This window comes from Paenibacillus terricola (assembly GCF_014779765.1).
Taxonomy (GTDB): domain Bacteria; phylum Bacillota; class Bacilli; order Paenibacillales; family Paenibacillaceae; genus Paenibacillus_T; species Paenibacillus_T terricola.
Genome location: NZ_JACXZA010000003.1, coordinates 519,043 through 576,713 on the forward strand (window position 1 = coordinate 519,043; position 57,671 = coordinate 576,713).

At 49.7% G+C, this 57,671-nt stretch carries 44 protein-coding genes (2 of these 44 only partly in view); 9 read left to right on the forward strand and 35 right to left on the reverse strand.

Annotated features, from left to right (window positions below):
- The 3 genes in view from H8B09_RS14365 to H8B09_RS14375 are tightly spaced (at most 29 nt apart) and all read right to left on the reverse strand, a layout consistent with a single transcriptional unit that may run on beyond the window.
- Nucleotides 1-167, reverse strand: the start of a protein-coding gene (locus H8B09_RS14365) for a type 2 periplasmic-binding domain-containing protein (RefSeq protein WP_191204200.1). 1,519 nt of this gene lie to the left of the window's left edge; 167 of the gene's 1,686 nt are visible here — the first part of the coding sequence; it begins with the start codon at nt 165-167; its stop codon lies beyond the left edge, outside the window.
- 29 nt (nt 168-196) lie between these two features.
- Nucleotides 197-1,972 carry a sensor histidine kinase gene (locus H8B09_RS14370; RefSeq protein WP_191204201.1) on the reverse strand — a complete coding sequence of 592 codons (1,776 nt, stop codon included), beginning with the start codon at nt 1,970-1,972 and terminating at the stop codon, nt 197-199.
- 9 nt (nt 1,973-1,981) lie between these two features.
- Nucleotides 1,982-3,550 (reverse strand): response regulator transcription factor, encoded by a 1,569-nt coding sequence (locus H8B09_RS14375; protein ID WP_191204202.1) that lies wholly within the window; start codon nt 3,548-3,550, stop codon nt 1,982-1,984.
- A gap of 138 nt (nt 3,551-3,688) precedes the next feature.
- Here H8B09_RS14375 and H8B09_RS14380 point away from each other — a divergent pair, with 138 nt between their 5' ends.
- Nucleotides 3,689-4,831, forward strand: coding sequence for a family 8 glycosyl hydrolase (locus H8B09_RS14380; RefSeq protein ID WP_191204203.1), 1,143 nt, complete (start codon nt 3,689-3,691; stop codon nt 4,829-4,831).
- A 68-nt stretch (nt 4,832-4,899) separates the two neighbouring features.
- Nucleotides 4,900-5,133, forward strand: coding sequence for a hypothetical protein (locus tag H8B09_RS14385; protein ID WP_224753600.1), 234 nt, complete (start codon nt 4,900-4,902; stop codon nt 5,131-5,133).
- Nucleotides 5,134-5,173: 40 nt separating this feature from the next.
- On the opposite strand, the gene H8B09_RS14390 is transcribed toward H8B09_RS14385, so the two are convergent.
- The 11 genes from H8B09_RS14390 to H8B09_RS14440 form a co-directional block, all read right to left on the reverse strand.
- Nucleotides 5,174-8,035: an ABC transporter permease gene (locus H8B09_RS14390; RefSeq protein WP_191204205.1), complete on the reverse strand. Its 2,862-nt coding sequence runs from the start codon at nt 8,033-8,035 to the stop codon at nt 5,174-5,176.
- Nucleotides 8,036-8,155: 120 nt separating this feature from the next.
- Nucleotides 8,156-9,673 (reverse strand): ABC transporter substrate-binding protein, encoded by a 1,518-nt coding sequence (locus tag H8B09_RS14395; protein WP_191204206.1) that lies wholly within the window; start codon nt 9,671-9,673, stop codon nt 8,156-8,158.
- Entirely contained in the window at nt 9,654-10,976 is a 1,323-nt protein-coding gene (locus H8B09_RS14400; protein WP_191204207.1) for an ABC transporter substrate-binding protein, read from the reverse strand. Before H8B09_RS14400 ends, H8B09_RS14395 begins: the two co-directional genes overlap by 20 nt.
- A gap of 69 nt (nt 10,977-11,045) precedes the next feature.
- On the reverse strand, nt 11,046-12,863 hold the full coding sequence (locus tag H8B09_RS14405) for an ABC transporter ATP-binding protein (protein ID WP_224753601.1): 1,818 nt from the start codon (nt 12,861-12,863) through the stop codon (nt 11,046-11,048).
- 1,146 nt (nt 12,864-14,009) lie between these two features.
- On the reverse strand, nt 14,010-15,398 hold the full coding sequence (locus tag H8B09_RS14410; RefSeq protein WP_191204209.1) for an ABC transporter substrate-binding protein: 1,389 nt from the start codon (nt 15,396-15,398) through the stop codon (nt 14,010-14,012).
- 689 nt (nt 15,399-16,087) lie between these two features.
- A complete protein-coding gene (locus H8B09_RS14415; RefSeq protein WP_191204210.1) occupies nt 16,088-16,681 on the reverse strand; it encodes a thioredoxin domain-containing protein in 594 nt (197 codons plus the stop codon).
- A gap of 1 nt (nt 16,682) precedes the next feature.
- Nucleotides 16,683-17,306, reverse strand: coding sequence for a MauE/DoxX family redox-associated membrane protein (locus tag H8B09_RS14420; RefSeq protein WP_191204211.1), 624 nt, complete (start codon nt 17,304-17,306; stop codon nt 16,683-16,685).
- Between the two features lie 372 nt (nt 17,307-17,678).
- Complete coding sequence (locus tag H8B09_RS14425; protein ID WP_191204212.1) at nt 17,679-19,067, reverse strand: ABC transporter substrate-binding protein; 1,389 nt, start codon at nt 19,065-19,067, stop codon at nt 17,679-17,681.
- 197 nt (nt 19,068-19,264) lie between these two features.
- Nucleotides 19,265-20,551: an ABC transporter substrate-binding protein gene (locus tag H8B09_RS14430; RefSeq protein ID WP_224753602.1), complete on the reverse strand. Its 1,287-nt coding sequence runs from the start codon at nt 20,549-20,551 to the stop codon at nt 19,265-19,267.
- 308 nt (nt 20,552-20,859) lie between these two features.
- Nucleotides 20,860-22,167: an ABC transporter substrate-binding protein gene (locus H8B09_RS14435; RefSeq protein WP_191204214.1), complete on the reverse strand. Its 1,308-nt coding sequence runs from the start codon at nt 22,165-22,167 to the stop codon at nt 20,860-20,862.
- Nucleotides 22,168-22,442: 275 nt separating this feature from the next.
- Nucleotides 22,443-23,429, reverse strand: a complete 987-nt coding sequence (locus tag H8B09_RS14440) for a glycoside hydrolase family 43 protein (protein WP_191204215.1) — start codon at nt 23,427-23,429, stop codon at nt 22,443-22,445.
- A gap of 169 nt (nt 23,430-23,598) precedes the next feature.
- On the opposite strand from H8B09_RS14440, the gene H8B09_RS14445 reads away from it, so the two are divergent.
- Nucleotides 23,599-24,513: a helix-turn-helix transcriptional regulator gene (locus tag H8B09_RS14445; RefSeq protein ID WP_191204216.1), complete on the forward strand. Its 915-nt coding sequence runs from the start codon at nt 23,599-23,601 to the stop codon at nt 24,511-24,513.
- A 78-nt stretch (nt 24,514-24,591) separates the two neighbouring features.
- On the forward strand, nt 24,592-25,113 hold the full coding sequence (locus tag H8B09_RS14450) for a DinB family protein (protein WP_191204217.1): 522 nt from the start codon (nt 24,592-24,594) through the stop codon (nt 25,111-25,113).
- 75 nt (nt 25,114-25,188) lie between these two features.
- Here H8B09_RS14450 and H8B09_RS14455 read toward each other — a convergent pair whose 3' ends face one another.
- From H8B09_RS14455 to H8B09_RS14475, 5 genes are all read right to left on the reverse strand, one after another.
- A complete protein-coding gene (locus H8B09_RS14455; RefSeq protein WP_191204218.1) occupies nt 25,189-26,025 on the reverse strand; it encodes a carbohydrate ABC transporter permease in 837 nt (278 codons plus the stop codon).
- Nucleotides 26,022-26,909: a carbohydrate ABC transporter permease gene (locus H8B09_RS14460; RefSeq protein ID WP_224753603.1), complete on the reverse strand. Its 888-nt coding sequence runs from the start codon at nt 26,907-26,909 to the stop codon at nt 26,022-26,024. Before H8B09_RS14460 ends, H8B09_RS14455 begins: the two co-directional genes overlap by 4 nt.
- Before the next feature lie 105 nt (nt 26,910-27,014).
- Complete coding sequence (locus H8B09_RS14465) at nt 27,015-28,316, reverse strand: ABC transporter substrate-binding protein (RefSeq protein WP_191204219.1); 1,302 nt, start codon at nt 28,314-28,316, stop codon at nt 27,015-27,017.
- Nucleotides 28,317-28,482: 166 nt separating this feature from the next.
- A complete protein-coding gene (locus H8B09_RS14470; RefSeq protein WP_191204220.1) occupies nt 28,483-30,030 on the reverse strand; it encodes a response regulator in 1,548 nt (515 codons plus the stop codon).
- Nucleotides 30,011-31,816, reverse strand: a complete 1,806-nt coding sequence (locus H8B09_RS14475; protein ID WP_191204221.1) for a cache domain-containing sensor histidine kinase — start codon at nt 31,814-31,816, stop codon at nt 30,011-30,013. The genes H8B09_RS14470 and H8B09_RS14475 overlap by 20 nt, the downstream gene beginning before the upstream one ends.
- Nucleotides 31,817-32,156: 340 nt before the next feature.
- Between H8B09_RS14475 and H8B09_RS14480 the strand changes: the two genes are divergently transcribed.
- A complete protein-coding gene (locus H8B09_RS14480) occupies nt 32,157-34,226 on the forward strand; it encodes a CBM35 domain-containing protein (RefSeq protein ID WP_191204222.1) in 2,070 nt (689 codons plus the stop codon).
- 268 nt (nt 34,227-34,494) lie between these two features.
- On the opposite strand, the gene H8B09_RS14485 is transcribed toward H8B09_RS14480, so the two are convergent.
- From H8B09_RS14485 to H8B09_RS14540, 12 genes are all read right to left on the reverse strand, one after another.
- A complete protein-coding gene (locus H8B09_RS14485; protein ID WP_191204223.1) occupies nt 34,495-35,235 on the reverse strand; it encodes a hypothetical protein in 741 nt (246 codons plus the stop codon).
- Nucleotides 35,236-35,264: 29 nt separating this feature from the next.
- Nucleotides 35,265-35,768 (reverse strand): hypothetical protein, encoded by a 504-nt coding sequence (locus H8B09_RS14490; RefSeq protein WP_191204224.1) that lies wholly within the window; start codon nt 35,766-35,768, stop codon nt 35,265-35,267.
- Nucleotides 35,769-35,944: 176 nt separating this feature from the next.
- On the reverse strand, nt 35,945-38,065 hold the full coding sequence (locus tag H8B09_RS14495; RefSeq protein WP_191204225.1) for a glycoside hydrolase family 36 protein: 2,121 nt from the start codon (nt 38,063-38,065) through the stop codon (nt 35,945-35,947).
- A gap of 6 nt (nt 38,066-38,071) precedes the next feature.
- On the reverse strand, nt 38,072-38,917 hold the full coding sequence (locus H8B09_RS14500) for a carbohydrate ABC transporter permease (protein WP_191204226.1): 846 nt from the start codon (nt 38,915-38,917) through the stop codon (nt 38,072-38,074).
- A 4-nt stretch (nt 38,918-38,921) separates the two neighbouring features.
- Nucleotides 38,922-39,860: a carbohydrate ABC transporter permease gene (locus H8B09_RS14505; protein WP_224753604.1), complete on the reverse strand. Its 939-nt coding sequence runs from the start codon at nt 39,858-39,860 to the stop codon at nt 38,922-38,924.
- A 135-nt stretch (nt 39,861-39,995) separates the two neighbouring features.
- Nucleotides 39,996-41,318, reverse strand: a complete 1,323-nt coding sequence (locus tag H8B09_RS14510; RefSeq protein WP_191204227.1) for an ABC transporter substrate-binding protein — start codon at nt 41,316-41,318, stop codon at nt 39,996-39,998.
- Between the two features lie 177 nt (nt 41,319-41,495).
- Nucleotides 41,496-43,112, reverse strand: a complete 1,617-nt coding sequence (locus H8B09_RS14515) for a response regulator transcription factor (RefSeq protein ID WP_191204228.1) — start codon at nt 43,110-43,112, stop codon at nt 41,496-41,498.
- 3 nt (nt 43,113-43,115) lie between these two features.
- Nucleotides 43,116-44,846: a sensor histidine kinase gene (locus H8B09_RS14520; protein WP_191204229.1), complete on the reverse strand. Its 1,731-nt coding sequence runs from the start codon at nt 44,844-44,846 to the stop codon at nt 43,116-43,118.
- Nucleotides 44,847-45,074: 228 nt separating this feature from the next.
- Nucleotides 45,075-45,617, reverse strand: coding sequence for a VanZ family protein (locus H8B09_RS14525; protein ID WP_191204230.1), 543 nt, complete (start codon nt 45,615-45,617; stop codon nt 45,075-45,077).
- Between the two features lie 21 nt (nt 45,618-45,638).
- Nucleotides 45,639-46,745, reverse strand: a complete 1,107-nt coding sequence (locus tag H8B09_RS14530) for a DUF4179 domain-containing protein (RefSeq protein ID WP_191204231.1) — start codon at nt 46,743-46,745, stop codon at nt 45,639-45,641.
- Nucleotides 46,732-47,265, reverse strand: coding sequence for an RNA polymerase sigma factor (locus H8B09_RS14535; RefSeq protein ID WP_318152623.1), 534 nt, complete (start codon nt 47,263-47,265; stop codon nt 46,732-46,734). The genes H8B09_RS14530 and H8B09_RS14535 overlap by 14 nt, the downstream gene beginning before the upstream one ends.
- A 163-nt stretch (nt 47,266-47,428) precedes the next feature.
- Nucleotides 47,429-48,607, reverse strand: a complete 1,179-nt coding sequence (locus H8B09_RS14540) for a serine hydrolase domain-containing protein (RefSeq protein ID WP_191204232.1) — start codon at nt 48,605-48,607, stop codon at nt 47,429-47,431.
- A 253-nt stretch (nt 48,608-48,860) separates the two neighbouring features.
- On the opposite strand from H8B09_RS14540, the gene H8B09_RS14545 reads away from it, so the two are divergent.
- From H8B09_RS14545 to H8B09_RS14560, 4 genes are all read left to right on the forward strand, one after another.
- The gene (locus H8B09_RS14545) at nt 48,861-49,907 is read left to right on the forward strand and encodes a helix-turn-helix domain-containing protein (protein ID WP_191204233.1); all 1,047 of its coding nucleotides are present in this window, start codon (nt 48,861-48,863) and stop codon (nt 49,905-49,907) included.
- The gene (locus tag H8B09_RS14550; protein WP_191204234.1) at nt 49,904-50,266 is read left to right on the forward strand and encodes a VOC family protein; all 363 of its coding nucleotides are present in this window, start codon (nt 49,904-49,906) and stop codon (nt 50,264-50,266) included. The genes H8B09_RS14545 and H8B09_RS14550 overlap by 4 nt, the downstream gene beginning before the upstream one ends.
- 73 nt (nt 50,267-50,339) lie before the next feature.
- Nucleotides 50,340-51,188 carry an AraC family transcriptional regulator gene (locus H8B09_RS14555; protein ID WP_191204235.1) on the forward strand — a complete coding sequence of 283 codons (849 nt, stop codon included), beginning with the start codon at nt 50,340-50,342 and terminating at the stop codon, nt 51,186-51,188.
- 233 nt (nt 51,189-51,421) lie between these two features.
- A complete protein-coding gene (locus tag H8B09_RS14560; protein WP_191204236.1) occupies nt 51,422-51,619 on the forward strand; it encodes a hypothetical protein in 198 nt (65 codons plus the stop codon).
- Between the two features lie 862 nt (nt 51,620-52,481).
- On the opposite strand, the gene H8B09_RS14565 is transcribed toward H8B09_RS14560, so the two are convergent.
- The 4 genes from H8B09_RS14565 to H8B09_RS14580 form a co-directional block, all read right to left on the reverse strand.
- Complete coding sequence (locus tag H8B09_RS14565) at nt 52,482-54,338, reverse strand: DUF2264 domain-containing protein (protein WP_191204237.1); 1,857 nt, start codon at nt 54,336-54,338, stop codon at nt 52,482-52,484.
- On the reverse strand, nt 54,329-55,450 hold the full coding sequence (locus tag H8B09_RS14570) for a glycoside hydrolase family protein (RefSeq protein WP_191204238.1): 1,122 nt from the start codon (nt 55,448-55,450) through the stop codon (nt 54,329-54,331). Before H8B09_RS14570 ends, H8B09_RS14565 begins: the two co-directional genes overlap by 10 nt.
- A gap of 13 nt (nt 55,451-55,463) precedes the next feature.
- Nucleotides 55,464-57,281 (reverse strand): heparinase II/III family protein, encoded by a 1,818-nt coding sequence (locus H8B09_RS14575; protein ID WP_191204239.1) that lies wholly within the window; start codon nt 57,279-57,281, stop codon nt 55,464-55,466.
- 156 nt (nt 57,282-57,437) lie between these two features.
- Nucleotides 57,438-57,671, reverse strand: partial view of a response regulator transcription factor gene (locus H8B09_RS14580; RefSeq protein ID WP_191204240.1) — the final stretch only. 1,368 nt of this gene lie beyond the right edge of the window; only the last 234 of its 1,602 coding nucleotides appear in the window; the start codon falls outside the window, past its right edge; its stop codon occupies nt 57,438-57,440.

Consider the following 57,671-nt stretch of genomic DNA (forward strand, 5'->3'; position numbering starts at 1 on the left):
GAACCAGCTACGCCGTTAAAAAGCGTGAATGTAGCTTTTTCCTTCTTCACCTCGGAGCTGCTGCCGCTTGATGATGAGCCGTTGTCGTTCTTGCCAGAGCAAGCCGTGACTGAAGCCATCAAAGTCATCGCAGCGATACCGAGAAGCGCAAATTTCTTCTCAAGCACTGGAGTTGACCCCCTCTCGGATATAGGCTCTACTTCGAAAATGAAAGATGATCGCTATGTCGAATATTAGTGGGTATTCGCAGCGTTATCGTGGTCCCTTGACCCAAGTGACTGTCCACTTCAAATGTGAACTGGTCGCCGTATATCATCCGCGCACGGTAGATGACGTTCTGAATGCCGATCGAATCGCCAAGCTTATCATGCATATCCAAGTAGCGGTACAGCTTGTTCACCTGCTCCTCGCTCATGCCGATTCCGTTGTCGCGAATCGTGAATTCGAGGTGCTCATCCGAGCAGACAATACGGATATCAACGCGTCCGCCTTGCTTTAATGGTTCTAGCCCGTGGATGCACGCATTCTCGACGAAAGGCAGGAACAACATTTTGGGCAGCTCGCAAGTATAGGCTTCCGGTTCAACATAGATCTCGTACATCAGTTTGTCTTCAAAACGGTATTTCTGTATTTGCACGAAGCAGTGGATAAATTCGAGTTCTTCCTTGACCGTCACCTTGTCTTTGTTCCACGCAAGCGAACTGCGGAACAGCTTCGCCATGTTATGAATGATCTTCGCCGTCTCATTCTCTTGCTTAAGCAAGCTTCTCATTCGAATGGTCTCAAGCGCATTGAATAGGAAGTGAGGATTGATCTGACTCTGCAGCGCATTAAGCTGCGCCATCCGACGATCGAGTTCAAGCGACTTCTTCTGAATATCTGCTACGTAGACGTCATCGATTAAAGTCCTGATCTGCAAAGTCATTCGGTTGAACTCGAGTGTCAGTTGACCGATCTCATCGCGGGATTCCTCTTCATTAATCGATTCGAAGCTCTGGGTTTTCACTTTCTTCATATGCTTCAAGATCTGTACCAATCTTAGATTGATTGAACGTGTAATGATCAGAATGATGGCGGTTGGAATGACGATCATAATACACCCCGACCATAAGATGAATTGACGCGACTTGCGCACCTCTCTGACGACCTCGCCTTCATCGATCGTTCCGATAATCCGCCACCCGTTCAAGTAGCTGACATTCGCAAAGCTCTTAACGAATTCGATCGAATGCTCAGACCGGAAGGAAGTATAAAGCGGCTGTATGCGCGCATCCCAATGAACCTCCGAATTTGTCGTGTATTCAATCTGTCCGGACGGGTTAACGAGATACATTTCCCCTTGCATATTCAAGTTCGCGAATATTTCCTTCAGATCAATCGTCTTGAAATCGATCTTCAGCATCTTCTCCTTAGACATCCGATCAGCGTAATAATCCAATCGGCGTACGAGCGAGAAACCGATGAAATCGCCGTTTACTGACTTGATGCGCATAAACACCGGCTGCGATCGCTGGGTCGCCGCTCCTTGCTTGTACCATTCCTCCGCTCGAATCTCATCCGACAGCAATCCGATATTGCCGGAATGCAGAAGCGTCGGATTCGCCACATAGATCATAATGCTCTGAAGCGATAGCGTAATCGGACTATAACTGTTCATGACGCGTCGCAAATAATTGTCATAATTCTCAATATAGTCAGCAACGTCAACATAGTCCTGATCGAGAATTTCATTCGTCGGATAATCGGAATAGAAAAACGACGATAATCCTACCGCATCATCGATTTGAGCGCGAAAATCGTTCTTGATCTGCTCAACCGCCCGGTCGATATCCTTCATTCGCCGATCACGCACGCTGTCTGTCATCATGTCGTAGAATAAGATGTTCGTCACGATCATCGGCGTGAATACGCATAGGAAATAAACGAGCAGCATTTTGTTGCGTAATCGAATATTGTTCAGCAGACGATTCATGAGGTTCTCCTAATTGGGCTTGTTCATTCGATTGCGATATTCCGAAGGCGTCACTCGCTCCAGCTTCTCGAACTGGGTGACGAAATAGTCAGCATTGTTGAAGCCAACCCTTTCAGCGATCTCGTATATGCGCAGTTCCTTCTGTCTTAGCAGCTTCTTCGCCTCCGTAATGCGCAGTTGATGCAAATAATCATTGAAATAGACGCCGAATGTTTTCTTGAACAGCTGTCCGAGATAAGCAGAATTCATGAAGAACTGCGCTGAAATGCTCTTAAGGCTTAAATTCTGATGGTAGTTGCGATCAACGTAGCTTTTAATTTTCTGAATGCTGCCTTTACCCGATGCACAATATAGCTTGCTGAATAGTGCTGTTGCCTCCAACACGAACGTTTCGAACAGCTGCCGCAGTTCCTTCATCGTAATGCTGTAATCATGCCAACTCATAATGGGTTCAAGGCCGCTTAGCTCTTTCTCATCGCCCTCCATGCATCGAATCGACTTCACAATATTCAGCACACACTGCGCGATAGCGGACTTAATGGCTTCCGGCGAGAATGCCTGCTCCTGGAACGTAGTGAACAACCGCTGTATCGATTGCTGCACATTCTCTTGGTTATTCTCTTCCACGGCCTCCGTCAGCTTGCGGTACGTCTCGTCATCCGGATACTTGTAATGGAGAGTCTGCCCTTCAATATCCGAGTATAAGATGATTAGTTCGTCCGCCTTCAACAGCTTGAATTGCAAAGCTTCCTTCGCTGTTGCATAGGACTGATATATTTGCATCAAATCGTGAACCGGCCTGCCTGCAAAAATCCGAAACGTCAGCCGGAATCGCTCGCGAAGCCGATGCATCACACTTTCGAGCAGTCGGCGCATGCTTCCGCCATACGGAACTAGGTCTACGTTCGGAATGATGACGCCATAACATTGGCGATGGCTGTACAGCATGGTCTCGACATTGGAGCGAGCAGCCTCTTGAATGGCTGTACGAATACCATTGTGAACAATATCGGTCATCGGCATAACGCTGCCATTCCATGGAAGCACATCATTGATTTCGAATAACACATAAGTGTAAGTTCGCGCATCCGGCCACATGGACTTCCAATGCGTCAAATCTGTCTCTTCCAGTTCACCGCGAATGAGCAGCTCCATCTGCCGCTCCTCCCGGTGCCTGCTCGTCCGCTCCTCCAGCACCTTCTTCGCCGACAGCTTCTCCCGGATCCGGGCGAGTGCATCCTCCAGCTCCTGTTCATCGATCGGTTTCACGACGTAGTCCATCACGCCATGCCGCATCGCTTGTTGGGCATAGCTGAAATCGTGGTAGCCGCTAATAATAATGAACGAAGTGCTTAATTGCTCATTCGATGCAGCCTGAATCAGCCCGATACCGTCGAGAATCGGCATCCGAATGTCCGTAATGACGAGGTCAGGATTGATTTCCTTAATTAGAGCCAGCGCATCCTCTCCGTTGTCAGCCTCTCCAATAATTCGAAAGCCGCTCGCTTCCCAATCCATTAATCCGATTAACCCTTTGCGAACGAACAATTCGTCATCAACAATAATGGCTGTAAACATGAATCCACCTCCGATGTAATGAAGCATCCGCTTGCTTTCGCCTCAGATGCTATAGTTTGTAGGGTATTAAACTACAATTTCTTCAATTAAGATTGTGATATGATGAAGGCAAATTCGTCTCATATGGAGGCTTACCCAATGGAAAAGATCGCTTCCGGCGCATATTACACCAGCCAATATCGCAACCTGTTCCGAGAAATCGGTTACACCGACGAGCAGATCAACGCTAGAATCGAACAAGCTTGGTCCGACCTATTCGACGGAGATGAAGATGTCCGCATCTACTACCCGCTCGGCGACGATATGGGATACATGCTCGATACCGGCAATTTAGATGTTCGTACTGAAGGCATGTCTTACGGCATGATGATGGCGGTTCAGATGAATAAGAAGGATGTATTCGACCGTCTATGGAAGTTTTCCAAAACCTACATGCAGCATACCGAAGGACGATATAAAGATTATTTCGCTTGGCATTGCACAACCGATGGCACCCGCTTGTCTCAGGGACCAGCGCCTGACGGCGAAGAGTTCTATGCGCTGGCGCTTCTATTCGCATCGAACCGATGGGGAGACGGCCAAGCGCCGTTCGACTATGCGAACCAGGCCCGTATTATTCTTCGCGCGTGCCTGCATCAAGGCGAGAAGGGCGAAGGCAACCCGATGTGGGATCCGGCAACCAAACTGATCAAATTCATTCCAGAGCTGCCTTTCAGCGATCCTTCCTATCATCTGCCGCACTTCTATGAGTTATTTGCTCTTTATGCCGACGAGCAAGATCGGTCGTTCTGGAAGGAAGCCGCGCAAGCCAGTCGTGCTTATTTGCATACGGCATGTCATCCTGAGACAGGATTGTCGCCTGAGTATGCGAATTATGATGGAACCCCGGCAGACGTGCAGCCGCATGGCGACTTCCGGCATTTCTTCAGCGATGCTTATCGCACGGCCGCGAATATCGCGCTTGACTGGGAATGGTTCCGGTCCGATTCGTGGCAAGTGGAGCAATCGAATCGACTGCAGCGCTTCTTCCGCGAGATCGACGTTGCAGATTATCGCAGATACAAGATCGACGGAACGCCATTCGAGGAGCTTTCTCTTCATCCGATCGGCTTGCTCGCGACGAACGCCGCGGCATCGCTGGCCGCTGATGGACCGGACGCCGAGCATTTCGCACGCTTATTCTGGGATACGCCGCTGCGTACAGGACAGCGTCGTTACTACGACAACTGCTTGTACTTCTTCAGCCTGCTGGCATTAAGCGGCAATTATCGCGTTTACTAAAGTCTTCCACAATGTTCGATTCTGATACAACGAGCGCTCTCAGCGATAACCGAGAGCGCTCGTTATTTATGATGCTCGATATGCGAGATGGTCGAATGGGAACTGAAATGGATGCATGTATTGTTCATTATAAAAAGAGTGTAATGCTGAAAGCAACATTCCAACAACCCAATGATATATGGCTGTCTACCCAAAAAATTATAGCACTTTCGAAAAACGATCGAAATAATAAACGAAAAGCCAGCCCGAAAGTTTTCGGGCTGGCTTTAAATTTGTGGTTATGCGCCAGTCAAGGTGTATAAAACAAGTACGCATAAGATAGGAAAGCGGAGAGTTTCCCCGCTATTCCTCGCCCAACTTCAGCGCTTGGGCAATTCGTATACGAGACAATCGGCTGACGAGGATGAACAGACCGATCAGCATCATGAAGCCGATAATGCCGTATAAATGCAAATAGTCGCCCGTCGTTCGAACAATCTGGAACGGCGGAACCTGCGTCGCTGTCGAGAACGACATTTGGAATAACGGTACATACAGATCGCTTGTCAGATTGCCGATAATGACGCCGATTATGATCGCTGCTCCCGAGGTAAGGACTTGTTCGCTTACAAGCATCCCGATAATCTGCACGAATGGAATGCCCATCGCACGCAGCACCCCATACTGCAGCGTCCTTCCGGACAACGTCAACACCCAGAAGAGCAGGAATCCCAGGAAACAGATTAGCATTGAAATAACAAAGCCAAGTGTCATGACCCCGTTGATCGCAAGCCGGAACGGATCGTTCATCGATTGGACAAGCTTCTGCTCCGTATCGTTTAGTCTCTTGACCGGAACTCCCCGCTCCTCCAGCTGACTGTATATTTGCTCGCTCGTAGTCCCATCCTTCAGCTTCATCCATACTTCATACGGTTCCGTCGCAAGCCGCTTCTGGATGGTGCTCAGATGACCGACGATCAGATGCGGCATCTTCGGTTTGCCGTTATTGTCCGTAGCGAATCCGCTAGGCAGCGGATTCCAGGACGGCCAATAATCAATGATGCCATAGACGATAAACTGCGCCTGCGGCAGACCGTTCCAGAACAAGCGGATCGCATCGCCCGACTTCACTCCGATCTCGTCGGCAATCGATCGGGACACAAGCACAGCCTGCGGATTCGAGGCGATCAGATTCAAATAGTTGTTGATGTGCGAATGCAGCAGACCGTTCTTCATCCAAGCCGTCTGGCCGAACTCCTTCGTGTCGATGCCGATAACCGTCGTATCTCCCCCTTTGCCGCCTTTGCGCTCGAAGAATATCGCGTCATCCCTGCGGAATACTCTCGCGGTCGACTCCACGCCAGCAAGCCCCTGAACCAGCTGATAGGGAGGCTCGGCATATTGAATTCGCTTCGACCCGACCATTCCAGCGCCGGATTGCTGTGCGACAACTCCTTCCGAATCATTGTTCCACTCGGTCATAAGCACAACATCTGCACCGGAAGCATACCGGATCTTACTCTCCATATTATCATTGATCGTTCGCGCCGCATTAGCGCTGAACAATCCTGTCGCTACGGTCATGATCAGGAATACCTTGATCGTAAGGTATTGACCTGACGAGCGGCTGATCACCACAAGCGAATGGTACAAAGCAGGCGACCACCATCTGCGTCCCGCCCAATAGATCAGTCGAACCAACCATGGATAAACGCGCAGGATGAGAAGCCCCGCTCCGAGCGCGAATACAGCAGGCATCAAGAACAGCATCGGATCAATCTGGAAGCTGCTCGAATCGAGCGCCAGCTTCTTCAGATCCTCCTGCTGTTTGTTGAACGTATACAGCAGATAGATCGCGAAGCCAACGAAGATGATATCCAGTCCTGTCTTGTGCCAGATCGACATTCGAGTCATTCGTGCCATTTGCCGTTTATGATCGACAATGGTCGCCCTTGTCGCCAACATGGCCGGAATCAGAATGAGCAGGATCGCTGCGCCTACGGCAGAAGCCGCGATGCGGTAGGCTCCGCTGCCGAGACTGACCTCCAGCGCCGACCGCTGAACGAAGGACAGAAAGCCGCTCGAAGCGCCCAACAACTTCGTAATCATAATGCCGATCAGCGGACCGAGAGCAAGCGCGCTTGCTCCGAGCAGCAGGCCCTCCAGCGTGTAGACGAGCATAATTTGCGATCGGCTGGCGCCGCGGCTGCGAAGGACGGAAATCTCCGTCTTCTGCCGTTCAATGATCAGATTCGCAGCCATGTACAGGTAGAAGGCAAGCATCAGCATAACCGGCGCGTAGAGCGACAGCATCATAATCTCCAGCTTCTGCTGCTTGCCCTGGTACGAGGCGACCGTATCGGTCACCGGAATGTTCACTTCCGCAACGCCGATCCCCGTTTGAAAATAACGCCGTACCGCATGATCCGCCGCAACGAATCGGTCGACCGCTTCAAGCGTCAGCTGTTCGAAATTCATCGCATAACGCCACTCGATATTCATGATCGTCGCCTTGCCGCCTTGCGAGAACTCCCGGTCGAACTGCTGCTCGGGAATCATGAAGCCGTCGACGACCTCATCGGTGAGAAAAGGCAAATACGGATCCGCCATCGGGTCCGTCTCCATAATGCCGACCGGAATGACTCGGAAGCGCTGACCCTTATCCGACATCGATTCCACCACGAGCTCGTCGCCCAAACCTCGCTTCAGGTCGAACAGGAAAGGCTGCGTTACGAGCGCTTCAATGATGCCATCTTGCCGATCGGAGGGCATCCGGCCATCGATCAGACGAACCCGCTTATTCATGTTCGTCAGCGACTTGAAGCCGCCGGTCGTATTCTGCCAACGTTTCTCCTCGTCGGTAGCGGTTACGCCGTATATTCTCATTTTCTGCGTAAACTTCTGTTCATAAAACGATCTTGCCTCGATGCCCATCTGCTGCGGAATTGTCTTCACGAATGCCTCGGCATCCGCAATCTTCTGCTTCGTCGCCTCGTCCATCACATGCGAAGACACCGTCGTGCTGATCTCGACCATCCCGGGATAGACCGACTTCTGGCTCTGCACCTCTTGCAGCTCTCTGACAAAAGTTCGCTGTGAAATCGCATTCGAATACAACGGCATCGAGCAAAACAACGCTACGCATATCGTGAGACCGAACCACAAATTCAACTGGAGCCATTTGTTTCGAGCCATCTTGCGTGCAATCATCGTCCACAAGCCCATCGGTTCACCTCATCATCACCCATATATAACTATAAAATACTATTAAATCCATTCGGTTAAAACCTGTCATATGCTAGTAATTGTTGCTATCGGATTCCTAATTAACCCTCTAGATCAATGCTATTGCACGCAAGATTCGGAATAATAGTAGCGAAACCACGACTGTATACATGCGTCGTATTCTGCCGGCTCATGCTTAAACTTGTTGAAATCAAGATCCAACGAATCGGCATATACCTTTAATGCATCTGGTACTGGAACTCCTCCGCGGATGGCGCTATAAGTCCTCGGCTGATCATACATAAAATCTCGCTGACTGCTGCCGATCGCGTTGTACATATACAGCGCTGCAGGAACGGAACGTTTGATCTCCTGCAGCACAATGGAATATCGTTCGTCATTCGCAGCTTCCTTGAGTGGATACGTCAAGTTACTCTGCATCGTGTTCGCAGCGATTTGCGAATCAATCGAACTTGGGTCCGCCGTCAAATATCGCATTAATTCCATCGCCAGCACCTTATGCCTCGACTTGGCTGTCATCGACAAACCCGATATCTGTGCAGGGTTGACGCCATTCAAGCCGCGTGGCAAAGCTGAGATTCCGATCCGCTCATCCTGTTGGGCAATCTCTTCATAGGTGTTAAGTCCACCGACGTTGAAACCATAAGCGAAATCGACAGCAAGCGCGATTCGGCCTTCTAACAAATCGTACGGAACCGGAATATAGGTTTCTATCGGGCCAATCGACCTCAGCTTGTAGTCTTCCAGCTTCGTACCAATTCCAGCAATCCACTCCGCTGCCTTCACGGCTTGAGGGCTATCGAGGTACCCGGCAAAGCTGGTACCATCCGTGCCAGCAATATGTCCGTTGTTCATGCTGGTTACCCATTCCAGCGTATAGGGAGATAGGGGTAGATAAACGTTCTGCCTCGCCGCTTTCAGCTTGGTAATTGTATCGTTAAGCTTATCCAAATCCCATTCGCTTGTCGGCGGATCAAGTCCCAGAGACAGGAACGTATCCTTGTTATAATACATAATCAACGGATTATTCTTGATCTTCACACCGAGCACATGCCCTTCACTCGATGAAATAATCGATTTGCTGAGATCTGTTTCATTCATCGGAAGCGGCTCGATGATGCCATATTGATACCACAATCGCATCTGATTAGGTGCCAATTCCACTAGATCCGGCACTTCATAAGGATTGGCATGCTTATACGATTCCGCTTCATTCGCCCATTTGGACGGCGTGCCGTGAGTGTCATTCCATAGAAACGTAAGGTGTACGTTCGGATGCAACTCTTGAAATTGCTTGATTCTGAGCGCCAGTGGATTATTCCTATTAGAATCAGCTACGTCAAGCGGACGCCACGATAAGAGTTGAATGGTTAACGTCTCAATCTCCTCCCCCGTCGCGAGGGTCTTCGCTTGTTGTTCTTCAGCGGAGGTGCAGGAAGATAGCAGCGTCATCAGCAGCAATAAGGCAGTAAACGAGGGGATTAATTTAGCAGCATGCATGAGCAGCTTGTTATTCTTCATTCGAGATCCATCCAATCTCATTAACTTCGGAGAGAACAGCAGCTTCCGATTGCGATTCGATGCGGCACTGCCCCAACTATTTCGTCTCGCCTCCAACGGATTTCCAATCCTCCTCCAGCTCCATCGCATACCGATGCAGCGCCTCGCGAATCGGCTGGCCGTTATGGATGTCTGCTAGCGGCTTAGGACTTTGCCACTGTGCGAAATAAGTCATCGGGAATGCTTCCTCATGCATATAGAGGGCAGCCGGTACGGATCGCTTCATCGCGCTAAGGATGAGTGCTTTCCTCTCCTGACTGACGGGTACTAAGAATGGTTTCATGTTAGCCTGCAGCGTATAGTCGGCGATATCCGAATACAGAGCATCCGTATCCTGCAGCAGAAAGTTCAGCAGCTTCATTGCCATCTCTTTGTGCTTCGACTGGGAGGGTATCGATAATCCCGATACTTGGGCTGGATTAATGCCCGTCATCCCGACGGGGAGACCCGCGATGCCGAACCTTTCATCGCGCTGCGAGATCTCCTCGTAATTATTCGGATCGCTCACTACCGCGTAATCGACAGCAAGCGCAATCTCTCCATCCAGAAAATCAAAGGGCATCGCCGGCGGAATAATGTTCGCCACGATTTTCTCTCGATATTTCGTTCCAACACTATCGAGCCACTCTACGCCATGCACCGTCTCGTCACTATCCAAATAGCCGCTGTATGTAATCCCATCTGCCGCCGCGATTCGTCCGCCCTTCAAGCTTGCCGCCCATTCCAACGTATACGGGTTCAGCGGTATATAGACCGTCTCACCCGCCGCTTTCAGTCTAACGATCGTATCGTTCAGCTTATTCAGGTCCCATTCTTCACTTGGCGTTTCTAGTCCAAGCCCCTGGAAAACCCACTTATTATAGTAAATAATCATCGGATTGATCTTGCTCTTAACGCCTAACACATAGCCGTCATTAGAGGCGATCACACCATCTCTGACAGCTGTTCGATTCAAATTCAAAGCTTCGATTCTGCCAAGCCGATATAACTCCTTCATCTGGTTCGGCACAAGCTCGACGATATCTGGAACATCTTTCGAATTTGCAAATAGATCGGTCGGCGTATCGCTCCGGATCCAACTCGTCCTCTTGGATTGATGGCTTGCATCCATGATGTTATAGTCCTGCACCCAGCGGATCGTGATGTCGGTATTCGGAAACAGTTGGCGGAATCCCTGGATGCGTTGGGCTAATCGATGGTGTTCGATTCCGTACATGGACCCATTAGCGGCAACAAGTTGGACCGTTAATGTTTCTTTCGTCTCATTCACCTTAGCTTCGTTGCCTGAAGTCGAAGAGAAACTGCAGCCAGTTAGCAGAATCTGTATAAACACTAATATTCCAAAAACAGAGCTACTCATGAACCCTACACTTCTATGGACTTGCAAGTTGATCTTCAATTCTCAGCAGCTACCTTCCCATTTACTTCCCTAACGATAGGACTGCGACTGTGTCTCGAACATCCGGCAATATTCGCCTTGCAGTTGAAGCAATTGTTCATGGGAGCCTTGCTCGACAAGCTCGCCGTTCTTGAGCACGAGAATTTGATCCGCCATCCGGCAGCTACCGAGTCGATGCGAAATGAGCAGCGTAATACGGCCCTCGGCCAGCTCAGCGAACCGCTTGAACAGCTCCGCTTCGGCCATCGGGTCCATCGACGCCGTCGGCTCGTCAAGCACCATAACCGATGAATCGCGCATGAACGACCTTGCGAGCGCGAGCTTCTGCCACTGTCCGACGGACAGCTCATACCCGCCTTCGAAGATCGGACCGAGCAGCGTATCTATGCCATCCGGCAGCGTCCGCACGACATCCGCAGCACCTGACCGCGCTGCCGCCACCTCGATTGCGGCCATATCCTCCATGCGGCTTACATCGCCGAATCCGATATTTTCCTTCGCGGATACCTGGTACCTGAGAAAATCTTGGAACACCGCTCCAGTCCGGTCGCGAAATGCGTTAGCGTCCAGCTCCTTCAAGTCGACGCCGTCGTACCGAACCGTGCCCGAATATTCTTGATACAGACCGATAAGGCAATTAACGAGCGTGCTCTTGCCCGCCCCATTCTCCCCGACGATCGCGACCGTCTGATTCGGTTCGATCCTGAACGATAAATCTTTAAGCACGGGCTTCGGACTGGTCGGATAGGAGAAGGTCAAATGTTCGACGGTAATGCCCTCCATAATCGGACGGTTTAATACATGTTGACCTTGCCCGTCTTCTTCCTCACCCGAATCCACAAAGTCGTAAAACTCGTTCATAACAAGCGTTTCCTCATAAATGGACGATAAATTTTGCGCGATCATCCGAAGCGATGATTGGGTTGAAGCAAGCACCTGCGCAATTGCAACATACGCGCCTAATGTCAGCCCCTGTGAATAGCAGACCCAAACCGCATAACAGGAGAACAAGAACGCAATCACACCGTTCAGTCCTTCAATGCCTATGCGCAGGCTTTGCGACTTCAGCTCCACCTTTTTCTGCTCCCCTGCGTTCTTCCAGAAGTATCCTCCCCAGTATTCAAGCAGCTTGCTTGCGTGCCGGTACAGTCTGACTTCCTTGGCGGACTGACGGTTGGTCATCAGATCGAAGAAGTAGAACAAGCGACGCGAGAACGGTGTCTGCACACGCATGAGCCAATACTTCCATTCTCCGATTCGCATATGTACAGCCAACGTCGGAACGACGACAATCATCATCCCCAGCGACAATACCCAACTGAAATGCCACAATACGAAGAAGAACGAAGCGACCGTCAGCAGTGATTGGCCAATGCCAAAAAACTGCTCGATCAGTTGAAAGCCCCGAAAAGAGACGTTCATCTTCGCCCGTTGCAACTGATCATAGTATTGCGGCTGCTCTAATCGAGATAGCGGAATGCTCATCGACTTCTCCGCCAGCATCGTTTCCATTGTGAATTGCGTCTTCTGCTTCAGCAGCATCGTCATATATTGGGCTAAGGCATCCAACAGCGCGCCGATCAGCAGCAGACCGCCGCTTGCTGCCAACCATTGGACAGGCGCAGACATCTCGCCATCGATTGTGAGCAATCTAGCGATCGCATCGGTCAATTCCTTTACAACCAACACTTGCAAGGAAGGAATGAAAGCGCTAACAGTTCGCAGAACGAGCAGCACGATAACAAGTGGCGCCGATAGACGCATAACAAGCGTCAACGAACGCCGCAGTATAGCTAATACACTACGAATGCCTAGGTTCGGTCTTTGAGTTTGATTCATCATCATCATCTTCTTCTTCTCCGTTACACGCATAGTATTCCGGTTGCTTAAGGTGGTGCCATAAGATCAGTTCAAGCATGATTTACCTCCTCGTGGCTTTTCACCGATTGGTACAAAATATGATTATACACTCGTGGCCCGCTGATCACCTTGATTCGTTTGGAGTTCGCGGTAGAAGGAGAACCTCTTCTTATTATTCTTCTGCTGCTTCTTCTTCGGTATTCAGGTGTGGAGCAGTTTTATGCTCCATGCTTTATTCCTCACGACCCATTCGCTTGGAGTTCTATTTGCAAGAAACGCGTTTAACGGCTACAAGCCGACTTTGACACGGTGTTAAGCGAGGGCGATTTACATTAATGGCTATACCAGATATCAAGAAGGTGAATAGTAACAAAATTTGAAATAAGAAAGCGACTCTACTAACTCCTTTTATTTAGAAATAACGAAAGAACACGGCTAATGCCGTGTTCTCAAAGTCAACACCAACAACTTAACAGCAACCATACGAATGATACCCGCCGCACGAATCCCCTACGAGAAGGGTAAGTTTACTTTGTCCACCATTACACGAATAAGCTATGCATTGGGATGGTAGTGCAGTACAAGATGCCATCAAGTTCACCTCCTTTTTTCCTATTAAGAACAATAGATCTTTTGTGTTCTTGTGTACATTTTAATTCTAATACAAAAATATGTATACCTGTCATAATATTGTATTTAAGTAACTATTACTCTACATAATCCCAGGTAAATTATTGGCTCTCTCGCCGTATCGGTTACATTTGCAAGCTGAAATGGATCACTCTTTTGGTACATAAAACGTAAGCTTGCAAGCATTGGACACATTTTGTTGATGAAGACTGAATCACCGTTGTTACTAGGGCTAGAGGCTGGAATAAGATATGTCGTGGTGTGGCGGTTCTACAACCATTAGTGTATGGAGAACTGCATTAAGGTAAAGGCGATTTCTCTATTCACCGCATCGCGACTTCGTTCTTCGCCGTCGATCTATCGAATCGCAACGAGTGCAGCATACAGGCCGATGGACGACAATCTCATTGGAGTTCATAGAGAAACGAAGCGCATGTCCGTCATGGCCCATCGGCGCATCTTTTTAGCACCCAATTATTAACAGTATTAATTTATTTGGTAGCCCTAATGCAACGCTAATGAGTTTACACAGGTGTCAGAATAAGACTTAGATGCGATACAGGCATCATATTCTGCCGGATCTCTGTTGAATTTTTTAAAATCAATATCCAGCCCCCCCGCATATGCTTTAAGCACTGACTGCACAGGTTGTCCGCTGCGAATTTCACTGTAAGCTCTTGGTCGATCTAACATAAAGACTCGTTGGCTTTCTAAATTATTAAACATATATAGTTCCGCAGGGATGGCTCGTCTTGTTTCCTGTAATACAATCGAATATCTCTCATCATTCATGGGTTCCTTAAGAGGGTATCTCAAATTACTTTCTATCGTGTTTACTGCAATCTCTTCATCGAGTGTAGCTGTATCTGCAGTCAAATAACGAAGCAATTCCATCGCCAATTCCTTATGCTTCGACTGAGATGTCATCGACAAACCTGATATTTGTGCAGGGTTGACTCCATTCAATCCATGAGGTAAAGCCGCAATTCCAATTCTCTCATTCTTCTGGACAATTTCTTCATAGCTATTAACGTCTCCTAAATTGAACCCATATGCATAATCCACCGCCAGAGCAATTCCACCTTCTAATAAATCATAGGGGATAGGGAAGTATGCTGTTATCGGACCTATGTGCCTTTGCTTATAGTCTTCAATATTCGTACCAACTCCAGCAATCCACTCGGCTGCCTTCACAGCCTGGGGACTATCCACATAGCCGGAAAAGGTATTACCGTCCGGCGCTGTAATATGGCCGTCATTTAAGCTGGTTATCCATTCCAGCGAATATGGAGTTAGAGGCAGAAATACATTCTTCCCCGCCTGTTTTAGACGAGCAATCGTGTCGCTCAGCTTGTCCATATCCCACTGACCTGATGGAGGTTCGAGCCCGAGCGATAGAAAGGTATCCTTGTTGTAATACGTGACCAATGGATTGATTTTGGTCTTCACTCCAAGCGCATAACCGTCTCTAGAAGTAATCAAATACTTACTCATTGCCGTTTCTTTCATCGGAAGAGGTTCAATAATGCCGTATTGGTACCAGAATCTCATCTGATTTGGCACCAGTTCGATTAGATCTGGTACTTCATCAGAATCAGTATGTTTGTAGGATTCAGCACTATTCAACCATTTTGACGGCGTACCATAGAAATCATTCCATAGAATTGTAATCCGTATGTCCGGGTGAATTTCACGGAACTGTCTGATTTTTTGCCCTAATGGATTGGTTACATTAGCTGATTCATACGGGCGCCAGGATACGAGTTGAATTGTTAAGGATTGACTGCCCTTTTCTATAGTAAGGGTGGCGGATTCTTGTACTTCAGATAACTTACAGCCTGAGAGTAACACGACAAATAGAAGTAGAACTCCCAGAGCACGTATAGCTCTCATGATGAGGTATCCCTTCCTCCATAAACATTATATTAACCACAATCCCCGCCTCTTTTGCTCTGTCAAATAACGAAGCAACTCCATCGCAAGCGTTTTCTGTGTTGACTGCGCCGCCATTGGCAAGCCGAGACTTAAGCTGGATTCAACCATACGCATACTCAACTGGTAGCACGTACTTTCCGTAAATCAGCCCGTACGACATCGGCATTGGTTCCCTTATAAAACGATATTCCTAGATAACGTCCCAATACTCACCATTCATTCCGTCACACATGTATAGCTCCTTGATCTGATTAGGTACAAGCTCCACAATGTCCGGTACATTCTCATCATCACTAATTATAGAGATCAGCTCGCTATGCAGTTCGAATCCAATTTGGAACGCGACTACTTAATTCAACTTTATAGTCCTGCACTCAACGAATCGTTTATTATTTCAACACTCCGTTAGCATTCACGAAACTATCGATTCTCCGAGCCAACAAGCGGTATTTGATTCCATGCATAGACCTGTTCATAAAGACTAACTGGACAGTTAATGTTTCCTTCGCATACTGATCCTCACAGATCCTGTCCAGTTCACTAGAATACGAAGATAGTACGCAGCCGTAAGTGTAATAGTAATAAGCAGAAGCTACTTATTAACATCACCTTTTAACGTTATGTACAACCATCCAGCTTTCTTCTATTTAAGCCTGTTGCTCTGCACTCGTTTTTTCGCGGTAGAAGGCAAATCTGTTTTTCTTCGATTGCTTTGGAACCCAGGTGCGGAGTAGATTGAACTGCTCTTCATTGGTAACTAATCCCTTAGAAACTACCTTTCCATCTGGTGACAGTAAATAACCGAATGGAAACCGCTTCGTTTGAATAGCATTTAAATCTTCATCCGTGATGCGCACGATTGGATAATTAAAATTATAGGAATTTCTTATTATTTCAATCTCATGCAATTCACCATACATAAGTGAGATAAGTCGATATTGATCACCATGCCTCTGAATGAATGGAGTTATTAAAGGATACAGTGCCTTGCAAGCACTACATGTTGGTGAAGTGATCAAAAGAATAGTCTTTTTACCATCTTGATCTCGAGTGCCTGCTTGTTCACCTATAATCGTGTTGAAGTATGTAACAGGAAATTCATGTCCTAATGGGGCTCCATTATCAGCAAACAACAACTCAGTGAGCTTTTGGGGCATATAAACCTGATTCCTTATACGTAGTACACTGATTGCTAACGTAATCACTAGAATCCACAAAACACCATACGCAATATTCTGCATGTTACACTCCTCCTACTTTTTTTACCTCACGATTAACAAACCCAAATAGTGCATACGGTAAGAGGATATAAACAAGAAGTACACCTAACGAGCTTGTAGCTACATAGAAGATATCCAAGAACTTAAAAGACATCCATTTAATACTTGCACCTGAAAAAAGTAGATACTGATCAATAATGAGGAGCAACACCACTCGAAGAAGTGTGTTCCAACCGAACGATTCTGGATTTAGATTACCAAAACAATTACATTTCACATCTAACTGAAGACGATAAGCCCGATATATTGACCATAAGAAGCAGCACAGCAATAATAAAATTAATAAATACGCAATAAACTGCGTCATTGCAAAAAATAGCATGACAGAAGCCGTAAGTTCTAGTAAAACAACTCCGATTGCGAAAGGCCTGATTAATCGTTTGTTGATACTGAGATGCTCAAATGTTAACTTGAATTGTTCAAAGCCAAACAACTTGGCTAAACCAGATATCAAGAAGGTGAATAGTAACAAAGTTTGTAATAAGAAAGCCACTCTACTAACCCCTTTATCTTGAAATAATGAGAGAACACAGCTAATGCTGTGTTCTTTTCTCAAAGTCAACGCCAACAACTTAACAGCAACCATTCGAATAATACCCGCTGCACGAATCCCCTACGAGAAGGGTCATCTTACTACTTGATATTGTCCAACATTACACAAATAAGCTACGCATGAGAGTGGTAGCGGAGTACAAGATGCCATTAAATTCACCTCCTTTCATATTGAGAAAATGAGATTCATACCAACTCAACCTTTCTCACTAATATCCGTATATATTATTTCATATTTAACTATAAATTACTTTATATCCAACAATGACAAAACCCGTCACATTCTTGTTTTTCACCCCTCATTTCTATGTCAGTTTATACACGATACACGCTAGTAAACAGCCAAGGAACCGAAATCGTCTTCTAATTGAGAAGCTCTTATGCCTATCTCATTCGTAACCCTTGCTCATTGGATACACGTATCGGAATACGCCGTCCACGGGCGCATACATGAGTCCAACGCATCCGAATCTTTTTTGAAGTTCCGAAAATCGCTTTCGATTTTGTCTGCATATTGGTTCAGCGCTTCTTGCACGGGCCCTCCGTTCATAATCTGTCTGAAGGCAGCAGGCCCCCATATTATGAAATCCAATTGAGGTTGATAGTTCTCGAACATATACAGCGCTGCCGGAATGGCCCGCTTCGTCTCATTGAGCACAATAGAAGCATCTGCGGCACTGACTGGATCAGTTGGCCGCTTCATATTCTCATGCAGCGTGTTCATCGCAATCGTATGGAATAGCTCATCGGTATCCGTGCTCAAATACCGCAGCAGCTCCATCGCGAGCCGCTTGTTTCGAGACTGGGAAGTAATCGATAAACCAGCCATTTCAGCCGGGTTAACGGCATTCGTTCCACGTGGAAGAGGAGCGATGCCAATATTATCATCCCGCTGCGTAATCTCGGCATAGCTGTTCGTTTGACCGATTAAATAGCCATAAGCGAAGTCGAATGCCAATCCGATTTTGCTCTCCAGCAAATCATATGGAACAGGAGCGTAGAAGTACAACGGAGCTAAAGGCCGCTTCGTATATTGCTCGATCCTCGTCCCAACCGCTGCAATCCAGTCTGCAGCTTGCACAGCCTGGTCACTGTTGACATAGCCCGAGAAGGTCATACCGTCCGGTGCAACGATTCGCCCGCCATACATACTCGTGATCCATTCCAGGGTGAAGGGGGTAAATGGCAAATACACATTCTGTCTAGCGGCTTGCAGCTTCACAATCGTGTCGCTTAACTTGTCCATATCCCAATCGCTTGAAGGGGGATCGAGATCAAGTGATTGGAATACATTCTTGTTATAGTAGGCAATGAGCGGATTGATCTTGGTCGTCAATCCTAATACATAGCCATCATTCGAGGTAATGACGTACGGACTGAGCGCCGTCTCTTTAATATTCAGCGGCTCGATAATGCCATATTGGTACCAGAACCGCATTTGGTTCGGTACAAGCTCGATAATGTCAGGCATATCGTCCGCTCTCGAATGCTTCTTATAGGCTGCTGCCTGCTGTACCCATGGCGATGGGTTTCCGTAGTAGTCGCTCCATTGGATGTTAATCTTGACGTTTGGGTGCGCTTCTTGAAACCGAGAGATTCGATGGTACAGGTCGTGACGACTCCCGCTGGGACCGTGAAACCAAGAAATAAGCTGGAGCGTCAGCGTCTCAGGCATATCCTGAACGGCCTGTTCATCCGTACTTGCGTTCTCTGTACGCGCTTTATTAGATGCTATACAGCCGCTTAATAGAATAGTGATAAGTAGTAAGCAGCTGATACAGGCTTTACGCTTCATGACAGGCACTCCTTTAGCGATAGCGCGATATTTTGCGATATTTATAACATATTCACTTCATTATCCATCACATGGAAAAGCCTTCTAAATATTGTTCCTCATTCGCCGCGATTTCGATCGGTCATTGAGAGTCCCAACTTTCGGGGATTATACCCATTTCTTAAGATACAGATACAGGCTGCCATTATTAAAACTACTCATTGCTTCAATTGATCGATATATTGCTTCAGTTGATCAATCTCGCCTTGTCCATCTCTGATCGCTATAAGCGGATTAGGTATGGCTGTTTTATAGTAGGTATGAATCACTGCTGTCGTGTTCTCATGCATGTAAAGCGTTGCCGGCACTGAGCGCTTCATTTCTTCCAATACAATTGATTTTCGTTCTTCGCTCACGGGCATATTAAGCTCCTTCATAAAAGCGTTTAACGTATGCGTTGCAATATTTGAATTAAGTGTGCTTCTATCCTTGGTTAGATACCGTAGTAATTGCATAGCCAAGTCTTTGGATTTGGATCTCGAAGTTAACGATAGCGCAGATATTTGGGCCGGATTAATGCCGTTCTCTCCTCTTGGTACTCCAGCTATATGAATCTGTTCGTTACGCTGTGCGATTTCCTCATAGCTGTTCACACTTGATGGTAAAAAACCGTATGCATACTCGATTGCCAGCGCGGTCTTCCCTTCCATCAAAATATAAGGAAACATATTTTCCGTATTAGAACCTTCTGGAAATTCTATCTTCGTCCCAATACTTGAGAGCCATTTGGCGGCCTTTAACGTCTCTTCACTGTCTAGGTAGCCTGTGAATGTTGTACCGTCAGCCCCCACAATGCGACTACCAAACAGACTGGCTGCCCACTCCATTGTGTATGGTGACAGTGGGATGTAAACCTCATATCCAGCGGCTTTCAGAATGCCAATTGCCCTATTAAGCTCACTAATCCCCCACTGCTCCGAAGGTGGATCAATACCTAATGATTCGAATATTTCCTTGTTATAGTAGAGAAGCAACGGATTGATTTTGCTCTTGACGCCGAGAACATACCCATCATTAGAAGTAATCACGTATTCATCAAGTGTTGACTCATTCATGTTTAAAGGTTCGATCCTGCCAAGTCGATACAAATCTTTCACTTGATTAGGCACAAGTTCAACGATATCCGGCGTTTTCTGCGCATCGTCGTTGTACAAATACGATGGATCCGTTGTTTTGAACCATGATGCCTTTCGTCCATTACCATAACCTTGATTCCAGACGATCTTGATCTCCACATTAGGATGTTCTTGCTGGAAGAGCCCGATTCTATGCGCTAATGAGTGATCTTTCGGCATTAGAGTATTCCAAGCGATTAGTTGGATCGTAAGCGATTGTTTCTCGTCGTCTGCATCCTGCAACCCATCATTCTGAGCGTTCAAGCTTGTACAACCGGATAATAGAATAACAATAAGCAACAGAACCCCAACGAAGCTCTGCCGCATCATAACCCCCCTCGTAAAAATGCATAAATCTCGTTCTCCACGCTAACGAGCAGCCAAGATGCTGAATTCTTCCGACTGAGCAGCGTATCTCTTCAACACATCAATGGTGTCACGCATATCGTCGGCCCTAGTTTTCTCGTTATCGATTACATTAAACTTACTAAATCATCCACTTTATAGAAAACCCGTTGAATTCTAGAACTTCGCATATATGGAACTTGATTGCTCTCTATACGCAATAAAAGCCCGATTCCGTAATGGAATTGGGCTTTATAGATTGAATTATTCACGCTTGTAATGCTGCTTTCTTGCTACCATTTACCTCTTTGGTCTGGAAACTTCGACTCGACGGCGTCAGTAAGATTTTGGAGGGTAGGCTTGATTGAATCAGGCTCGAACAACTTCTTGATGGCGTCTGTAATATTAGCAGGAGGCAAATACAGGATACCATAATTACCAATAATGCTTGGATTAAGCTGAAAGGTTGAAGGTGTAGCAACCATCGTTTCCAAATCCATTACTCGCAGCAGTTCTTCCTGCTGTACAAGAGGACTATCACTGAATCTATGTTCCCTCTTCCCCAGCGCATTATAGTTAGCGAAGTTCACAGCGTCTTCACCGTTACCTGCTAATTCTTTCAGGAGCGCCTCTGCCGCTGCCTTGTTCTTTGACTGACTGGATATCGCCAACCCGGTTATATAGGTTGTATTATGCCGTTTCCCATCCGCAAACAACGGCATTCGGGTAATTCGCAGGTTCATATTGTCCTTAAGCAAGCTGTATAGTTCAGAAGGTCTGCCCATTCCAAGTGCCTTATCACCTTTCACACTCATACTTCGGGACCGCTGCTCTCTTATATCCGAGACATAACGATTGAATGCCGAAACGGTTGATTCACTGTCCAGATATCCGGAGAAGTGCATCCCATCATTCGATGCATACGAACCTCCTAACCCCTGTATGATGGGTTCAACTAAATTGAAACCACCATCTGGATAACCTTCTGGAATATCAGTCATATAGTTTTCTTCAGCCAGCCGCCGCGAAGCAGAGATGAAATCATCCCATGTCCAGTTGTCATCCGGCAACGGAATACCTAATTGTCCGAACACCTGTTCATCGTAATAGACAATGACCGGTTCGTTACTAATCGGAAGCATCCACGCTGATCCATTCACTCTCGTCTTATCAATCAACTGCTCATAGGGTGTTGCTAAACCTAGATTTTGGATTAATGTGTCGAGGTTTTCTAACTCATTCGGATTGGCCACCCACCGAATCTGATAAGGCACTACCTCCATGATATCAGGCAGTGGATCTTGAGGAATTGTAGAGGCCTCACTCGTAATAAAGCTAATATTGATCATTTCAATATCGAGATCGGGATGCTTAGCCTGAAAATCGATTAAGCGATCATAAATCGGCCCCGTCACGGAATGATCAAGCGGATGTACTTGTCCCTTCGAAGATGCACCTGTGTCGATTGCAATCCGCAGTTTCCCCGACAGATGCTCTTCATCCACCATCAAATCTGAATGTCTACTGCATGCAGATGCGGGCAGTAGCAGAACCAAGACTATCGATAATGTAAATATTCTTCTTCTCAACAAGTAAAACATGATCATTCCCCCTTGAACGTCTGTTCACTTCCGCTTATCCATATCCCAATCGCTTAAAGGAGGGTCAAGTCTTAACGATTGGAATGCTCTTAATCTCACGACTACTCTTCCTTCCTCGGTTGTGCAAACACCCGTTGGCTAATTCACATTTAATTTACCGAAATATCCACTTTATAGGAAACCCGTCGGAATCTAGTACTTCAAACGTTTGTTTGCTGCGCGCAACAAAAAAAGCCCGATTCCGCAAGGGAATCAGGCTTCGTACATCGGACTTCCTATTCTTGGTAAGGATCGATCGTCTGGATCGTTCCGTCTTCATTATAGTGGAGCTCCGTGTATTTCACAGAGCGCTTATGGTTCACGCCCTCCGACAACGAGCAGTCGTGGTAGAACAGGTACCATTTGTTCTCGAACTCCACGATCGAGTGGTGCGTCGTCCAGCCGATAACCGGCGTCAGAATCGTGCCCTTGAATGTGAATGGACCCATTGGGTTCGTGCCGACCGCATAGACGAGCTTGTGCGTCGTGCCCGTCGAGTAAGACAGGTAGTACAAGCCGTTATACTTGTGCATCCATGGACCTTCGAAATAACGACGGTCCTCGTCGCCAGCAACGATCGGATTGCCGTCCTCGTCAACGATCGAGATCTCATGAATCTCCGAAGCGAACGACTTCATATCTTCGCTCAGACGTACAACGCGCGGGCCGATTGCAGGCGCGTCAGCCGCTGGACCTTCTGTAACCTCCGGCTTGAAGGTGCCGGTCTGCCATTTCTCCAGCTGGCCGCCCCACAGACCGCCGAAGTACATGTAAGCTTCGTTGTCTTCGTCGACAAGCACAGCGGGATCGATGCTGTAGCTGCCTTCCATGTAGTTCTCTTCCGGCTTGAACGGGCCCGCCGGCGATTCGCTTGTCGCTACGCCGATGCGGAAGATGCCGTCATGGTCGCGCGCCGGGAAGAACAGGTAGTACGTGTTGTTCTTGTAAGCTGCATCAGGCGCCCACATCTGCTTGGAAGCCCAAGGCACATCGCGCACATGAAGCGCTTCGCCATGGTCGACTACTGGGGATTCGAAATTATCGAGCGACAGGATGTGGTAATCTTCCATCGCATATTGGTCGCCATTATCGTTGTCCGGACCATCGTGGTCGAGATCGTGCGACGGGTAAACGTATATTTTGCCATCAAACACGTGAGCGGACGGGTCTGCTGTATAGATGTGTGTCACAATCGGCTGATTTGGTTTCGGTGCATTGGACATGGTATAACCTCCAGTCAGAATACGTTTTCATATAGAGTAAGTTTAACGGCTAAATAAAGTTTTGGCAATCAGTTAAATTATATACGAATACCTATGAAAATATAGATTTATAATCGGGCTTGAGTTGTTTAAGATGGTTATGATCTACCTTACTAGCGAGGTGCCCCTTATGAAATTAGAACGTTTGATCTCGATCATCTACAAATTGCTGAACCACGATGTCTTGTCGGCTTCTATGCTAGCGGAAGAATTCCATGTGTCCCAGCGAACGATCTATCGGGACATTGATGTCATCTGCGCCGCGGGAATCCCCGTCGTATCCTATCAAGGGATGAAAGGCGGATATGGCATTATGGACGGCTACAAAATGGATAAAAGTCTGCTCGGCTCCTACGATGTCAGTTCGCTTATCACCGTCCTGCACAGTCTCTCCACTGTATTCGAAGATGACCGAGCGCAGGGAACGATCGATCGTCTGAAGACGATTGGGTCGGAGCAGGACTATGCGAGCCTTTCAGTTAATCTTGATACCAACCAGACGAATCCAGCGTCTCTTCCGCTTCTTCGCAAAGCCATCGCCGAACGAAATGTCATTCGGTTCGATTACATTAATGCGAAGAACGAGCGGTCAACCCGCGAAATGGAGCCTCTGCGGCTTCATTACAAATACAGCAACTGGTATGTATACGGCTATTGTCTCACGCGGCACGATTATCGGGAATTCCGTCTATCGCGGATGCTGGATGCCCGCGCAACTGATCGGTTGTTCCAACCGCATGAGGTGACGCATAAGGCAGATTCATTAAACAGCGCCTGGACGGAATCGGTGGAGGATGTCGTACTCCTTGTCCATCCATCTGCGTTGTCAGATGCGATGGATCATTTTCATCACGCAGATAAGCAGTTTCATCCCGATGGCAGCATGACGATGCGCATCCCGATTCATCGGCCATTAGAGGCACGATGGTTATGGTCCATCCTGCTCAGCTTCGGCAGCGGAGCCGAAGTGCTTGAGCCAACAGAGCTGCGAAGCATCTTGAAGGAGCAGCTTATCGAATCCCTCAAACTTTATGAGGAAGTATGACAGCCTTTTGTCATACTTCCTTTTTTATAATGACAGCATGAACGAATTCAAATCCAAACTCATAAGGAGAGGTTACGAATGACAAACCATATTGCAGAGATGCTCAACTATCACACTTGGGCGAATCAAACCCTATTGGGTCATGTAAAGGCACTCCCATCCACGGTGCTGCATCAAGATTGCACCAATTCCTATCAAACGATCGCTCATGCTTTCAGCCATATCTATGCGGTAGATAAGATGTGGTATCTGGTTCTAACAGGCACGACCATGCAAGAAGCACTTGCGGCTACAATGTCGTTGAATTTGAACGCTTTGGATACAATCGAGGAATATGTGGGTAAATACGCCGAATTGGCGGATCAATACAAGCACTGGCTGAACAGTCATACTGATCTTGAGCACACCATTCTCCTTGATAATCCTTACGCTGGAGTCCGCCAAACGCGGTTATCGGAAATCATGCTGCAAGTCGTCACTCACGGTAATTACCACAGAGGCAACATTACGACGATGCTGCGCCAGCTGGGACTCGCTTCAACGATGACCGATTATGCGTTGTTCTGGTACCAGCAGCCAGTGGTTGAAGAGGCCATCTAGTGGATATCTTCCTATAAAACAACAAAAAGGTTGAGCAGCCGATCTGCTCAACCTTTCTGTTGCATATACGAACCTCTATCCCTTCACTGCACCGTTAGTCAAGCCGCTAACGATATAGCGCTGAACGAAGATGAAGATGAGAACAACGGGGATGATGCTGACCGTACCGAATGCCATCGTATTGTTCCACGACGTGCTCTGGAAGCCGAGGAATGTGTAGATGCCGGCTGTTATCGGACGCATGCTTTCTTTGCTGATGAAGGTCATGCCGTAGATCAGATCGCCCCAAGCGAACAGGAACGAGAAGACCATGACGACGACGACTCCTGGCATCGCAATCGGCAGCATAATGCGGAAGAACGTTCGAATCGTTCCGCAGCCATCGATCTTCGCCGACTCTTCCAGCTCCTTCGGCAGTCCGGCGAAATAGGTGCGAAGCGTAACGACAGAGAACGGAATGCCGATCGTCGCGTTCGCTAGAATCGTACTCCAATAAGTAGGTCCAATAAGGCCGAGATGTTTGAACAAAATGAACAACGGCGTCAGGATTAGCGAAGACGGCAGCATCTGTGTCACCAAGAACAGCAGCAGGAAGAAATGGCTGCCTGGGAACTTGTATCGCCCCAGCCCATATGAGGCTGGGATCGCCAACACCGTTGCAATTATAAGCGAACCGAATGCGATAATCGCACTGTTCTTGAAGCCATTGAAGATGTTATACGAGGAGCCAGATAGCTGCTCCGTATAAGATTTGATATCAATCGTATGCGGGTACCAAGTGACGGGCGTTCGGAAGATTTCCCCCTCCGGCTTAAGCGACGTAACGATCATCCAGTAGAGCGGGAAGAGAAACAATACCGTAACCGCGATGCCAACGATAGGGAGCAGCCACGCTGAATAACGCTTCTTCATGAACTGCTCACCTCTTCTCTTCGAACCATCCATAAGTATAAGATGCCGACAATAAACAGAATGACGAACATGACATTGGCGGCGGCAGCGCCTTGGCTGAACTTGAACATTTCGAACGACAGCTTGTAAGCGTAGGTCGACATCATCTGCGTGGCATTCACCGGACCGCCATGCGTCGCGATAAGGACGAGCTCGAACACCTTGAACGTATATATGAAGCCTAGAACGAGCAGCGAGTAAATGGCCGGTCTCAACAGCGGCAGCGTCAGCCGGAAAAACTTCTGAATCGCATTCGCCCCATCAATCGACGCGCTCTCGTAAATATCCTTAGGAATCGTCGTTAAACCGGTCGTCAGCAGAATCATATTGAACGGGATGCCGATCCACGTGTTCGCAATAACGAGCGTAATCATCGCAGGAACGGGCGTCACGAGCCAATCGACATGAGAGCCTAGATGCAATTGGCTGATTAGTTCGTTCACGACCCCATCGCCGCTGAACATGAACTTGTACATCATCGCGGTAATCGTCGCTGGCAGCAGCCAACTGATCATAATGAATCCACGCAATCGCTGAGCGAATCGGAACGACTTGGAGAACAGCAATGCGAATGCCAAGCCGATAATAAACTGCAGCACGATACAGGATACGGTATAAATCATCGTGTTCACGATTGATGTAACGAGAACGCCTTCCTCGAATAAATCCTTGTAATTCTGAAGCCCTACGAAAGGCTGCTCCCCATGCGAGACGTTCATAACGTTCACATCAAGCAAGCTGAGCCGTATGTTATCGATAATCGGATATCCAACAAAGAACAGCATGTAAATCAAAGCGGGCAGTACTAGCACATAGCCCGTTATTGTTTGATGTCTGCTCAGCAAGGCCTTCACCACCCTATTAATCGCATTTGGAGTACGACGCGACTGTATCGCACGCACCGTACTCCAATCGCCTCTATCTATTACAGGTCGTTCTGAACTCGAACATTATTTGCCAAGAATCTTATCGATCTTCGCTTGCGCTTCCTTCGCATTGTCTTCCGCCGAGCCGCTGCCAAGCAGCGTCTTGTCGAGCGCTTCCGACAGTGCGTTGGAGATTTCAGGCCACTTCGGATGCGGACCACGCGGTTGCGCGTAGTTCATGTTATCTGCGAATACTTTGAGCTGATCGTTATCTGCCCAGTACGGATCAGCAGCAACGTCTTTACGTGCTGGGAAGTAGCCGAAGCCTTGTGCGAAGCCTTTGAGAACGTCCGGCGATTCTACGTACATTGCGAAATCTACCGCTTGGTCAACATGCTTGCCGTTAACGATACCGAGGTTCTCGCCGCCGAGGACGGAGGAATACTGCTTATCTTTCGGTACGAGCGCGATGCCGTACTTCAGATCAGGCGCGTTCGTTGCAAGTTCTGGCAGCTGCCATGGTCCGTTGATCATCATGGCGATTTTGCCGGAAGCGAATTGTTTCATCACGTCTGCTTGCGTCCAGTTGATGACGTCTTTGCTCATCGAGCCGTCTTTCACGAGGTCTGCCAAGAAGCCATAAGCTTTGGCGCCTTCCGCGCCGCCAACATGATCGAATGTTGCGCCTGCCGACAGCAGCCAAGGCAGGAATTGGAACGTACCTTCTTCGTTGCCTGGTGCCGCGATGCCGATCCCCGTTACGCCGTCCTTCGTGAGCGCTTTCGCCGTCGTGCGCAGCTCATCCCAAGTCGTTGGAGGCGTTACGCCTGCATCCGTCAGCATCTTCTCATTGTAGAACAGAGCCAAGTTGTTGCTGCCCAGCGGAATGGCATATTGCTTGCCGTCCAGAATCGTCGAAGACCAAGGACCAGGGAAGAATTGATCTTTGTCCGCCCAAGCGTTGACCTTATCCGTAATATCTGCGAACAGGCCCATTGCCGCGTAAGCAGCCGTATCCGGGTTGTCGATTACGACGATATCCGGCAGATCGGAAGCAGCGAGACCAACCGACAGCTTTTTCTTGAAATCGGCGAAAGGAATGAATACCGGTTCGATTTCAACATTCGGATTTTTAGCCGTATAACCGTCCGTCAATGCTTTGATTTTGTCGAAGCGCTCTTTGCCTTCAAAATAGAACCAAAGGGTAAGCTTCGTTTTCTCTGTTGCGTCTGTCTTTGCTCCGGAGTCAGTCGTAGTTGCAGCGGACGTGTCCGTTTCCGTCTTCGTGGTCGTCGAGGAAGTGTCGTTGTCTTTGTCAGAAGAACCGCATCCTACAAGACCGGTAACGAGCGCTGCCATAATTAGGCCAGCTGCCATCTTTTTCATGCCTTGAACCCCCTAAGTGATCATTGTTTGTGCTTGCAAACTTAGTGTATCGAAATGAAAGCGCTTAGAAAATTTCATAATCATCCGAAAGGTGGATATATTTCATGTGACTTTGTAACTATTACATGTGTGTTCAAAATCCAGCACCAGCTTTATTGAACTAACTCTATCTTGCATTTAATTTCTGATATTCTCCTGGCGTCATCCCCGTAGCTTCCTTGAATACGCGTGAAAAATATTTCGGATCCGGGTATCCGACCTGCTGCGCAATCTCGAACGTCCGCAGCTCGCTTCCGAGCAGCAGCTCTTTCGCTTTGCGCAGTCTCAGATCCCGAATGTACGCCGAGAACGGCCTGCCGACTTCTTTATTGAATTGGCCGCTTAGATAAGCCATCGTCACATGGAGATTGTCCGCGATCTCGTCGAGCGTGATGCCTTCGGCATACTGCTCCTGGACGATGCGGACCGCTTTCTGGATAAGCAGACTGTAGACTGGCATCTCTGCCGGAGTATCGATTGCGAGCAAGGCATCGACGATTCGATTCATAGTCTGCTTGAATTGCGTTATCGACCGGATGTCTCGCAGCGACCGCTGCCATTCGCCTTTAAGCGGCTCAGGCAGCACGAAGCCATGTACATCGCCTGCCAGTTTCAGCATGTAGGAGATGAATCGGATGCTGTATTCTATCGTTAGCGCAGGACCATACTTCATGTCCTTGAACTCGCTCACCCATTGAAGGAGCTGCTTCTCCAGCTCTCGGCGGTTGGCGGTTACAAGCGCACGCGAACATTTGCCCTCCAGCAGCAGCGGATACGGAAGCTCGCGCAGCGCCAGCCGGTTCACATCCTGGGGGCGGATCGCCCGCTTATTGCCCAGCACCATCGACCATTTCGCCAGCTCAAGCAGCTCTTCCATGTCCCGCTTCAGATTGGACAACCGCGTCGCTTCGCCAAGACAGTATTGCACCTCGAGCCCTGTCTTGCCGATCGCCGGAAGCAGTCGTTCTTCTACGAGCTGAGCGGCATCGGATGTTGCGACTGCTTGTGCCTGCACGACGCAGATCAGAATGCTGCGTGAAGCAACCCCGAATACGGTGCAGATTCCGCCGAGAGTCTTCCACTCGGATTCCAGCAACGATCGCAGGTTGGACAGCTGTTTGTCCGCAGCGCCGCTATAGGAAATGACAGAAAGATGAAATGGCCGATCGTCGCGGAAGCCCAACTTCGCTCGAATGCGGGTCTCCTGCTGTACTGCTTCCTCTCCAGCCGAGTCCATTAATCTTAAGAACATAGAATCGATTGTCCCCGGCTCTTCTTCCGACGGAGCTTGCGTCTGTTGTTGTTGCTGCAAGTCTGCTCTTATGTTATCGAGCGCTTCGCGCAGATCCGGCACCGTAATCGGCTTCTCCAGATAATCGCTCACGCTCATTTTCAACGCCTTCTGCGCATATTCGAACTCGGAGTAACCGGTTAGAATAATCATTTTGTGACGGAAACCCTTGCTTCGCAATTGACTGAGCATATCCAATCCCGACATGCCGGGCATATTGATATCTGTAATGACAAGATCAGGCTTTGTCTGCTCGATCACAGCCAACCCATCGATCCCGTTAGCTGCTTCGCCTACAACCGCATCGCCTAGATCAAGCTTGCCGATAAGACGAATGAGTCCTTCTCTCGAGTTATGTTCATCCTCAACCACGACGATCCGCATCTTGTTCTTCCCCCTCTGCATCGATCGGCAGCGTTATGGTAACGACCGTTCCTTGTCCCAGCTCGCTCTGGATGTCCAGATGGCCGCGGCTTCCGTAATAGCTGTGTATTCGGTCTGCGACGTTGCGGACGCCAAGTCCGCTTCCCCCCGCTTCGTTCCCCTCCGAATGATGCTCCGAGATAAGCGCCTTCCTCTTGTGCTCGGGCATTCCTACACCGTTATCCTCAATCCGGATCATCAGCTGGTTCGTATCCAGCTCCTTCACGACGATCCGAAGCAGCCCCCCGCTGTTCACGCCATAGAAACCATGTATGATTGCATTCTCGATAAAAGGCTGAAACGTCAACTTATGTACCTGGTGATGGTACAGCTGCTCTGGACATTCGATCTCACAGCTGAACGATGAGCGAAACCGATGCTGCTGCAGAAACACATACGAGTTCATCCATCTCAGCTCTTCCCGCAGCGTCACTCGCTTGTTGCTGTCCTTCACGCTGTAACGAAGAATTTGCGCCAGCTCCTTCAACATCTGGCTGATCTGATACTCTTCCTTCTCAATTGCCATCCAGTTGATCGAATCTAACGTGTTATATAGAAAATGCGGGTTGATCTGCGCCTCCAACGCCCGGATCTCCGCTTCCTTCTGCTTCTCGACCGCGCGCTTCGATTCATTCATCAGCTCGCTGACCCGCAGCATCATCTTATTAAAGCTAAGCGCAATGACCGACAAGTCATCATGCGTCGTCCCTTCAACCTGCACATCAAGCGTCCCGTGCTGGGCGGTCCGCATCGCCTTCAGAATGCGACGAATCGAACGAGTTAACCGTCCTGAGAAAATGGTTATCAGAATAACCGTCAGCACCGCAGCCGCTAATGCCGAGTAAAGAGTGAGATGCTGCATCGCGTACATTTCTTTGAACAACTGATTCTGATCGACGAGGTTGTTCACCCACAGCCGGCTCGACTTATTGTAGTACGTGTTCAGAATGGTAGAGCTGGTCACGATATCGTTCACGTTCTGGCCAATTTGCGTCTTGTCCGGTGAGGAGACGATCGTTCCGGTCTCATCCGTCAGGAAGTTTCTTTTGTTCAGCCGCGGCGAATTCAACATTTCATCGGAATCTTCAAGATTGATCGCTTGGGCCAGAACCGATTCATACACCGTTATAACGGCGACACCTATCGGCTCCAAGCTGGCAACATTAAGATCGCTTAATTGCCGTGCCAGATGGAAGCCATACTGCTCGTCGTTGTTGATCGTATCAATCTTCAGCGGCGGCGTAATGACGGACCGCCCTTTCCCTTCCAATGCCTGCTGATAGATCGGCAGATGGATAAGGTCCTTCTCGCTGGACCACATATTATCGTAAGGAGAGCCGGTCTGTCGGTCGTAAGTGATTAAGGTGTTGTTCGCAGTAAAAATAGCAATGCTCCGTATTCCTTCTTTGGCATAGGAATACCGGGATAGGATGTTAATGAGTCTCCGTCGGCTGAACTCTGGCGAGTCCGTCGCTGGGTCGTTGATTTCTTTGACCAGACTCATCACGTTATCGTCCGTAAACACTTGAAAGAGCAAATCCTCGTAATCTTGCATGGACGTATCCAAGTTCTTCGAGGTCTGCAGCAGATTCACTTTGATCAAATCGTTCATATTCGTCTTCATTGCTACCGTCGAGGTGTAATACGACATCATCTCGACCCCTAGCATCGGAAGGAGACTAACGAGCAAGAAGGTGACAAGCAGTTTATTGCGGAAGCTGATGCCTTTCTTGAACGACTTATCCATCCTGGATCTTCCCTTTCTTTTGCATCTTTGCCTAATAATCATACGTCAGGACGCGGTTGGTGAAAGCGTTTTTATGGTGGAAATATTATAGATTGGTGGAGAAATATGAGGTAAAATCACACAAGAGCCCCCACTCTACAAACGAATCATACTTTCATTTGCAATTGCGACCATGAACATGAACATTTTCCACTAATTATAAATCATTAGAATGGAAGCGCTATCCTTTTCGGATTAGGATAAGGGCTGAAGGGAGGAGATCGAACACGCTTTCAAGAGAGAGCAAATGACCAACGTGAAGATGCAATATAAAAAAAACAATCTACTAGGAGGGTAATTCATGCGTTCATTCAAGAGTAAAACGATGAAGAAAGCGATGCTGTTCGGGATGCTGACGGCGCTTGGCAGCAGTCTGATCGGCATTTCCCCCGCATACGCTGCAACTGCGCTGACAGTCGATTTATCGAGCGTCATTGGTCCGGTCACACACAGCGCGGGCGGTTCTCTCTATGGCGTTATCGAGAATCAGCCGGACAACAACTTGATTCTTCCGCTGCATGCCAAAGCATTCAACAACCCAGCGGTAAGCGGCTATCAGCAGCCGTGGGGCGCAGCAATTCCAGTCGCGCAGAAGCTTGCCGGTACAGGCAGCCAAGTATCGATTCGTCTTGCTGATTGGTTCCCAGGCTGGTACAGCTACTCGAATCTGACCGATTGGTTCAATAAGCTGACGACGACGGTCAATGCGGTGAAGTCGGCCGGACTTACGAATGTGTACGGCTATGAGCTGTGGAACGAGCCGGACGGCACGTGGAAAGGCAAATATGTCGGCGGCCTCGATTACAGCGACAGCTATGTGCAGTTCACAGTCAATGTACCTACGGCGAAGGCATACACGATGACGATTCGCTATGCGAATGGCACGGGTGCTAATTCCACTCACAACCTCAGCGTTAACGGCGGCAGCGCATCGACGGTGACGTATCCCAACTCGGGAGCCTGGACTGGAGCAGGGGGAGCGGCTTCTCTTAATGTAACGGTCAATCTGAATGCAGGCAGCAATACGATCCGATTGGCGAAGGGCTCTACCGGCTACGCCGAGATCGACTATATCGACATCGCCGGCGCGAGTCCTGTGCGTTACGAGGCGGAGAACGCGACGGTTACTCATGCAACCGTTTACAACTCAGGTTTCGCGTCCTCGGACGCGAGCGGCAATCTGACGTTCCGCGAGTTTTTCAGCCAGACCTACATGAAGCTGAAGCAGCTTGACCCTGCAGCGAAAGCGATCGGTCCTGAATTCGCAGGCTACAGACATTACGCGATGCTGGACTTTATGTCTTATCAGAAATCGCAGAACACCTTGCCGGATATTAGCGGCTGGCATCAGCTTGGCGGCGAGAATTTCACAGCCAACTTTAACGACTATCGCGCGATCGAGAGCTCATTAGGTATATCGGCAAGACCGATCTCCATCAATGAGTACAGCGGCGCTGCATGGATCAACGACGAGGGCAAACCAGGCGCAGTCGCACCGCTTATTGCGAAGTTCGAGCGGCTGAAGGTCGACACCGCGATGCAGAGCTATTGGGATGTGCCGAATCCAGGACGGCTCGGCAGCTTGCTCGCCAGTTCCACGCAGCGCAACGGCGGCTGGTGGTTCTATAAGTGGTACGGCGATATGACGGGGAACATGGTATCCGTTACGCCGCCAGACGTGAACAGCGTGACCAGTCTCGATGGCTTCGCCAATGTGGATTCGTCGAGGCAGTATGCGAGCGTGTTGTTCGGGGGCGTGACGGACGGTACGGTCAATGCCGTCATCAAGAACTTCCCATCGTTCTTCGGAACGAACGGCAGCAAGGTGCATGTACGCGTCGACTGGACGCCTTTCGTTAATCGCACAACTGCTGTGAACACAACAAATACGCTGCTTGAGGGCGATTATACGATCGCGAACAACCAGATCACGGTATCGATGAGCGGACTGTACAACAATGACGGCTATCGGATCTACATTACGCCATATGGGCAGGCGACCAATGTTTACGAGGCGGAGTATGCCGCAGTCAGCCATGCCAACATTGCAAGCGGCAGCGGCGCATCCGGCGGCAAATACGTTGCACAGATGGACTTCAGCGACAGCTATGTCGACTTCTACGTGAAGGTGCCAACGACGAAGACGTACACGATGACGATTCGCTACGCGAATGGCACCGGCGCCAACTCTACGCAAGGCATCGCATACAACAACGGCGCTTGGGGGACGGTCACCTACCCTGCTACTGCAGGATGGGGCCAATTCGGCACGGTAAATGTGAACGTAAACCTGACTGCGGGTGACAACATCATTCGTCTGGCGAAGGGTACTACGGGGTACGCGGAGTTGGATAGTATTACGTTGAACTAATAATTTGCTATAGGCAAAGCCCTCCCTGGGAGGGCTTTGTTCGTGTGTACACTTAACCTCCCTGCCCTGGAGGCGCGCTTAACGGATGCCACAGTGGCTATTTGACTGCAAATCGAGTATTTCAAACTCTAAACGGTTCCCACAGTCGCTAATTGGCCAAATCTACCGTATTACAGCGGACAATCGACCAAATAAGCTCATCTGCAACCGTTACACCTCGGAAACCCGTTTATTGAGTCAGATAAGCATTCTGGCATCCGTTAGCTTTCTAGCGAACATTCGAGTCAAGGGGTTTGAGTCTGAACGAGCTAACGATCTTCTTCATCGTCTCGGCTGATTCGTCCTCCGTGCTGAAATAAAATCCATACGAGACTCCAAGCGGCTTACTCGATATGTATACACGAGTCTCGTCATATTTCCAATTCGGATCAAGTGCCGCAGCCGGCTTTTCCCAACGCAGTTTGATTTGATAAATCTCGATATCTATGCCGGATATTGGTACGATAGAGCCAAGAGGTTCAAACCCAATTTGCTCGGCATGATTAGTCACAACGTTCTCCAGACCACTACGATTCAGATACGTTAAAACCTCCGTACTCCCAACGATCGTTCGATCATCTACAAACTCTAACTCGCCGCCCTTTAGTGAATAGCTCCACGACAGAGGAATGTAGATCGTATAGCACGGCATCTCCACCTTCTGATAGGAGTCATAGTATGCTTCCTGTAATGGTTCCTGTTCAAATGCCACAGAAGTACAAATCGGAGTTGTCTCTACCGCCGATTTCTGAGCCAATTCTCGCTCTAGCTCAGCAACTTTATCTTGTAAGGCATCTCGCTCCTTCTTAAGCTCGGTAATGGCTCGATCCTTCTTCATTATCTCATCGTCCTTCGCATGGCTCGGTTCCATGGTTGCAGCTGAACTTGGCTCCACTTCCTTATCTGCCGTACATCCCGTTGCTGATATTGCCCATATAACAAGTATGACAACAATTAACACTCGCTTCACTAGAAACACCTTCTCAAATAAATAGAAATTCATAGATGACTCAAAGGCAAGGTCGTATAAGCTGCACCTTTGTAGAATAATTTAACATCCACGTCTGATAGAGCTTCCTTGCTCTTGAGCTTATTAAGTTGCTCTTTCGTTGCCGTATCTCGCAATAGATCGAAACTCACCTGGATTCGGGTTCCCGTATCTGTTCGCTCAAGGAGCGAATAACCGGTTGAGTAACCCGATCCGCTCATGCCCCAGAACTGCTGCGTCTCGCCTTTGAATTGCAAGCCTACTCCAATGTCTCTCATCTGTCGCTCCGACATTTCTGTTGTCAAAATAACATCGTACCGTATCCCGTTCATTGTCGTGCGATCCTCATCTAACGCTATGTCTCTTGTCTGTACGCCTTCAACACGTATAGCATCCTCCGCAGGGATAGTAGGGACATCAACCACAACCTCTTCCACCTTACTACCGCAGCCACTACTAAGTATGGACACGACAACAACAAGCGGTAATAGCAGCCTTCTCCATCTCAAATGCAATCTCTCCACTTCCTATTCATATCTGAGTAACTTAACCCGTCCAAACGTAGGGCACATCATTTTCCACCAGTATTATACACTTTATAATATTTGGAAAAGGTTGAAAACCACTTTCACATCTATAGCCTTAAACACAAAAACGCCCCACAACATCTATGTGTTGTGGGGCGTTTCCCCTACTTCTTCCTTACCTCAAAAATCCGCGCCGTCTTGCGCTCATGAAGCTGGACGGACAGCGAACCGTCCTCGCGGTTCCATGCCCACTGGGCTGGCCCTTCGGATGGGTAAACCAGCTTCACCTCGGCGTCGACTCGCTTCCACTCCGCTGGCAGCGGAAGTACGCACGTAGGCGATTCGCCCTCGAGCCGCCATACCGCGAGCAGCAAGCCTTCGTCGTCGGCTAAGCCGAACGACATCCACCCATTGTTGAAGCGCGGCATGCCGAGCGGCCACACTGGGCGCGCGGATGGAATGCGTTCGCGATACGTCTTGTACGCCGCGATGCCTTCCGCTACGAGGTCGAAGCTGTCCTTCGCGATCTCTGCGAGATGCCCGCTCTGATGAATGCGCAGCAGCATGCTGTTGACCATGTTGAAGATAACCTCTTCCCGATCCCCGTTCTGCAGCGGGTACGACCAGACGGCGCATTGCTCCGGCGTAACGAGCGAAGAAGATGCCGCAGCAATCACTCCGTTCTTCACATAGTCCGTCTGATCGCTGCTAGATTGAATGCTATGACGACTGAGCAGCGCATAGTCTAGTCGCATGCCGCCGCTGCCGCAGTTCTCGATAATGAGTCCTTCATGTCGAGCGAATACGGCATCTAGCCAATCCAAGTAAGCGCGGTTATGCTCCAGCAGTCCGTCTCCGAAGCTGTCTGCGCCGACCTCCGTTCCGATGCCCGCATTGATGTTGTAATCCATCTTGATGTAGCCGGCGCCATATTCGCCAACGACACGATCCATAACGGAGTCCGCATAGGCGCGAACATCCGAATTGCGGAAGTCGAGCTGGTAGCGACCGTGGTCGATGACCCGCTTCCCATGGCGCATGAAGAACCAGTCGTCAGGAAGCTTGTCCGCGAGGCGGCAGTTGATGCCCATAACCTCGATTTCGAGCCATAACCCCGGCACCATCCCCTTAGAGCGAATATAGTCGAGCACTTCCTCAATGCCGCCAGGGAATCGGGCCGCAGACGGCAGCCACTCCCCGACGCCATCCCACCATTCGCCGTCCGAATACCAGCCGCAGTCGATGCAGTAGATTTCACAGCCCGCAGCAGCAGCGGCATCAATAAGCGGCAGCAGCTTCTCCGTCGTCGGATCGCCGAACAGGCAGTTCATATAGTCGTTGAAAATAACCGGCAGCTTCACGTTGTCCTCATGGAAGCTGCGAATACGGCGGCGATACTCATTCATCAGCACCGCTGCCGCATCAAGCTCTCCCACAATGACTCCAACGCAAGCTGTCACAGACGTGAATACCTCGCCCGGTTGAAGCTCCTTCCACCAGCCATGCTCCGCATCCGTCGGCCCGCTCAGCTGCACATACAGCTGTCCGGTCATATCGCTGATCTCCCAATGCCACGAGCCGTTATGCTCAATCTGCCATACGAGACCAACGCCCGTCTCCACATTCGCCGCATATCCCATTGGTGCATACTGCGATGTCGACCAAGTACCCGTCGATCCGTACGACAACCTCTTCATCGAGAATTCGTTCACCTCATGGAAGCCAAGCTCCGACAGCTTGTACGTATGCCATTGCGCTTCGCCATACCACGTATTATGCGGAATGCTGAGCCGAATCTTCTCTTCCCGCGTGCCAAGACCACCGCTGTCGATGCCCGTCAGCGCGAACGAAGATACATACTCAAGGCCGATCGGCTTCGAACCGCCATTCTCCAGCTCCGTCCAAGTCCGAACAACCTGCAGTCCGTTATAGAACTGCATCATACTGCGAACTTCAAGCCCCGTAACATCATCAATCAGATGCCACACGAGTCGCCGACCAACTTCCCCGGCCACGGAAGATGAAGCGAGGTCCTCCAGCTTCACCAATCGCAGCCGTTTTCCCGGCGTCGTTCCGGTATGCTTGGAGCCATGATGATCATTATGATTCTCGCCGCTCACGTGTACCTCGACTAGGCGGTACTTCGCCCGCTTCTTATCCGGCCACTGCCCATATTCGGCTCCAACCTCAGACAAGCCCATATATAAAAACCGGACGTCGCCAGTTTCCGTAATCTCGAATAACAGATGCAGGCCATTCTCTTCGATTCGAATCCATTCGCTCATTGCGCATTACCCCTTTACTGCACCGGCAGTCATGCCTTCTACCAGGAATTTTTGCAAGAATACAAACAAAATGACGATCGGCAGCACGCTCAGTACAGAGGACGCCATCAAGCTGCCCCAGTCTGTCTGATACAGCCCTTTGAACAAGCTGATGCCCGGCGTAAGCGTCCGATGCTCCTCATCGTTAATGAAGACGAAGCCGAACATAAATTCATTCCATGCGTTAAGAAAAGCGAACAGCGACGTCGCTACAAGGCTCGGCAGCGACACCGGAAGCAGAATGCGGAAGATGATGCCGACTCGCGTGCAGCCATCGATCTCAGCCGATTCCTCCATCTCCATTGGAATGGAATCGAAGAAGCTCTTCATCATGAACGTGCACAGCGGCACCGTGAATGTCGTGTATGCCAGAATCAAGGACGCATACGTATTGATAAGTCCGAGATTTTTCATAACCAGATACAGAGGAATAAGCAGCAATACACCAGGAATCATCTGCGACAGCAGCATTGCGACGCTGAACAGCTTAACCCCTTTGAAGCGGCCGTAACGGCTTAGCGCATAACCGGTAAAGATCGAGATAAGCAGCGATGCGACAGTTGTGATCGAAGCAATCATCAAGCTATTTTTGAAGAAAGTCAGGAATTTCGAGTTGTTGAGTACGTTGTCGAAGTGCTTAAACGTCGGCGACGAAATCCAGAAGGATGGATCGACCGTGCGGATCTCCGTGTCCGGTTTCAGCGATGTCACAACCATCCATAGGAACGGGAACAAACAGTAAACCGAGAATCCAAGCAGGACGACGTAGGTCAATACGGTAAGAAATCGTTGTTTGCCGCGGCTGATCAGCATGGGATCACCTCCTATTTTTCTTAACAGTCATCATGTAGTAAATAACGAAGCAGGCCATCATGAAGCCCAGCATCAACGATGCGAGTGCCGATGCATTGCCGAAGTTGTACTCCTGCATCGCGTAACGGTAAATCATAATCGGCAGCGTCTCCGACGAATACAGCGGACCGCCTTCTGTCATAACCCAGATGAAGTCGAAGTTAATGGCCGTCCAGATGACGTGGATAAAAATCATCGTGAGCGATACGGTCTTCAACTGCGGCAGTACGATGTGGAAGAACCTTTTGCGAACGCCTGCGCCGTCGATTGCCGCCGCCTCGATAATGTCGCGAGACACAGACTGCAGACCAGCGAGCAAGCTGATCGTGAAGAACGGGAAACTCCGCCAGATGTTGACGAACACGACCGTCAGCAGCGCTGTATTCAGCTCGCCGAGCCAGTAGATCGGTTCATCGATGATGCCCAGCTTCACGAGCCATAGATTGATAATGCCGTAGTCCGGCGTCAGCATCCATGTCCATGTCAGGCCCGCAACAACGATTGGAACGACCCAAGGAACGATAACGATGGCACGGAACACCGTTCTGCCTTTAATCTTCTGATTCAATGCAATCGCTGAGATCAGACCCAGCACGTACTCGCCTGCAACCGAGAGCACCGTCCATACGACCGTGTTCCAGAGCGCCTTCCGAAAATATTCATGGTGCAGCACTTCCGAATAGTTCGCAAGACCGGCCCAGCCGCTCAGAGCCTTATTCATCAGATTCTTGTATTGGAAGCTGTCCCACAACACCGTTACTAATGGATAAGCATTCATCGCAAGGAAGAACAGTACGGCAGGGAGCACGAATAGATAAGCGATTCTCTTGATCTTCTTCTCTCTAAGCGTCATGCCGAATTTGCGTCTGATCTTGGTTGGACGCTCCAGCTCTATAGGTCTCATCTATCATTCTCACTCCATTTCCTTAAAAGCGGACTTTGTGAACTACCTCTAATAGGTATAAAAAAACAAGCATGGGGCTGGATGCGCTTAGGCCTGCTGCCTCCCGCCCATGCTTGTTCATTCAACATTGTGAAGTTAGCTTGCGCTCAGCTCACCCGTTTTCCTCAAGCTGTCATTGATCGCGTTCGACAGCCATTTCGCCACATCCTCAGCCGAATCGTTCTTCAGCAGTGCGCGTGCGAGCGAGTCTTCCATCGCTTTCGTGATGCCGCCGAGCGACACGGCCGGGAATACAACGCCTTGCTCTGCGAGCGCCATGAAATCTTTGCCCCATCCGCCATCGACTTGCTGATCGCTGCGTGCGCTCTTGCCTGGGTTAACAGCCAGCTGATAATCAGCGCCCAGCAGGAACGATGCGAGCTCCCAAGCTTGGTCTGGATGCTCCGATTTATAGACATACAATGGTGCGATTTCCATGAACGTTGCTGGCGTTGCCTTGGAAGGCGGCGCTGCAACTTTAACGTCCTTCATGCCTTCCGGATTCTCGGAGCTGCGGCTCTCGATCCATGGACCGTCGACAACCATCGCATATTGCGCCAATACGAAGTTCTGGTCTTCTTCTTCCCAACCCCAGGTCTTCGAATCCGACTTGATTGTCTTAGTTGCTAGCAGATCTTGATAGAACTTGAATACTTCTGCTGCTTTAGCCAGCTGATCTGCGTTGTCCTGCCACGTATTTTTATATTTGCCGTCTGCTTGTTTGTCCGCAAGGGTAACGCCGTTTTGAGCCAGATACATGATCAATTCTTGCGGCGAACGCACTCCTGCCCCTGCGATGCCGAACGCTTCTTTGCCCGTCTTCTCCTTGATCGTTGGTCCAGCTGCGAGGAGCTCATCCCATGTCTTCGGAGGCGCTGTCAGGCCTGCAGCTTTCAGAATGTCCTCATGATAGAGCAGCGCGCGAATGCCCAAGTAGTTCGGCAGTGCTTTTACTTTGCCGTCGATCGTGAGTGCTTCCATAACGTTCGGATAGATGTTGCCTTTGTCCGCCCATTTGTCTACGTAAGGCGTCAGGTCAGCGAGTGCGTCCATATTGTTCAATTCGCCGAACCATTCGGAGAGGCCCCAGCTTAAGTCTGGCGTGTCGCCTGCATTGATTGCAGCTACCAGCTTGTCGTGCATTACATCGTATGAAATGACTTGCAGATTCACGTCGATATCCGCGTGAGCGTCGTCGAATTCCTTGACCTTCGCTTGAATCGCTTTGCCTTCGTCCGTGCTTGGATCAAGCGCTGCCCAGAAGTTGAGCTTAACCGTTTCTTGCTTGGACGGCGTCGATGAACCCGTAGTCGAATTGCTGTCTTTGTTCGTGCTGTCATCGCTGCTGCCGCATGCTGAAAGCGCGGTGGTTAGCAGTACAGCAGCAGTTAATGCACTAATTCTCTTTGTAGCTTTCAAATGAACCCCTCCGTGTAACGTATTGTGTTTACATGTCTCATTATAAGAACTCGCTGCGAACGTCGGTATGCTGCCAATTTCACGTTCATGTCGAAAATATTCAGGTTACCCTTCCAGCAGCTGCATAGATAAGGTGGAGCCGATTCCGATCTCAGGCTCCACCTTTTGTTAGACAGACTATTCGGCTTGTTGCCTTGCAAACTGCCGATACTCGGTCGGCTTCATTCCGGTATGTTTGCGGAACACTTGGCTGAAATAACGTTGATCCGAATAGCCGACATAATCGGCAATCTCGTATGTTTTCAGTTCACTCTGTTCAAGAAGTTGCTTCGAATGCTCCATTCGCAGCGCGGTGAGGTACTCGACGAAGCTCTCTCCGATCGTGTTCTTGAACAAGGAACAGAAGTAGTTTTTGTTCATATAGAATTTCTGGGCGACGTCATCCAGCGTGACGTCCCGGTAGTTCAAGTCGATATACTGCTTCACGACCTCCATCAGCTGTCGGCCGTTCTTCAGCCTTGTCGTCGATGACGCTTTGGTCAGACGATCTTGAAGGAGTGTACTGATCGCCTGCCGTGCCTGCTCCGTCCGCACCTCTTGGATGCCGCTTCTCGCCTCATTCAGTTGCTGCAGCGCTGTCTCGTCATGCCCGCCGGCAAACTCCAGCTTCGCCAGCAGCTCCGTTGCAGCCTTCTTCCATTCTGTTGCGCTCATCTTCGACAACATCGCTGCACTGAACGCTTCATTGAGCTTATCAAGCAGAAGCGCCTCTTCGCGAAGCGCTCCCGTCCCAAGAAACATGTCCAACAGCATGTTTACTTCTTGCCAGCTTTCAATCGGTTTTATCTGGTTAGTCGCTGTCGACGTGGCGTGGCCGTAAATCGCAACAGCCTCGTCACCGCCGATCCGCATCGACTCCAATGCACTGACAGCCTCGGCGTAAGCTGCCGCCAGCTTGCTGATGCGCTGCTTCGGCGCGCTCGCCCCAATTCGCAGCCGGACGCGCAAATAACGCTCCGCCGCACTTCGCAGCTTATCCAGATCCGACGTCAGCCAGTCGATCGGCCGCTCTTGATGGGAGAGCAGCACGACGAACTCTGCCGCCTTCTGGAGGTTGCGGAAGACAAGCGTCTGCTTGCCTACCGTCTCCTGAATAATGTTCCGCGCAGCGAATAAGAACGTATGGCGATCTCCGCCATATCGCTGCTGGATATGCTCGTCTGCCTCTAATATTTTGACGACAATCGTTGTGTAACGTCCCTCCGGCAGTGCAATCATAAGCTGCTCGGCGCGTACATGCAGCTCATTCTCATCAAGTTGGCCGGCAACGGCAGCCTGCATGAACAGCTCGTCGTGCATGAGCACGAGCCCTTGGTTCAACACCGCCTTCTCATTAATGCGGTCCGATTGAGACTGATGCTCTTGGCGAAGCTCATCGACTGCGCGGCCTAAGACCGACAGCAGCTCGGCTTCTTTTATCGGTTTGAGCAAATAATCATAAGCGTCACGCTTGAATGCTGTCCGTGTATAGTCAAAATCACCATAGCCGCTCAGCACAATGACTTTGGCGGGATGGTTCGTTTGTTGGAGCCACTCGAGCAGCCCGAGTCCATCCAACATCGGCATTCGGATATCGGTCACGATAATGTTCGGCATGAGCTGCTCCGCCAGTCTTCTCGCTTCTTCTCCATCATATGCATGGCCAACGATTTGCCAGCCAAGCTGCTCCCATGGGATCAGGGATGTCAGCTGCTCATGTACGGTCCGTTCATCGTCTACGATTAGAAAACGCATCGGTTAGCCCTCCTTCCACGGCAAACGGAATATGACGCATGTTCCCGTGCCTTTCTTGCTGCGAATGCTGATGCCATAATCGTCACCGCATATGAGTCGGATACGCGAATGCACATTGACGAGGCCGATCGAGCTTTCTCGATCTTTGCGGTCGGTTTGCGCTGGCTGCTGCAGGTGCAGCTGGGGTCCGAGCAGGTCGGACAACCCTCTTTTCTCCAGCTCCCCCATTCCGACGCCATTGTCCAGCACATCGATATAGAGCGCGCCTTCCTCTTGGTCGATCCGTGCGGACAGCTTCAGCAATTGACGCTCGTTATGGCTTGGAATAAGACCATGCTCCACCGCATTCTCGACAATCGGCTGGAGAATGAGCTTCGGAATCTGAATGTTCGCAATTTCCGGCGGGACTACAATTCGCGTATGGATATTGCCTTGGAATCGCTTATTGATGATGACGAGGTAGTTGCGAATATGCATAATTTCGTCGCGTACCGACACCCACTCGTTCTGGATGTTCATGTTGTAACGGTACATATTGCTGAGCGATCGACAGATCAACTTCAGGTCAGGGACGTTCTTCACTTCGGCAATGCCCGCCATCATCTGCAGCGTATTGAATAGAAAATGAGGCGAGATTTGCGCCTGCAGCGCCTTGATCTGCGTCTCTTGATTCGTTAGCTGCAGCTTGAGATCATGCTCGATGAGCTGCTGGATCTGCTCGGCCATTCGATTGAATTGGTGGCCGAGGTAGCCGATCTCGTCACCCGTCATCACGTCCACCCGAGCGTCGTAATCGCCGATTTGGATCCGGACCATTTTGCGATGCATATGAATGATTGGTTTCGTCATGCTGTAGCTGAGCCACAGCGAGATTGCGATCGCTAGAAACGCGGTTCCAATGAGAGTCAGAATGGCAACATTCCGATACAGCATCTGCTGCGGATCGCGTTCGAACGTGTAGGACAGCTTCCAGTCGGAATCGCCGAGTTCGGTCGTAACCTGTTTATGACTGCGCGTACCGATTGGAATGTCGTATTTGAGCCCGGCCTTCTCATGATCGGTATGATAGACGGCATAACCGGAAGCGTCAGCGACGATAAACTCACCTTTGTACAGGAAGTTATACGTCTCAATGAGATTGCGGAAGCTCTGCTCCTTCATATCAATGACGAGCAGACCGGACGGTTTGCCCCGATAGCGGACAGGGTACAGGTACTGGATGATCGGCTCGTTGTACAAGCTCGTGTAACGGATGAGCGTCTTCGGCTTATCCCCGGCTTGCTTGGAGATGAGCAGGAGCGAACGATAGTAGGCGGCGTCCATGTCCGGATACAGCTTCGGGAAGAAGTTGCCGAGCACTTCTTCGTCATTGCGGATGAGGTACATCCCAAGAATGTCCTTGACCCGCGATTGGTTGTAAACGGATAAGAAATATTCATGGATATCGCGGACGGTATCGTACGTCCGGCTGTCGCTCAGAAATTCCTTCTTTAGTGCGATGCTTTCAATAAGATCCGAATTCGAGTAAATTTGGTAAGCGGTTTCATTTAATGCCAGCGAATATTCATTGATGCGCTGCTTGAGATCGAGCTCGATGCGGCTTCTTGCGAAATCGCTGTCCTTCTTCATATCTTGCGAGACTTGGTACAAAATAATGCCCGACGTAATCGCCAGCGGCAGCGCGGTCGTCAGAATTAGCGCAAGGAAGATCTTCATCCTGATCCGGTTGAACATGCGGGGATCGTTCTCCTTTGGTCTTGCTTCGATTATCGTGCATCTATTGTGAAGGATTACGCCGCACATAACAATCGAAATATTTAACTGGAATGTTTAAAATATTCAGGTAAGAGACTGTCAAGTCGACTACCTGAAGGAGAATCTTTTTAGCTACTATTGCACTGAGTCGCTGCATTCGTTCGTGTTTAAGTAAAAACCCCGACCGCAAGAGGTCGGGGTTCTGCTTCATTTACATAAAGATAACCGACGGATGGGTTTCGCCTTGATGAGTATCTTGTAGGCAAGAAAACCAACCGCTCCACCGATCGTATTGGCAATAAGATCGTTGATATCGGTGCTTCTGCCGCTGCCCAGCGCAATTCGCACGATCATCTGCAGAACTTCGAACGAAAGACTTATCCAAAGGGCAAACCATGCGACAGATGCGGCTCTGTTGAATTTGGACTTCAGTAACGGGAGGTAAATGCCCAGCGGGATCATCATCACAATGTTGAGGACAAAAGTCTTGATGTCGATCGTCAAGATTGGAATGAAGTTGATGGTCTTATACCATGGCGTCTGATTGGCGTATTGCCCGATATTCACGTCAATCGGGAAGAATACGAGATCAATTACCGCAAGACTGTACACGATAAACGAGAATATCAATATAAATTGTGGGACGGCGTATATACGCCTAGATAAAGTCTTGATTCCATAGTGCATGAATAGGACAAGGAACAGCGGAATCAACACGTACCAGGAAGGAATCGTAAATTGAATATTCACAACGAGACCTCTCTTTGCAAGTTAGTTGGCAGCAGGAAGCTCGATTCGCGTTTCTAGTTGTTGGATGAATTGATCCTCCTGAACATCCTCATTGAAGCTGTCTCGGATAACAAAAGGTTTCACAGTGATATACTTGCTCGCTCCTGGCTGCGAAGCAAAGCGGCGATCGAAAAGAAGGCGGTTGCCTTCAATAATGCCTTCTCCATTCAGAGCGGGCAGGCGGCGGCCTTGATCGTCAAACACAGCTACTCCAATTGCAATGAGGCGGCGCTCTTCCTTGTTTGTTAACGTGACCGCATCCGCGAGGGCGATGGAAGTCGTCAGTCGTGTCGTAATAGGCGTTACGGACACCTTGGAGACAGAGAAGCTAAGGTCTTTGCTAGCTGTAATGGTATTGGGACTAAATTCGATTGTCTTATCGGTTGTTTTCTTGAATGGGATATCGACCGTAAATTCATGGTCAACCCCGTCAAGCGTGATCGCAGCTGTAGCATTGAAGGAATCAGGTGCAGTTGTTGGATCTGCAACTAATTCAAAGACAAGCGTATTCGGATAGCCCTCACCCGCACTACCGTAGTAAATATTCCCGTTCTGCTGTTTGCCGTCTATCGCAATAAAAATATTGTTAATCGCCTGATCCAGTCTCATCTTCTTATTCCCGTTGCTGTACGTTCCATTGTCCAAGTTCGGTGCCGCCACGTTCAATACAAAGGCGGCCCTGTTGCCGTCATACAGCGTTTCAGTTACTTGAAGGCTCACATCTTCGTAAGAAACGGTACGGTTCACGTTTGAAGTAAGACCAAGATCGCCAGCTATGCGAAGTCCGATGTCGCCTTGTATCTTGCTGAAGATGCTGCCGATAACCGGGATGTTCTTCAGCGAACTCGCCATTGCTGGTGAAACAGCGGCAGTGGCGAACAAGCCTGCTGCGAGTATACCCGCCGCTGCCGTTGTGAGTGCAAGGCGGCGAAGCTTCGAAGTCTTCCTTCTGTTGATGCGCGGTGCTTGTTGTGCCTGTCGGGACAGGAGTGCATAGGTTTCATCGAGACGCGACCGGACGAGGGGGGACATCTCCATATTGCTCGTATCCAGCTTGTCGAATTCCTTCTCAAGTTCAAATGCTGACATAGTTCATCTTCCTTTCCTGTCTGCTGGTCAATGCTTGGTACAGCGTATCGCGTGCTCGAGAGAGACGCATCTTTACAGCACTTTCCGAAATATCAAGCACCTTAGCTACCTGGCGAAGCGGAAGGTCTTCAAGGTAATGCAGAATAACGACGATGCGCTGCGGTTCATCCAATCGATCCACAGCTTCTCTCAGATCCACCTTCTCATAGTCATCAGAGGTTGAGGGAATGGTTGGGACATTCGCATAGGCAACGGAACCGGCGCGTTTGGCAATCAGGTTATGACATTCATTGATCAGAATGCGAAATATCCAGGTTTTGAAATACTTAGGCTCCCGCAAAGAAGGGATAGCCTTAAAAGCTTTGAGAATGGTTTCTTGCAGTGCATCTGCGACATCCTCGTCTTTGGATAAGATGGACTTAGCCATGAAATGCAGAGAGCTCTCTAACTGCCGGATCAGCTCGATAAATGCATCAGCGTCACCAGCAGCGGCTTTCGCCATAAGTTTGGTCGTTTCCACTCAGCGTTCTCCTTCCCGTGTTAATTGTCTGTATAGTAGTTAGACCGCGTAGGCTAACGAATGGTCACTTTTATTTTTGTTATACTTATTGAACTACAAAAAGACAACCTAAACATAAAAAACCGATCCCTACCATTACGGTAGAGATCGGTCAGATACACTATTAGTACGAGCTAACGACGATGTTACGCAGTTTGCGAGTCAGCGGCATGGTGCCGGCGTCTTTCTTTTGGATCATGTAGAGGAACGTGAGATCGTCCGCTGGCAAATTGGTGAAGAACGCACCGAGCCAGCCGTCCCAGCCGTATTCGCCTAGGCTACCGATAACTCCAGCCTTGCCGAAGTCCGTGATAACGCGCATCATGTTGCCGTAGCTGTGGCCGCGCAGCGTCTGCCAGCCATTGAAGTGCTGCTGCTGCTCGTCCGTCAGTGTTGAGGAACGCAAGTAGCGCACCGTTCTAGGACGCAGAATTTGCACGCCATTCAAGCTGCCTTCGTTCATGAGCATCGTCGTGAACTTCACGCTGTCATCGATCGTGGAAGCCAGTCCAGCGCCACCCGATTCGAATCCAGGCGCTCGGTCAAGCTGATGGTTAATGCCCAGATTGTTACCCAGATACAGTTCCAATCCGCCTTGGCCGTCATCGCCATAAGTCTTCGCAAGGCGCGGGCGTTTCTCTTCCGGCACCCAGAAGCCTGTATCGTTCATACCGAGCGGCTCGAAGATTTGCTGCTTCAGGAATTGTCCGAAGCTCATCCCGCTTACAACCTCTACGACGGCACCGAGCACATCGGTATTCGTGCCATACTGCCAAGCGGAGCCAGGTTGGAACGCAAGCGGCGCTTGTCCAAGTCGGTTCGCCAGCTCAACGGTCGTCATTGGCGAGTCGCTGAACAGGCGGCGGTCGAGCTCTTTGAACAACTCATCCGTCTCCCGCTCGGCTTGATTTCCAAGACCTGGATATACCAAGCCAGACGTCATGTTAAGCAAATCTTGCAGGTTAACTTCGCGTTTCGCCGGTACCAACTTATCCCCTTCAACAACCTTCTGACCCTTAAAGCCCGGGAGGAATTTGCTCACTGGATCGAACAAGTCGATTTCCCCGCGCTCGAGCAGCATCATGACAGCCGTTGCCGTCACTGGTTTCGTCATCGAATACAAGCGGAAGATCGAATCCCGCTTAATCGGAGATCCCGCTGCAATATCCGCCAGACCATCCTCGTGATAGAAAACCTCTTCGCCCTTATGAATTACCATCATATTCGCGCCTGCAACTTCGTTGTTCTCAATGCCTGCGCGAAGAACTGCTTTCAATTGATTCATCGCTAATTGGTCCAACATATGCGTATAGCTCCTTATCTTGAAACTTTCATTTTTGCATCATCCTAATTGTACAGAAGTTGAGCCAAGTCAGCTATACGGTTCAACTGATTTTTACTCCGAAAGATAAAGATTGCTTCCATGCATGCAGCTTGTGCAGGAATATCGATAATCGGAAGCGAATGATATTCGCAAGAAATATTCCATATTATGGATTACCGTAAAGTGATTGCAACGAACGATATTGTTCAGGTCACAATAGGAGGGCGTTTCTTTGAGGCCTATTAATACTAATCTCAGACAGGAGCACACTGCTGTTATTAATAAACTGGTTGAATATATCGATGATCATATGGAGAAACCGCTTGGACTACAAGATTTGTCGGAACAGGCATTGGTCTCCCCTTATCATCTTCATAGAGTCTTTAAGTCGATTACAGGGGAAACGATACACGCATACCTGAATCGCATACGACTTGAGAAAGCGGCCAGCCAATTGAAATATTCGGAGACGGTTGATATTAGTAGGATCTCCAGACAAGTCGGGTTTGCCTCGGCATCCGTTTTCGCTCGTGCTTTCCGAAACCATTTCGGCGTTTCTGCTAGCGAATACCGTAAATTACATTCTATTAATAGCAATTCATGCGCAGTTAATAGCAAGAATAGTCAACTACGATCCGCATGGCTCGCCTACAATGAGGGTGGCGCCAATGATTTAGAACTGGATATCCGAATAAAAAGAATGCAGCCTTGCTACATAGCGTACACCCGGACGAATGGGAGAGTTCTGGAGAAAACGTTCGAGGAGAACCGCAACCACCTTCAAACGATGGGATCGATATTCGACTGGGCCCGTCAGCACTCTCTCTGGAATCCGCCTTCGACTTCGCTTGTAAGCATGGAGTATCAAGACCCTCGTGTATCCGGTACCCAATATAAGCGAGTGGATTGTGGTCTGACCTTGCCCAAACCGATTGAACCGATTGGTGAGATCGGGTGCCGTCTATTCGCTGGAGGACAGTATGCCGTTCTGCGTATATTCGACACTACTGCGCATGCAAGGAAACAAGTAAAACGATTATGGGAAGAATGGCTGCCTCATAGTGGATTTTATTACACCAGTCAGCCTGTTATCATTCTTCATCAGAATAATCCATCATGGGAACCTTCTCATCGTTACTTTATCGATTATGCAATTCCGATTAATCCGAAGCAGTATCCGGGGAACCATCCTTCACCATATCGTGAGGATATTAGGAAACCGCCTCCCCGTCCCGATTTGCCTATGTTAACCCAATTATTCGAGGAGGAACGATCATGAATTTATCGTTAAACGGTAAGGTTGTCATCTGGCTGCATGTCAGTCGATTCGAAGAGGCAGTGGAATGGTATAAGGAGTATCTTGGGCTGCAGTTAGCCGATAACATGGGGGATATTGCTTTCTTCCGTCTGAACGACGATCTTACAAAGCTGGCCCTGGTGAAATCGAATTTGGACAATCCGAAAACGCACGCGGTGCTCGACCTGCAATCCGATAATATCAAAAAGGCGTATCAACTGCTAAAAGGACGAGGCGTTCGAGTGGACGACTTGGAGAATCCTTATTGGGTTTATCATGAATTCCACTTCTATGATCTAGAAGGTAATAAATTGAGAATTCATGGGTTCTCGAATGACTGACTTTTCCGTGCAGGAAATGCACGGCATTCCTAACGCACCTGCAATATGATTGATCTCGAAGGGAGGGACAACGATGGATTGGCTGGATCGAATGAACAATGCCATGGATTATATCGAAGCAAATCTGGCGGACACGATCTCATATGATGATATAGCGCAGAGAACCTGCTGCTCTACTTATCATTTTCAACGGATGTTTCCGTTTATTACCGGCGTATCTTTATCGGAGTACATCCGACGTCGTCGCCTGACATTGGCAGCATTCGAGCTGCAGACAACAGATGCCAAAGTTATTGATATAGCCATGAAATATGGATACGATTCGCCGGAAGCATTCGCGCGGGCGTTTAAGAATCTTCATGGGATCATGCCAATATCTGCGCGCGATAAGGGCGTTTCTCTCAAAGCCTATCCTCGTATGTCCTTCCACATTTCAATAAAAGGGGATATCGAGATGAATTACCGAATTGAACAAAAAGGTTCGTTTGAAATGTTTGGCGTGCATGGTCTAATAAATTCGAATATGCAAACAGCCTTCGCCGAAGTTCCTCAGTTCCGCAAACAATGCGATGAAGATGGAAGCGTCGATCTTATCAATGAGTCACTGGGACGTTTCGGCAACAACGTATTGCACGCGGCCTTATACGATCACAACGGAGAATCTTTCAAATACATGATTGGTTATCATGTGCCGAAGGGATTCGAAATTCCGGAGCGATGCACCAAGCTTTCTGTCCCTGCATTAACATGGGCAATCTTCCCGGAACCGCAATGCGATTTGCAGCAGCTATGGGAACGAATATATTCCGAATGGTTTCCGACGTCGGGTTACGAACAAATCGAAGGCCCTCAATTCGAGATGTATTACGGCATGCCTGGACATTGGAGCGGCGAAATTTGGATACCCGTAAAGAAGAAATAACTTGTAGTGATCGTCAGAATTTGAAGGCGTACCGCATTCAGCGGCACGCCTTCTCTTCTATCAACGATTAAACTTAAACCAATTGATGTTGAACAGATAACGCCCGCAATACCGCAACCAGACGATCATCCATCCAGTAATTTCGATTGGATTCAAGTGCCATATTTTATATAATGGATATATTCATTGGAACTTCTGTCGCGTAATCTTCATATCCGAAGGCGGTGCTTATAATGAAAGAAAATTTGAGAATGGCGTGGGCCGCAGCCTGGTTTGCGCTTGTAGGTCAGTTGTCGGTATTCGTTGTCTTATCCATCCTTACAGATGAGTGGCGATATGCGATGTGGAGCTTCATGGTCAGTATGATGGCTGGGGTTCCAGGCATCATTGTCACATGGCAGGCGCAGAGGAAATCGAGCATCATCAAATAGGGTCACGCTTAGCATCTGACTAAGATTCTGTCGCTTTCGACAACACAAATAAGAGGACCTGACCACGAGTCAGGTCCTCTTATTTTTACTAGTGCACACATTATTATTGCGGCAATGTCTTCTTCTCGACGATCGTTCCGTCAGTCACAATCCACAAGGATGTTTGTAAAGTGCCCGCTTCTGCACATTAAGACTTATCCGTACGAATTAGCACCCGCCCTCAAACGAAATCTGTTTATGTTGGAGTATCTCGGCTCGTACTCTCTGACCGCACAAACTGAGGGGTGGAGCGCCCTTGTCATGACCGGATCGAACCATGCAGTGTCGTACGCGCCTAACGGATGCCACAGTGGCTTTTCGCCTTCAGAGAGATCATTTCTACATCTAACGGTTCTCAAGAGGGTTATTCTATCAAGACTGCCTTGTTGCGGATGTAAATTGACCAAATAAGTTCAATCACAACCGTTGCAACTGAGAAACCCTCATATTTACTCAAATAAGCACTTTGGCATCCGTTAGCATTCTAGCAGACTGTCGCGGTAATCGGAATGGGATCCATGCTGGGCAAGAGCGGGATCTGAATAGCATAATACTGCGAAGATATAAACGGGCACAGCGCAGAAGCAGCGTTGGTTCGACTAAATATGGCGCAGGTTCAACATAGGGAAAGAAGTATAGGACAGCGCAGATGCAACGTTAGTTCAACATCTTGCAGCTCAGATACTGCGTCGGACATCATAGGAAGAGGGCAGCATCGGTTCAACATCCGGCAGCAAAGGTACTGCAGAGGCCCGCCCGCCCACGCACGTACAGCAAACAGGCTGTCCCCCTAACTCATGGGGAACAGCCTCAAGTTCAAGTTCTACTGTCGTTCTATCGTCACACGCTGACCGAGCGCTCCTGCAATCCGTATCACTCCAAGCTCGATCTCGAGTTGGAAGTTCTCTTTCCAGCTCGCAAGCTCGAACGCTTCTGGCGTTCCTGTCTCGCCATAAACAGCCGAGACGAACCAATGAGCGCCTTGCGCAAGCTTCGACTTCAGCGTCGGAATCGCGGTGCGCGGATGCATCAGGTTCGTGTTGGCTTGCGCATGGATAAGCGCTGCCTCACCATACCCCGCTATGCCTGCAATCCCACAAATCCCGAAGCCGGATCGACCCCCAACCGCCATCTCAGCAGCATCGCGAATCTCAACCAACGACGCATCAATCGGCAGCGCGAAGCCTCCTTCCGCCGCATCCAACTCCCGTGCTGTCTGCACGTGGTGAACGCGTAGATGCCATGGGAGTCCAGGCACAATCCACGTCGTCACTTTCACGTCACGCCAAGGATGCCACGTCGATTTCAGCACACCGCCATCTAGGATCGAAGCCTCCTCGTTCTTCCGACGGACACGGTATATATTGTCCCCCTCGCTAAGCGCAAGCATCGAATCGAATGCGCCTTGCGACAGGCCCCATTCCGCACGCGGAACGCTAAAGCCAAACGACGCGGAATAAGCGAATTTCTCATATTTCGCAGACGTATGCGTATGTTCATTCGTTCCAAGATGTCCGGTGTTGAACGCGGCAGTGTGACCGGTCGCAGCAGAATGAACGACGACCATATGCGGCGCCCGCTGCACCGATACGGTCGGCAGCATAGGCATCGATTCCTCCTCCGCCTGCCAGAACGGATGATCGTCCGGCAATGCCAGCGGCAGGAAGGCTTTCATCGCCCAGTAGACGGAACCTGGCGCGTTATAATTCTCAGCCATGATCAGATTCGGATACGCGTATCCGACCGTCATAATGCCATCGCTGGCGAAGATCGGCTGCTGGAACCACCAGCGCAGATGACGCAGGAACAGTCCCTTCAGCACGCCGTAGGTGTATGTCCCATCTTCTGCGAAGGCCATCGCGCCCCAGAATGCCCCTTGCGAGTAGCGATATGCCATGCTTCGGCCATAAGGAATCGCCTGTCCTTCCCCTGCAAACCAATGGATGAACTGCTCCGCGAACCGGCCCGCACGCTGTTGGAACCGCTCCGCGCGCACCGGATCTTCCGCCTTCATCAGCTTCGCATACAGCAGGGCATAATACTGGATCGCGAACGGCACGTAATAATCGCTGTGCCCGCCTACGCCATCCGCATACCAGCCTTCGTCGAGATAAAACTGTTCGATCCGCTGCAAATTCGCTTCCGTCCGCGCTTCGTCAACCGGAAGGCCCAGCTTGCGGAATCCGATGTTGACGAGCACCTGGAAGAACAGCCAGTTGCAATCGTAGACAGGATGGCGATTAATCTGATTAAGCCAGTCATAGAATCGCTGCTGCGATGCAACGGACAGCCGACCCCAGATCTGATCTGGTACAAGGGCGAGCGAGAAGCCCATCGACGCCATCTCGACGAGACGCTGGTCGTAGTCGCCTACCTTGCCCCAATACTCCGAATGCTCCGGATTCGTACCGTTATCGATCCCCTGGATAATAAGCTGAAGGAACGAATCGTCTTTACCGCCACCAGCGAGGAACGGAACGAGTCCCCACAGAATACGGGAGAAGCCCTCCATCTCCGCAACATCTGCGGAATATCCAGCACCCGAACCGGTTAACTGCAAGCGAGCGCGTCCCTCCGAATAGCGAGGAATTAAAGGCTGTACCAGCTGTTGAAACGCCAACGCCAGATCCGCCTTCGTACGCAAAGGGTTGCTTGCGATAGGCTGCTTGATCACTCCCATGGAATGCTGTGGCCTCCTCTCAGCCTAGCGAGACCTTCGACGAAATAGTAGTCGCCGTAGATGAGCGGCACGTCCATATTTCTGCGTTCCGGATAATGGCTTGTGCCGTGCAAAATCAATCCTTCTTCGTTCACGTCCTCGAACGCGCCATAGTTCCGATACAGCGATTCGAGAATACGTTCGCCAGCCAGACGGTAGCTCTTCGCCTCCGGCTCCGATACCAACTCGGCAATCTTCAGCAAGCCGCATGCGGCGCAGGCGCCAGCTGATGTATCGCGCAACCACCTTGTATCCTCCGGCGCACGGAAATCCCATACGGGCACTGAATCCTCTTCGAGCTGTGACACGAAGAAATGAGCCACCCGCTTCGCTGCATCCAGATAATCTTGGCGTCCCGTATGATGAGCAGCCAATGCGAGTCCGTAGACGGCCCAAGAGGTGCCGCGCGACCATGCCGACTCCGGCGCATACCCTTGTCCGCCGATATATTCAGCCACTTCACCCGTATGGGGATCGAAACGAACGATATGACGAACCGAACCATCCTCTCGGATAAAATGGCGCAGCACCGTACCCATATGCGCGTCCGCAATATGCTTGTAGCGCGGATCGCCGCTCGCGCGCGACGCCCAATACAGCAGCGGTACATTCATCGCGCAGTCGATAATCGCAAGACCTGCATTATCGTCGCCTTCGCTCCATGGGTTCCATGCCCGAATGTAATTGCCCTGCAGGTTGAACCGTCCGACCAAATAGTTCGCCGCCTTGAATGCGCGTCTACGCGATTCGTCGCCGCCGTTGCGCGTATAGTTCGCAACGCTCGTCAACGTCCACATGAAGCCAATATCGTGATCCAGTCGGTAGTAGCCGTCCAGCACTTCATCAAGCCGCTCCTCGCACTGTTCCGCAATCAAGCGGAACTTCTCCTCGTCGCTGCCATCGTGCAGCAGCCAGAGCAGTCCTGGCCAGAAACCGGCCGTCCACCAGCCTGGCTCCTCCAATCCGTATGTACCGCCTTGGCTTGCGTGCGGGAAATTCGCCCCGATTCGCTCGCTCGTCCGCTTAACCTTCGCAACCGTCTTCTCCCAAGCTTCCTGTGTCCAATTCGTCATCGTAACCCATCCTTTATTTGAATTCGAAATGAAGTGCGAATTGCTGCGACCGCTTGGCGCTGTGCTCGGCGATCAGATGAATGCGATAATACGTTTCTTCATGTCCAAAATGGTTCACAAACGGCCGCTCTACAATTGCTGGGCGAAAGAGGCCTGCCTCATAGGTTAGCTCCACCATGTGCTGCCCTCCGGCCAGAACAATGCGCCCATCCTCCGCTAAGCTCGGCTGGCAGCGAGTAACGATCACCTCCGTCACCTGACCCCCACTTTCCCCGAATAAGAAGTTGTCGTTGACGGTCAGCGTCGACTTCTCATCCTTGAGTAGAACGAAGCTCCGCTTGAGAGACTGCAGTCCGCTCTCCGAAGGATAGCAATCCGCAAGCTCCAACGAGAAGTGGTCTTGGCGCTCACCAGTCACTGCTTCGGGCATTCTTGCTTTGCTCGCCCCGCCAACTTGCTGCGGATGGCCGCTCACTATGGGAAGAGAGTGCCCCTGCGCTCCATTGCAATCGTACGTATAACGCCCTTCGCCGAAGTAATCCGCTGTATATTCGCCGCTGCCGAGATCGGCTGCAACCGCAGGGTCGTCCCCCGAGAGCAGAATGAAATGGCCGACGTCAATATGGTTATGCGGTTCATCATTCGACCCGCCTTTCGCCGCGAAGCCGAAGCTCCCGGCGCTGCTTACGCTGCGCGAGATAAACCACTGCGCATCAGGCAAATACCAGCTGCCTGGCTTCCAGTTTGCCTCGCGCCGTGCCTCCGGCCGAAACCAGAGCACATTGCGAAGCGCTGGCGCGAATCGTGCGCAATGGTCGTCCGTGTAGGCAGCGCGCAGCTTAAGCGGCGGATGTTCCACTTCCCCGAAGCGATCGGCTAGATAATCAGACAACCCGATATGAACGCTGACATGCGGCAGCGCATCCGAGAAGTTTGCTGGCCTATCGCCTGCAAGGTAACAACGTTGTTGGAAGAGAGAAACCGCTTTCACTTTGTCTAAAGCGAAGAGGTCCGCATTCCCGTCCGTGGCCCGATTCAACAAATCGGCGAAATATACGAAATAGCCAAAGCCATAATTCCAGTAGCCCGGCCCTTCCAGACATGCCCCGTCTTCCCCGAACCCGGCTAGGTAATGGTTCATCGTTTCGACAGTCTTCACCAGAATCGCCGCTTTGCGGGCTGCGCTCTGCTCGACAAGCAGCGCTGCCGCACCGATCGAGCCTGCGCACACCGCCGCCCAGTTATGCTCCGCGGTTTCCCAGCCGTAGGGGCCATAAGACAGATACGGCACGAACAAGCGGCGGTCAATATGCCCAAGCATCGATTCACGAAGCCGCTCGGGCAGGCGGCTGCCCAGCAGAACGATAATCTCGCTAAGCGCGAATCCGGTCTCGGCCGAGAACAAGTCGATATTGCGGTCGATCTGTTGTCCGCGCATGTGGGCAGGCAGACACCATGTCGGTTCTTCCAGTACGGCTTCAATCGTGCCGATTAGTGCTTGCATATACGCCGGCTTATCCGCATCAAGCAGACTCATCAAGGCAAATGAAGCGAGCCGTCTTCGGCGTTCAAAATATTTACCTTCATACGCCAGTCGGTTGCCTGTTTTCTCAAACCGCTCATACAGCTCTTCCGTCAGCTCCGGCTCAGGCAGATCCAGGAGCCGCTCTGCTTCCTCCCGAATCTCGCCAATCATATCCGCATACAGCGGAGAGGCCGCCATTCCCGCCCAATCGACCAGCCTGCCGCTGGACCGATATAGCGGTTCCTCCTGCAGCGAATGGTCCTTCAACCAGCTCTGCAGCAGCTCCTTCGCCCAGTGATATCGCATAGATCTAAGTCCTCCATTCCATCATACAGCTACTTCCTACCCGCGCCCACTACACGCATTACCGAATAATACGCTGAATTATCCCACACCCTTAGCGAGCAGTGCTATATCTCTCATCACGGGATGCTGTGGCGTTCCACAAAGGTAATATTCGGTTTATCCGCGGTACTCGGTCGGCGTGACGCCAACTTGATTCTTGAAGGTCTTGATGAAATAACTCTGGTTGTCGTAGCCCAACATTTCGCAAATCTCGTTAACAGGGCGATTCGTCTGGTCGAGCAGTTCCTTCGCCCGCTCGATCTTCTTGCAGGTGACATATTCAATAAACGTATACCCGGTTTCCTTCTTGAAGAAGCGGCTGAAATAGCTGGGATTCATATGCAGATGCGC

Bases quoted from the DNA above. Each gene is read 5' to 3' on its own strand.
- H8B09_RS14410 (WP_191204209.1), bottom strand. From the start codon at position 15,398: ATGAGAGCTATACGTGCTCTGGGAGTTCTACTTCTATTTGTCGTGTTA.
- H8B09_RS14475 (WP_191204221.1), bottom strand. From the start codon at position 31,816: ATGGATAAGTCGTTCAAGAAAGGCATCAGCTTCCGCAATAAACTGCTT.
- H8B09_RS14435 (WP_191204214.1), bottom strand. From the start codon at position 22,167: ATGTTTTACTTGTTGAGAAGAAGAATATTTACATTATCGATAGTCTTG.
- H8B09_RS14455 (WP_191204218.1), bottom strand. From the start codon at position 26,025: ATGAAGAAGCGTTATTCAGCGTGGCTGCTCCCTATCGTTGGCATCGCG.
- H8B09_RS14445 (WP_191204216.1), top strand. From the start codon at position 23,599: ATGAAATTAGAACGTTTGATCTCGATCATCTACAAATTGCTGAACCAC.
- H8B09_RS14470 (WP_191204220.1), bottom strand. From the start codon at position 30,030: ATGCGGATCGTCGTGGTTGAGGATGAACATAACTCGAGAGAAGGACTC.
- H8B09_RS14370 (WP_191204201.1), bottom strand. From the start codon at position 1,972: ATGAATCGTCTGCTGAACAATATTCGATTACGCAACAAAATGCTGCTC.
- H8B09_RS14480 (WP_191204222.1), top strand. From the start codon at position 32,157: ATGCGTTCATTCAAGAGTAAAACGATGAAGAAAGCGATGCTGTTCGGG.
- H8B09_RS14550 (WP_191204234.1), top strand. From the start codon at position 49,904: ATGAATTTATCGTTAAACGGTAAGGTTGTCATCTGGCTGCATGTCAGT.
- H8B09_RS14440 (WP_191204215.1), bottom strand. From the start codon at position 23,429: ATGTCCAATGCACCGAAACCAAATCAGCCGATTGTGACACACATCTAT.
- H8B09_RS14380 (WP_191204203.1), top strand. From the start codon at position 3,689: ATGGAAAAGATCGCTTCCGGCGCATATTACACCAGCCAATATCGCAAC.
- H8B09_RS14570 (WP_191204238.1), bottom strand. From the start codon at position 55,450: ATGACGAATTGGACACAGGAAGCTTGGGAGAAGACGGTTGCGAAGGTT.
- H8B09_RS14450 (WP_191204217.1), top strand. From the start codon at position 24,592: ATGACAAACCATATTGCAGAGATGCTCAACTATCACACTTGGGCGAAT.
- H8B09_RS14500 (WP_191204226.1), bottom strand. From the start codon at position 38,917: ATGCTGATCAGCCGCGGCAAACAACGATTTCTTACCGTATTGACCTAC.
- H8B09_RS14415 (WP_191204210.1), bottom strand. From the start codon at position 16,681: ATGCAGAATATTGCGTATGGTGTTTTGTGGATTCTAGTGATTACGTTA.
- H8B09_RS14505 (WP_224753604.1), bottom strand. From the start codon at position 39,860: ATGAGACCTATAGAGCTGGAGCGTCCAACCAAGATCAGACGCAAATTC.
- H8B09_RS14520 (WP_191204229.1), bottom strand. From the start codon at position 44,846: ATGTTCAACCGGATCAGGATGAAGATCTTCCTTGCGCTAATTCTGACG.
- H8B09_RS14540 (WP_191204232.1), bottom strand. From the start codon at position 48,607: ATGTTGGACCAATTAGCGATGAATCAATTGAAAGCAGTTCTTCGCGCA.
- H8B09_RS14575 (WP_191204239.1), bottom strand. From the start codon at position 57,281: ATGCGATATCACTGGGCGAAGGAGCTGCTGCAGAGCTGGTTGAAGGAC.
- H8B09_RS14565 (WP_191204237.1), bottom strand. From the start codon at position 54,338: ATGGGAGTGATCAAGCAGCCTATCGCAAGCAACCCTTTGCGTACGAAG.
- H8B09_RS14400 (WP_191204207.1), bottom strand. From the start codon at position 10,976: ATGAGTAGCTCTGTTTTTGGAATATTAGTGTTTATACAGATTCTGCTA.
- H8B09_RS14430 (WP_224753602.1), bottom strand. From the start codon at position 20,551: ATGATGCGGCAGAGCTTCGTTGGGGTTCTGTTGCTTATTGTTATTCTA.
- H8B09_RS14495 (WP_191204225.1), bottom strand. From the start codon at position 38,065: ATGAGCGAATGGATTCGAATCGAAGAGAATGGCCTGCATCTGTTATTC.
- H8B09_RS14390 (WP_191204205.1), bottom strand. From the start codon at position 8,035: ATGGGCTTGTGGACGATGATTGCACGCAAGATGGCTCGAAACAAATGG.
- H8B09_RS14405 (WP_224753601.1), bottom strand. From the start codon at position 12,863: ATGATGATGATGAATCAAACTCAAAGACCGAACCTAGGCATTCGTAGT.
- H8B09_RS14560 (WP_191204236.1), top strand. From the start codon at position 51,422: ATGAAAGAAAATTTGAGAATGGCGTGGGCCGCAGCCTGGTTTGCGCTT.
- H8B09_RS14530 (WP_191204231.1), bottom strand. From the start codon at position 46,745: ATGTCAGCATTTGAACTTGAGAAGGAATTCGACAAGCTGGATACGAGC.
- H8B09_RS14465 (WP_191204219.1), bottom strand. From the start codon at position 28,316: ATGAAAAAGATGGCAGCTGGCCTAATTATGGCAGCGCTCGTTACCGGT.
- H8B09_RS14375 (WP_191204202.1), bottom strand. From the start codon at position 3,550: ATGTTTACAGCCATTATTGTTGATGACGAATTGTTCGTTCGCAAAGGG.
- H8B09_RS14420 (WP_191204211.1), bottom strand. From the start codon at position 17,306: ATGGTTGCTGTTAAGTTGTTGGCGTTGACTTTGAGAAAAGAACACAGC.
- H8B09_RS14555 (WP_191204235.1), top strand. From the start codon at position 50,340: ATGGATTGGCTGGATCGAATGAACAATGCCATGGATTATATCGAAGCA.
- H8B09_RS14425 (WP_191204212.1), bottom strand. From the start codon at position 19,067: ATGAAGCGTAAAGCCTGTATCAGCTGCTTACTACTTATCACTATTCTA.
- H8B09_RS14515 (WP_191204228.1), bottom strand. From the start codon at position 43,112: ATGCGTTTTCTAATCGTAGACGATGAACGGACCGTACATGAGCAGCTG.
- H8B09_RS14385 (WP_224753600.1), top strand. From the start codon at position 4,900: ATGATGCTCGATATGCGAGATGGTCGAATGGGAACTGAAATGGATGCA.